The organism is Pseudoxanthomonas sp. (assembly GCF_002863005.1).
Lineage (GTDB): Bacteria > Pseudomonadota > Gammaproteobacteria > Xanthomonadales > Xanthomonadaceae > Pseudoxanthomonas_A.
This window is the reverse complement of sequence record NZ_PKDG01000019.1, coordinates 1-53,983: the sequence shown is the minus strand read 5'-3', so window position 1 is coordinate 53,983 and position 53,983 is coordinate 1. Positions and strand designations below refer to the sequence as shown.

Genomic DNA, 53,983 nt, shown 5'->3' with positions numbered 1-53,983 from the left:
GCGAGACCCTGGGCCACTATCTCAGTGGCCACCCGATGGACCCGTACCGCGACGACCTTCGCTCGCTGGTCGGCAACGACCTCAGCGAGCTGGACCGCATCTGGTCCAGCTCGTCCGGCGGCGACAAGAAGGGTTGGCGTCCCGAAGTGAATGCCATCGTCGCGGGCCAGGTGGTGGGCATCCGCCGCAAGGGCGACAGCCAGGTCTTCGTGCAACTGGAAGACGGCCGTGGCCGCATCGAATGCAGTGCGTTTTCCGATGCGCTGGCGGAGTTCGGCGCGCTGATGACGCGCGATCGCGTGCTGGTCATCAAGGGTGGACTGCGCGAGGACGAGTTCAGCGGTGGCTACAGCCTGCGCATCCGACAGGTGTGGGACTACGCCCAGCTCTGCCAGCAGCACGCGCAGCGCCTGCAGTTGCGGCTGGACCTGCGCGTGCCCGGCCTGTGGGAGCGCGTGGATGCGCTGCTGTCGCGCCACCGCCCGGGCGGCACGCCCCTGCGCCTGGACCTGCTGATGGCGACCGACGGCGCCGCCATCGCCGGCATGCTGGACCTCAACGGCCAGAAGGCCGTGCGCGTGGATGCCGAACTGCTCGATGCCCTGCGCGCGATGCCGGGCGTGCGCGCGGCCAAGCCCGCTTTCAGCCGTCCTTGGGCGAACTGACGCGCTGCGCGTGCGCGATGGCGGCCCTACCCCCCCGTACGTGACCGCTGGAGCGCTTCGGCTACACTTTCCCCCTTTCCGGCCCATGGCCCGCAGATGAACCCGAACTACCTCGATTTCGAACAGCCCATCGCCGATCTGGAAGCCAAGATCCAGGACCTGCGCGCCGCCAGCACGGGCCCGGCGGTGAATGTCGATGCCGAGGTCCATGCGCTGCAGGACAAGCTGCGCGTGCGCACGGCACAGATCTTCCGCGACCTGTCGCCGTGGCAGGTATCGCAGCTGGCGCGCCATCCGGCGCGCCCCTACACGCTGGACTACATCAAGGTCTTCTGCGACGAGTTCCAGGAACTGGCCGGCGACCGCGCGTTCGCGGACGACTCCGCCATCGTCGGCGGCCTGGGCCGCATCGACGGCCGCAGCGTGATGATCATCGGCCACCAGAAGGGGCGCGACACCAAGAGCAAGATCGCGCGCAACTTCGGCATGCCGCGTCCCGAGGGTTATCGCAAGGCGCTGCGCCTGATGAAGATGGCCGAGCGCTTCAAGCTGCCGCTGCTGACCTTCATCGATACGCCTGGCGCATACCCGGGCGTGGGCGCGGAAGAGCGCGGGCAATCGGAAGCCATCGCCCGCAACCTGCTGGAAATGGCCGAACTGAAGATCCCGATCATCTGCACGGTGATCGGCGAAGGCGGCAGCGGCGGCGCGCTCGCCATCGGCGTCGGCGACCGTACGCTGATGCTCGAGTACGGCACCTATTCGGTGATCTCGCCGGAAGGCTGCGCGTCGATCCTCTGGAAAGACGCCGCCAAGGCCAAGGACGCGGCCGAACAACTCGGCCTGACCGCCAAGCGCCTGCATGGCCTGGGCCTGGTCGACAAGGTCGTTCGCGAGCCCATCGGCGGCGCGCATCGCAACCCGCGCCAGATGGCGGTCCGCCTGAAGGCCGTGCTGCTCAATGAGCTGGATGCGCTGGACCAGTTGCCGGTCGATCAGTTGCTGCAGAAGCGCTACGAGCGCCTGCGCGGCTACGGCGCCTACGAAGCGGCCTGAGTCCGCACGGGGGATGGCCTGGCTCAGAGCCACCCTCGGGATCCTGCTGGCAGTTGCGACACTCGTCACGGGGTTGTGCTTCGGTCTGCATGCCTACGGCGCTTCCGGACTTCCCGACGACCTCGATCCGAATCGCTACCGCGCTACGCCGGCGTTGCGCGCGCTTTATCTGGACGTTGAAGCAGGCGCCATCGAGGACGTGCCACGCCTCAACCCCGTCAGCATCTGGGGCTACTGGCTCTGGCACTACTCGGGCCGGCAACGCGAACCCCTCGGTCACCAGCTGCGACTGCTCGGCCATGCAGGCCGCGCTCTGGTGATACGACGAGATGCAGGTCAGTCGGCCGCTACGCACTGGCACCTCAGCCACCTGGCGGCCACGATTCACGTCAGTCGCACATGGAGCATCGGACGGATGGTCGACACGGTGTTGGCGGAGAGCGGGTTCGGCCGCAACGCGACGGGCATCGAGCAGGCGGCGAAGGTCTGGTATGGACGGCCCCTGCGGGACCTGGTGCCCGAAGAGGAACTGCTCCTCATCGCGCTAATGAAAGGTCCGTCGTATTACGACCCCACATGTCGTCCGGAACGCTTCGCCGACCGTTTTCGCCACCTCGCGGCCAAGGCCGACGGATTCGATGCCGATACCGCGCTGGCACGCGCATTGGCGCGACTGTCGAAGCAGGACTGTCCCGGCCGACGCTGATCGCCGGCAGGACAGCGCGGGGTCACAACGACCTGAGGAAATCCACCAGCGCACGCCTGTCCTCGGCGCTCATCGCCTCGAACCGCTGCTTCGCCGCCGTCCCCTGTCCGCCATGCCACAGCACGGCCTCCTCCAGCGTGGCGGCGCGACCGTCGTGCAGGTAGCGCACGTTCGGATCGATGCTGGACGCAAGGCCGAGGCCCCACAGCGGCGCGGTCCGCCACTCTCGGGCGGTGGCGCGGCCTTCGACGTAGGTGTCGGCCAGGTCCGGCCCCATGTCGTGCAGGAGCAGGTCGGTGTACGGCCGGATGGTCTGGTAACGCAGTTCGACGAACCGGTGGTGGCCCGTGCGCAGTTCCGGGACGTGGCAGGTGCTGCATCGCGCGGTGTCGAAGAGCTGCGCACCGCGTTTCACGCGCAGCTGCCGGGCGCGCGCCTGGGCGTCCTGTTCCAGCGGATTGTCGAAGTCGCGTCGCGGCGGCACGCCCAACAGACTCAGGTAGAGCGTGGTCTGGTGGATGTCGGCCGCCGTCAGTGTTGCGCTGCCGTTGTCGACCTGTGCACACGCCGTGCCCTGGCTGACGCGTGCGCATTCCAGCGATGGCATCAGCGGTGACGTGACGCCCATGTCGGTGTTGAACGCGAGCGATGCCTGCTGTTCCAGCGTCGCCGTGCCCGCTTTCCAACCGAACCGTCCGACGCGGCTGAGTCCTGCATCGCGCGCATCGGCCACCACCTGCAGCCGCCCGGCGACCCCATCGGAATCACCCTGCTGCGCCAGCGCCAGGCGCTCCAGTTGCTGCTCGGGGACGGCTTCCAGCAGACCCAGGCCGATCAGCGAGGGCGCCACGCGTACCGACAGCGCCGTCGGCATCGCCAGCGGCTGACCGGCACGGTCGCGCAGCGCATAGGTCGGGCGTCGCAGCACATAACCGCTGCCATCGGCATAGCGGCCCGGAAGCTCGGTGTACCCGGTGAGCACCAGTTCGGCTTCGCGCCCGTCGAGGTTGGCGCCGGCTTCGCGATAGGTGCCCTGCTGCAGGCGCAAGCCGAAGCGTGCATCCGGCGCCTGCGTGCCCGCACCCGCCACCCCGACGAACACGCCCAGGCGGTTCAGCGGCGCACCGACCACGGGCGAACTGCGGCCGTTGCCGGTGTGGCAGTCGACGCAGCGCGTCTGCGAGAAGCGCGGCGCCGCCTTGCCGGCATGCGCAGCGAAGACGGTGTTGCTCTCCTCGGAATGGCGACCGCTGGCGAACGAGGTATGGATCAGCCGGCGTCCTTCGGCCCACGACTGCATGTTGTAGCCGGCGATGTTGTGCGACGCCTGCTGCAGCATGCGGAACGGCTCGCTGGATGTGTCCTCGTGCAGCGTCATCCACGGACCGGCACTGAGTGCTTCGCCCGGCATGGCCAGCGAGTCCAGCGGACGCTGCACGCCGTAGCCGGGCCCGCGGAACCAGGACACGATGCCGTGCGATCCCGCTCGGTAGACCAGCGCTTCGGCGTAGTAGTTGAAGCGCCCGATGAGGTCGGGGTTGCCGGCCAGGAAGATGCCCAGCTCGAACTCCACCAGGTCGCCCTTGCGCAGCGGCCGGTGCGATTCGTTGGCGGCGGTGCGGATCTCCTTGACCAGCACGAAGGCGTTGCCCGGCGTGCCGGCCGGCGGCGTGTAGTTGCTGCCGGGGTCCTGCCCGAGCTGCGCGTAGCCGGTGATCGGCGTCTGCCCGACCACGCCGCCAGGCAGCAGCTTCATGCCGCCGTTGTCCGCGTACAGGGCGACCGAGGTAGGCGCCAGCGGATCCTCGCTGCGCCGGCCGATGTAGCCGTGCCGGAAATTGGTGCCGTACCAGTAGTGCTGCGGCCTGACCACGACGGTCAGGATGCGCTGCTCGCCCGACGTGCCGGGCACCGCATCGTCGTGGATCACGATCTCGTGCGTGCGCCGTTCGAAATACTGCGGCGGGAACACTTGGTAGCTGTCGTCGACGATGGGTTCGCGCGCATGCCGATCGCGCACGCGCCCGCCGACATGCGTCACCAGCGTGCCATCGTCCTGCGTGAAGTGCACAGGTGCGGCATCGTCGGGCCAGAGCAGCGGCTGGTAGGTGGCCGAAGGCGGCACCGGCCGCGGCGGCGGCAACAGCGGCTGCGACCCGTTCTGCCGCACCGCTTCGGGCTCGCCCGCGCCCAGGTGGAACTGCTGTGCCGGCACCGCCGCGCACGTGAGCTGCTCGAGTACGGCGCCCGCCGCGGTGGACGCGGCGGTGATGCCCAGGCACTTTCCGCTGTTGACGTTGACGACGCGGTACCGGTCGCTGGTGTCGATCCGCTGCAGGCGGAACCGCTGCGCGCCGCTGCCGTTGTCCTCCCACTGCTGCACGGTGACGTGGTCGGCGCCCGATCCTGCGGGAATGTCGGCGGACTTCTGTGTGGCCAGGTTGCGCAGTCGGTACTGCCCTGTCGTCGTCTCGGCGATATCGAAGAATTGCCGGTGCAGCGTGGCATCGCAGACCGATTGCACCAGCGGGGTGCCGTTGGCGGCACTCCCCTCCCGGACCTCGATGCACAGACCGCTCGCCACGCTCACGATGCGATAGCGGCCGGACGGGACCGGGTCGATATTGATGTTCTGCGGCGGAGCGGCCTGCGCTTCGGCGGACGCCGTCGTGGCCGTGCCACCGGCCATCCCCGCCGGGGAGGCCGACGCGACGCGCGCGCGACTCCAGAACGGCGCGTCGTCCGTGTCGTCGGACGGTGCGGAGCAGGCGGTCAGCGCCATGACGGCCAACACGGAAAACACCGGCGCGCGGCGGCGCCGGACGAACACGGGCAAAGGCATCGGGTACCGACTCCAGGGGACGCGTGGGGAACGTCGGCGGCACGCTCGCCTCATTCCCCGAAACGGGCGCGCGCCATCCGATGGTCGGACGCGGCATCGTCGCAGAGCGTTCGCCCGCACTGCTGTGACCGGCGCCGCACATCATGGCGCGGGGCGCACGCGCCCGACCGGCGCCCTGCGCTGGCGCCGGTCACGCGGATGGCCGATGCTTGGCGCTCCGCCGCCACTTCCATTACCGCATGAGCCCACTCCTGCTGCTGACCTATGCCGTGCAGATCGCGTGCTGCGTGCACGTGGTGCGCACCGGTCGCCCCCTCTACTGGGTCTTCATCCTGCTGGTCTTCCCGTTCCTGTCGGCCATCATCTATTTCATCGCCGAGATCCTGCCCGACCTGCGCCACAGCCCGTCCGCCCGCCGCACCGTGCGCAACGTGCGCAACCGCATCGACCCCGAGCGCGACCGCCGCGACGCCGCCAGGCTGCTCAAGGCGGCAGACACGCCGGAGAACCGTCGCCGGCTGGCCGACGAAAGCCTGCGCAGCGGCGACTACGCACAGGCCGCCGAACTGTACGAACAGGCGCTCAAGGGCCTGTACGCCAGCGATCCCGACCTCATGCTGGGACTGGCGAAGGCGCAGTTCGGCCTGGGCGAGTCGGCGAAGGCGCGTGCCACGCTGGATGCCCTGATCGCGGCCAATCCCGGCTTCCGTTCCGTCGACGGCCATCTGCTGTACGCGCGCACCGTGGAAGACACCGCCGATGCCGCCGCCGCGATCCACGAGTACGAGGCCGTGGTGCAGGGCTATCCGGGCGAGGAGGCGCGGGCGCGTTTCGGCCTGCTGCTCAAGCGCCAGGGCGAGCATGCCCGCGCACGCAGCGTGTTCCAGGAGATCCTCGACCGCTCCGACGCCGCGCCGCGCTACTACCAGCGCGAGCAGCGGGACTGGATCGAGGTGGCGAAACGGGAGCTGGCCACGTTGCCGCACGCCTAGATCGCGTCAGAACAGCCCCACGACCTTGCCCGTGATGTCCTCGCGCCGGGTCATGGGTTGCATCCGGCTGTCCACGCTGTTGTCGCGATTGTCGCCCATCATGAAGTAGTGCCCCTGGGGCACCCTGACCGGCGCGAACGCGAGGGCGTAGCCCGTGCGCACGTTCTGCGCCGCGACGTACGGCTCATCCAGCGCAACACCATTGATGTGCACCTTGCCGTCGACGATCCCGACCCATTCGCCGGGCAGCCCGACGACGCGCTGCAGCCACACCTGGCCCGCGTGTTCGGGCACGAACAACGTCACCACGTCACCGCGCTGCGGACGATGGCGGGTGTAGTAGCCGGCACGCGTCACCAGCACCTGGCCGGGCACGATGCCGGGCAGCATGCTGGACGAAGGCACACGGTACAGGCCGTGCCCCAGGACGCGCTGCCGCGGATCGAGCGAGCGCGCACCGAACGGATTGAAGGCATACATCGCCAGCGACACCGCCGGGATGAGGATCATCAGCGCCACCAGCACGCGGACGATGGAACGACGAAAGCGGGACATGCTTCCCCAGCGGCGGGACCGATGGCGAGCATGCCGCAGATCGCCGCGCCCCGCACGCGTGGCCATGGGCCTCGCCCGATGGCGGGCGGAGATCTCCGTCCGCACCGCGGATCCGCCGCGCATCGGGTGAATCCGCGGCATGCCCACCACCCGCGCCGGGCCGCATCGGCGCCACGGATTGCGAAACCCTGCGCACGGTGGACGCGGGCGCCGTCCCGCGGCGCAGTGCTGGTCAGGCAGCGCGCCTTTCGGAGACCGCATCCTTCTGCCGACTGAGGGCTTCTTCCGCACGAAGGTAGGCAAGATGCATGGCCTCGCCCGGCAGGGCGGTGGCGACCCCCACGAGCATCGACAGTCCCTCGCGCTGTCCGGCACGTCGCGCCGCGTCGCGAAGCGCATCCACGCGCGCATCCGCCTGCTCACCATGGAGCAGCACGACGTACTCGGGACTGCCGGTGACCCGACCGACGTGATCGCCCCGTGCGGGCTGCACACAGGCATCGAAATCCGTCCCCAGCCCCTCCAGCTTCCGCTCCAGCACCCGTTCCCCCAACCGCCGCACGGCGTCCGCCATGCCTTGCAGCTCGATGATGGCCACCGTGAACGCAGGCGCGTCCGCCGTATCGGTGACCACCGCAGGCGTGCCGGCCTGGAGCGCGGCGAGCGCCGATGCGTCGTGCTCTGCCCTGTGCGCGTCCAGCAGCGCCATCGTGACGCGCGCGAGCGACCGCAATGAGGCCTTCTGCTGGCCACTGAGCCGGCGGGGCTGCGTGTCGACCACGCAGACGGTCCCGATCGCCTCACCGTTGCCGGTCACCAGCGGCATGCCGGCATAGAAGCGCGCCTTGATGTCGCCGGTCACGATGGGGAAGTCGGTGAAGCGCGCATCCTCGCTCAGGTCCTGCACCTCCAACAGGTCCTCCGGATGCCGGATCGCATGGTCGCAGACGGCGGTATCCCGCGTGGTCTGGTGGTCATCCAGTCCGAGGCGTGCCTTGAACCACTGGCGATCCCGGTCGATCAGCGAGACGACCGCGATGGGCGTGCCGCAGAGCGCCGCGGCGAGCGTCACCAGGTCGTCGTAGACCGTGGCAGGCAGGGTATCCAGCACGTGGTAACGGTCGAGCGCGTGCTGTCGCCGGGTTTCCGCAAGGGATGAGGCCGTTGACGCCGTCATGCGTTCTCCTTCGTTTCGGTGACGCGATCATCCTCGCCCGTGGCCGGTTCACGCACCGTCAACGCGCCGCCGATCGCGGTGTGACCGGCTGCACATCGCACGCTTCGCCGCTAGCATGCACGCATGCAGCACGCTGCCCCTCCTTCGCTCGCCCTGTCGCCGCCGCCGGTCGCGGGCCGGGTGTGGGTGGCGTTCAGTGGTGGACGGGATTCGACGGTGTTGCTGCACCGGCTGGCACAGGATCCGGACGTACGCGCGCGAGGACTGCAGGCGATCCATGTCCATCACGGACTGCAACCGCAGGCCGACGCATGGGCAGCGCATTGCGAAACGACGTGCCGGGCACTCGGCGTGCCGTTGCAGGTGCACCGCGTGCACGTCGATACCTCGCGGGGCGAAGGCCCGGAGGCCGCGGCACGGCGCGCACGGCATGGCGCCTTCGCGTCGGCCATGTCGCCCGGCGACCTCCTGGCGACCGCACACCATCGCGAAGACCAGGCTGAAACGTTCCTGCTGCGCGCCCTTCGCGCGTCCGGCCCGGAAGGACTCGCAGCCATGCGACCGTGGCGCGCATTCGGGCCGGGGTGGCAATGGCGTCCGCTGCTGGATACACCGCGCGCCCTGCTGGAGGCGTACGCCGACGTCCACGCGCTGCGGTGGATCGACGATCCCAGCAACGAAAGCATGGCATTCGACCGCAACTTCCTGCGGCACACGGTGATGCCCCTGCTGCGGCAGCGTTGGCCGCACACCGATGCCGCGTTTGCGCGCAGCGCCGCGCTGAGCGCGGCGGGCGCAGACCTGCTGGCGCAACAGGACCGCGCACTGCTGGCCCGCGCGGCCACGGCAGACCCTGCGGCGCTCCGCGTCGCCACGCTGCGGTCGGAGGATGCGCGCGCGCGTGCCCGCGCGCTGCGGCGATGGATCGAAACGCTGTCGCTGCCTCCCTTGCCTGCGCAGGGCGTGGCGCAGATCGAGGCGCAGTTGTTGACCGCGCGCGACGATGCGCAGGCGGAATTCGCCTGGCAGGGCGCGGTTGTGAGGCGCTGGCGCGGCCTGCTGCATGCCGAACGCCTCCGCACTGCGCTGCCCGGCACGTGGCAGGCAACGTGGGATGGCAACGTCCCCCTCACCCTGCCCGATGGTGGAACGCTCGCGCTGGAGGGTGAGGGAGAGCCCATCGCCCCCCGTCTCCGACTGACCGCGCGCCGGGGTGGCGAGCGCATCGCCCTGCCCGGCCGCGCGCACCGGCATGCGCTGAAGGACGTACTGCAGTCGTGCGGCGTCCCGCCCTGGGAGCGGCGCCAACTGCCGCTGCTCTGGCAGGGCGACGAGCTCTGGGCCGCCGGCGACCTCGTCCTCTCCGCCGGATGCGACGCCTGGCTGCGCGACCGCGACCGCCGCCTGGTGTGGCGACGCGGCTGAGCCCATCGGGCGGTTTGACCTGACCGCACGCGATCCCCACACTTGCCCCATGGCAAAGAAGACCCCCGCAAACGCTTCACCCGTCGCCCATTTCGAGCAGTCGCTGGACGAGCTCGAGCAACTGGTCGAGAAGATGGAACACGGCGACCTCAGCCTGGAAGCTTCGCTTGCGGCCTATGAGCGTGGCGTCGGACTGTACCGGCAGTGCCAGGCGGCGCTCGAGCAGGCCGAGTTGCGCGTGCGCCTGCTGACCGATCCGGAACAGCCGGAGAACGGCGAGCCCTTCGCACCCGCGCCCGATGGCCGCTGAGCCGCGTCTAGCGGCGTGGGCCGCAGCGCTGGAAGACCACCTGGACCGCGCACTGCCGCCCTCCGACGCCGCCCCGCACCGCCTGCATGCCGCCATGCGCCATGCCGTGCTCGGCGGCGGCAAACGCATGCGCGCACTGCTGGTCTATGCCAGCGGCACGCTGCTGCAGGCGGATGAAGCCACCCTGCATGCGCCCGCGATCGCGGTGGAACTGGTCCACGCCTATTCGCTGGTCCACGACGACCTGCCGGCGATGGACGACGACGACCTGCGCCGCGGCAAACCCACCGTGCATGTCGCCTTCGACGAGGCCACCGCCATCCTCGCCGGCGACGCGCTGCAGACGCGTGCATTCGAACAACTGGCGGACGCCGACGTCGACGCCGCGCTGCGCGTGGCATGGATGGGCACCCTGGCGCGGGCCTCCGGCGCCGCCGGCATGTGCGGAGGCCAGGCGCTGGACATCGACGCCACCGGCACACGGCAGCCGCTGGACGACCTGCAACGGATGCATGCGCTGAAGACGGGGGCGCTGATCCGCGCCGCGGTCCGCATGGGAGCCTTGGCTGGCGCCGCCGACGCCGGCACGCTGGCGCGGCTGGATGATTTCGCCGATGCGCTGGGCCTCGCGTTCCAGGTACGCGACGACATCCTCGACATCGAAGCCAGTTCCGACCAGTTGGGCAAAACCGCCGGCAAGGACGTGGCGCAGGCGAAGTCGACCTATCCGGCGCTGCTCGGCATGGAAGGCGCGAAGGCGAAACTGAGGGAACTCGATGCGCGGATGCGCGAGGCGTTGTCCGTGTATGACGCTCGCGGCGACGCCCTTCGTTCACTCGGCGATCTCGCGATCCATCGTTCGCATTGAGTGACAAAAAAGCCCGGCGATGCCGGGCTTTTTCTTGCGCGCGAAGGTCGCTTACTTGACCAGGCGCAGACCGAACGGAAACCGGTAGGCGGTCCCGTCCTTGGCCTTCAGCGCCGCGATGATGCACAGGATGAAGCTTGCGAGGCCGAGGGCCATGTACAGCAAGCTTCCCAGCACCGCCAGCTTGGCCGACACCATGGCCAGCACGACCACCACGATCCACAGCAGGATGAAGGCGATGGTGACGGAGATCGCCCAGTTCAGCGCCTCGCTGGTCTGATCCTTGGCGAAAGGTCCCTTGTCCTTGAAGACCGCCCAACCGATCACCGCGCCAATGATGCCGAGGAAAGCGGTGAGCAGGTAGGTGATGAGGGCTGCGGAGCGTTCTTCCGGTGAAACGTTCGAGGTGGACATGCGAATTCCCTGTTGTGAGTCGGACGAACCGCGCGCCCGCTGCGTCGCTGATGCGACGCGCGCGCCGGGTCCGCGGGATTCTAGGTGCCTGTCCACCGCTTGACACCTAACAATAAAAAAGCCCGGCATGGCCGGGCTTTCCCATCACGCTTGGCGGGCGATCACTTGATCAGGCGCAGCGCGAACGGATAACGGTAGGACTCGCCATTGTTGGCCTTGATGCCCGCGATGATGCAGAGCACGAGATTGGCGATGCCGATCAGCGGCATCAGCAGCAGGCCGATCAGCACGAAGGCCAGGATCCAGGAGATCACGAACGCGATCAGCACGGTGATCTGGAAGTTCAGCGCTTCCTTGGACTGGTCGACGACGAAGCCCTTGGAGGCGTCGTCCTTGCTCACCAGCCAGATGACCAGCGCGCCGATCGGCCCGGTGATGATGCCCAGCAGGTGCCCCAGCAGCGACATCGTGCGCTGGTCCTGCGGTGCATCGCCCGTGGCCGGCGGCGGAGGTGCTGTGACGTTGTCGAATTCGCTCATCTGGATGATTCCCCGAAAGTGTTGTGGTGGGCGGTCGAGCGCCGCGATCCCCCGCAGCACTCCGCACGCCAAGCATAACGGGTAACGATGGCGCCGTCGGCCAGGGTCGCGCAGCCGCGCCCCGTCACTCTCCCGCGACGGTCATCCGGCCGACCAGGACAGAGCCGATGCCGACATGCGAGCGACGATCCACGTCGCGCCCCACCGCCTCGATGCCGGCGAAGATGGCCTTCAGGTTGCCGGCGATGGTGATGCCGTCGACCGGGTAGGCGAGCGTGCCGCCTTCCACCCAGAAGCCGGCCGCACCCCGCGAGTAATCCCCGGTCACGCCGTTCACCCCCTGCCCCATCAGCTCGGTGACCAGCAGTCCCGTGCGCATGCCCGCGAGCAGGTCCTCGAATCCTCCGGCGTTGGCCTGCACCTGCAGGTTGTGCACGCCACCGGCGTTGCCGGTGGTCTGCAGGCCGAGCTTGCGCGCCGAGTAGCTTCCCAGCACGTAGCGCTCCAGCACGCCGTCGCGGATCAGATGCGAACGCTTCGTCGCCACGCCTTCGGCATCGAACGCCGCCGAGCGCAGCCCATGCGGCAACAGCGGCAGCTCCTCGATGGCGAACCAGTCCGGGAAGATCCGCTGGCCCACGTGGTCGAGCAGGAAGCTGGCTTTCCGGTACAGCGCGCCCCCCGATACCGCGCCGAGCAGGTGGCCGATCAGCGACCGGGCGACCTCAGCGGAAAACAGCACGGGATATGCACCCGTCGCCAGCGGCCGCGGCTGCAACCTGGAGACCGTGCGTTGTGCTGCCTTGCGCCCGATCGACGTTGGATCGTCCAGTTCCAGATGCGACAACGCCGTGCTGTACCAGCCGTCGCGCTGCATGCCATCGCCCTGTCCTGCGATCAAGGCGCAGCCGATCGTGTGCTGGGTCTCCCGCTCCCTGCCGACGAACCCGTGCGAATTCGCGTACACCGACAGGCTTTCGCCGCTGCCGACGGACGCGCCGTCGGAATTCTCGATGCGCGCGTCGGCCTCGCGTCCCGCCGCCTCGCAGGCCATCGCCAGGTCGACCGCGTGGTCCATCTCCAGCGCCCACGGATGCCAGACGTCGAGGTCGGGGACATCGGACGCCATCAGCGCCGCATCGGCCAGCCCGGCTGCCTCGTCGTCCTCGGTATAACGGGCGATGGCGCAGGCCTGCGCCACCGTCGCTTCCAGGCTTTCCTCGCGCAGGTCGGCCGTACTGGCGCTGCCCTTGCGCTGCCCGAAGTACACGGTCACGCCGATACCGCGGTCGCGGGTCGACTCCACCGTCTCCACGTCGCCCAGGCGCACGCTGACGTTGAGGCCGGTCTCTTCGCTGCAACTGACCTCGGCCTGCGTGGCACCGTGCGCCCGGGCGCGCTCCAGCAGGCGCAGCGACAGCGCTTCCAGGCGTTCGAGCCGGGCCAGGCTCTGGTCGGGGGACGTCAGGTCGGTGGCGTTCAATGCTTTATCCTTGTGTCCTGTGATCCGCGCCCGCAGGGCAGGATCGGATGAATCCAGGCGTCCGCGCGATGCGACGGAAGCGAGAGAGAGAGGCAGCACCATGCGCGGACGCGACCCCGAAACCGGCGAATTCCTCAGCCCCAGCCGTACCCAGCAGCGGGGCGAAGCGCTGGAGATCCGCAGCCTGGCCGAAAAACTGGTGGCGCTGCCGCCCGCGCAGCTGGCGCGCCTGCCGATTCCGGAGGAGCTGATGCCGCATATCGTGGAAACCCAGCGCATCACCTCGCACATCGCGCACAAGCGCCAGCTGCAGTTCCTGGCCAAGCAGATGCGACGGGAAGAGGACGAGGTACTGGAAGCCATCCGCGATGCGATGGACGAAGGCGGCGACGCCGCGCGACGCGAGACGGCGCTGCTGCATCGCGCCGAGCAATGGCGCGACCGCCTGCTGGCCGGCGGCGACCAGGCGCTGGCGGACCTGCTGGACGAATTCCCGACGGCCGACCGGCAGAAGCTCCGACAACTCGTGCGCAACGCGCTCGACGAAAAAGCGAAGAACAAACCGCCGCGCGCGTTCCGCGAACTTTTCCGGGAACTGCGCGAAGTACTGTCCTCGCTCGATACGCAGGCCCCCGAAGACGACGAGACGGAATAGCCCCTCTCCCCTCGGGAGAGGGGTTGGGGTGAGGGTTCGGCGAAGTCCGTGCGAGGCAGGCGTCATGGACTCCGCCGCACCCTCATCCGCCCCTTCGGGGCACCTTCTCCCGACGGGAGAAGGGACAGCCAGGAATGCATCACGCTTTCGTCCCGCCTACCGTCAAGCCCTCGATCAACAGCGACGGCTGGCCCACGCCGACCGGCACGCTCTGGCCGTCCTTGCCGCAGACACCGACGCCCTGGTCCAACGCCAGGTCGTGGCCGATCATCCTCACCTTCTGCATGGTGTCCGGACCGTTGCCGATCAGGGTGGCGCCCTTCACCGGCGCGGTGATGCGGCCGTCTTCGATCAGGTAGGCCTCGGTGGCCGAGAACACGTACTTGCCGCTGGTGATGTCGACCTGCCCGCCGCCGAAATTGACCGCGTACAGGCCCTTCTTCACCGAGCGGATCATGTCTTCCGGATCGTCCTGCCCGGCCAGCATGTAGGTGTTGGTCATGCGCGGCATCGGCAGGTGCGCGAACGATTCGCGACGACCGTTGCCCGTGGGGGCAACGCCCATCAGCCGCGCGTTGTGGGTGTCCTGCATGTAGCCGACCAGCACGCCATCCTCGATCAGCGTGGTGCAGTTCGTCGGCGTGCCTTCGTCGTCGATGTTGAGCGATCCGCGGCGTCCAGGCAGCGTGCCGTCGTCGACGATGGTGACGCCCTTCGATGCCACCTGCTCGCCGATGCGGCCGGCGTACACACTGGTGCCCTTGCGATTGAAGTCGCCTTCCAGGCCATGCCCGACCGCTTCGTGCAGCAGCACGCCCGGCCAGCCGCTACCGAGCACCACCGGCATGATGCCGGCGGGCGCGTCGATGGCGTCCAGGTTCACCAGCGCCTGGCGCAGCGCCTCGCGCGCGAGGTCTTCGGGCTTGCCGTCCGCGAACAGTTCGGCATAACCGTAGCGGCCGCCCATGCCGGCATAGCCGGATTCGCGGCGTCCGTTCTGCTCGACGATCACCTGCACGTTCAAGCGCACCAACGGGCGCACATCGGAGGCCATCACCCCGTCGCTGCGCGCGACCAGCACGGTATCGATGCCGCCGGAGAGACTGACGGTGACCTGTTGCACGCGCGGATCGGCCGCGCGCAGGAAGCGATCCACCGCACGCAGCGCCTCGACCTTGGCATCGTTGCCCATCGCATCGATGGGATCGTCGCCGGCGTAAAGCGCGCGGCCGCCGCTGCGTACCAGCGTGCGTGGCGCGTGGGTCGCGCCGTCGCGCGCGATCGCGCGCGCCGATTTCGACGCCTCGAGCAGTGCCTGCGCGTTGATGTCGTCCGAATACGCGAATCCGGTCTTTTCGCCGGAGATGGCGCGCACGCCGACGCCCTGTTCGATCGAATGCGCCCCGTCCTTGACGATGCCGTCCTCGACCGTCCAGCTCTCGCGTCGGGCGTGCTGGAAGTACAGGTCGCCGAAATCGATCCCTGGACCCAGCAGCGTGCCGAAGGCGCGGTCGAGGCCGGACGGGTCCAGTCCGGCAGGCAGGAGGAGGCGGGTTTCGGCGAGCGTGATCGGCAGGGTCATGGTCATCACAATGGGGGCGGAAAACGGCCGCGGCAAGCGCGGCCGCGGACAGGCGGCGTCAGGGCGCGCCCGCGCTGTCGGTACGGTCGTCGTCGTCCGTGCGCACGCGAGACTGTTCGCGTCCCACCACCTCGACCTTGGGCGACTTCCACGGACCGGTGACGCGATAGGTCTTGGCGCCCATCTCGGACAGGGGCTTCTTCAGGACCGCGTTGGCGACCGCGCCCACCGCCGCACCGATGGGGCCACCGGCCACGGCGCCGACGGCAGTCAGCACGTTGGCGGATTTGGGCTTCACGTCGACGGTCTGGTCGAACCGTTCGCTGCGCAGGTCGGTATCGCCGCGGATCGCGATCTCGGCCGCGGGACCATCGATCAGCAGGTTGTCGCTGCGTGCCAGTCCGCCGCCGATCCGGATATCGCCGTCGATGCGGTTGAACGCGAAGCCCTTGGAGAAGAAGTCGCTGAAGTCGAGCATCAGCCGGCGCCGCACCTCGGCCACGCTCAGCAGGCCCAGTACACGGCCCGCGCCGGGCTCGACTTCGAGCAGGTGACCGTCGCGCACGGCCAGCTTCACGTTGCCGTCGAGTGCGGCCAGGCGGAACGCTGCAGGGCTTCCCGGCCATGCGGCCTCGGCGCTGATCTGGCCATGACCGCCCCCCACCCGATCGCCCAGGCCAAGATCGTCGAACAGCACCCCGAAGTTCTCGCTCTTCACATCGGCCGCGAAACGCGTGCGGGCGGCGGACGTCGTGCCGGTCCACTGGCCACGCACGTCGATCTGCTGGCCGGGAGAGCGCAGCTGCAACTGGTCCACGTGCATGCCATCGGCCTGCTGGCGCGTGCGCAGTTTGGCCGTGCCCAATCGCGCATCGCCGAAACGGAGATCCTCGACGTCCAGCGACAGCGGCGGGACGGCAGCGGGATCGATGTCGTCGGTGGCGGCGCGCGCGCCCGACGCGGCGACCGGCGCGCCTTCGACGGGCGCCTTGCGCCAGTGCACGCGCGCCAGCTTGCCGGCGATCGGCGCGCCCTTCGCGTCGGGCACCAGCAGGGCACCCGACAGCGCATCGCCATCCAGCGACACCGCCAGTGCCTGCTGCGCCGGCGCGAGTTGCAGGCGCGTGTCAGGGAACACCGAACCGATCATCAGCAGACGCTCGGCAGTGACATCGATATGCCGCAGCGGCACGCCATCGGCATCATCGCTTCCGCCGCGCGCGACCGCGATCCACTCCATCGCATCGAGGGTTCCGGTGCGTCCCGTCGCCACCAGACCCGACGATGGTGGCGCGTCCTTCACCCGGTCGCTGCCGAGTACGACACGCACCCCGGTCTGCCCGCTGGTAGTGCGCGCGCGCAAAGCCAGCAGATCGCCGAACGTCACATCGATCTCACCGCTGCCGATGGGCAAGGGCGCGCGGACCGTCGTCGGCAGGGGCGTGGCGGACGCTTTGCGCATGGGGGCCGGCAGGCTCATTGCCGTGCCGACCAGATCTGACGTCAGGCTGAGCCGGGTGGGCGGAGACACCGCGCCCGTCGGCGTACGCGGAATCGTCACGCCCACGGTCCACGACGAACGCCCGTCCATGTAGGGCTTCAGCCATGCCATCTCGGGCGCGCGATCGAGCAGGCGGTCGGCATCGACGGCTGCGGACAGGTCGGCTTCGAACGCCTGGTTGCGGTCGCGCGTGCCGCTGCCTGCGCGCAGGCCCAGCACGCCGGGCAGTCCGTCGTGCACCACCTGCAGCGGGCCTGACGCGAAACCGCCGTCGTCGTATTTCGCCTTGCCGCGCACGTTGTCGAACACCAGGTTCCAGCGCGTTTCCGACAACTGCGCGCCCTTGAGGTCCACCGTGCCGGCGAGCTTCTTGCGTGTCTGCTCGGCGGCATGCAGCGGCTGCAGCAGGTCGAAGGTCGCCGCGACCGGTCCCTTGGCCTGCAGGTGGTCCAGGGTGTCGCCGTAGGTCTTGCGCAACGGACTCTGCCTCAGCAATGCCAGCAGCTTGCCCGCCTCCGTGTCGGTACGCGCTGCGATCTTCAGATCGCCCGCGGCGAAATCGGCGATGCCGGCCTGGAACGCCGGGATCGCAACGCCGCCCAACGCGCCTCGTCCCTTCAGTTCGAAGCCGTTGCCGATGAAGGCGATGTCGGCATCCACCTGCTCGAGTGGCGGCCACTCCGGCTGGAACTTGAACTGCCCACGCTCGATGTGCGCGACCGCCTCGAAGCGACCGTCGCGATCATTGAACGGCCAGTCGTCCAGGTCGCCGCTGACGATCGCGCGCCCGTTCCGCACGGTGCCGCCGACCAGCGCGGCATCCAGCCAGTCGACGGCCGCCTTCGACATCTTGTGGTGGATCCAGAAACCTTTCGCCACCGGGACGGGCGCATCGGCCAGGTCCGCCGCCACGTCGATCCAGGGCCGCGTGCCGTCGCCCTGGAACCACATCCCGCCGCGTACATCGGCTGCGTACTGTTCGCCCTGTACGTGCAGCGCGCTGGTGCCGACACGCCACCCGCCGCCTTCGCGCCAGCCGAGCACATCGCCTTTCAGTCGCACGTCGTGCACCACGGCGAATCCGCTGGGCCAATCGAAACGCATCACCGACGCAGGATCCAGCGTCAGCCTGAAACCCTCCGCGTCACCGTCGAAATCGCCGGCAAGGCCGCTGAGACCGGGGGCATCGCCCACGGTCCGGAACGAGATGTCGCGCAACCGGCCTTCCGCACGCAGCCCGCCGTCGCGGCGACCGGCGAGGGTCAGTCGCCCGAGCCGTGCGCCCGGCCGTGCCTGCACCAGCCAGCGGCGCAGGCCGGCGTCGACCTTGTCGCTCAGGCCCAGGACGGCGAACAACGGCGCCGCATCCACCTGGTCGGCCAGCAGCGCATAGCGTTCGCCGCCAGCCAGCACCAGACCATCCAACGTCTGCACGGCCGGCGCCGTGCCCACGCGCAAGCGCGGCGCGTCCAGCCGCCAGCCGCCGGAGACCAGGCGCCAGCGCATGCGGCCTTCCATCTGATCGAACGTGATCCGGGTCGGCGCGTCCGCATCCGCCAGTGGCGCGCCGCGCAGCCCGACCTGCTGCAGGTTGGCGTCCGCCGTCACCAGCACCACGCGATGACGGCGCAATTCCGTCCACGCCTGCACGCGTCCCTTGCCACGCTCGGCGACGACACCGGCATAGCGAAGCAACGGCGACCAGGCGCCGATATCGTCCGCGGACACATCCAGGTACGCACGGCCATCGCCCGCCTTGCGGTCGAAATCCACGGCGACGTTCAGCGGCGCAGCGTCCTTGCTGATCCACGCCCGTGTGCCGGCACGCACGCGGTCGCCCTCGACCCGCAGGCGCAGATCGATCTCGGGCAGCCGGATGTCCCAGCCCAGCGAAGGCGCAACGATGGCGAGCCTGCCGTCGATGACCTGCAACTCGCCCAACCCCTCGAGGCTGCGCAGCGGATCGTCGCCGGACTGCTGCTGCCCCGGCAGACCCCGCACCGACCACGTGCCGTCGTCACCACGCTGCAAGGTCAACGACAGGCCACGCAGGCGCAATTCGGTGAACGAACGACCGGGCAGCAGGCCGCCGTACATCGACACCAACACTTCCGCCTGGCCGATGCGCACGCCGCTGTCGCCTTCGCCCAGGCGCAGGCCGTCGAGCTGCAGCAGCGGCCCGCGTCGCGTCCATTGTGTCTTCACGGCATCGAAGGCGACCGGCCGTCCGGCACGCTCGCTCAACCATGCGGCGACGCGGTCCGGATGGCGTTCGGCCAACGGCAACACCTGGCTGGCGATGCCGAGCACCACGGCCATGCACACCAGCACCACGGCGATGCCGTAGACGGCACCCCGGCGGGCCAGGCGCAGGCGGCGGCGCAGCGGCGTGGGCATCAGTTCGCGGCGCTCGCCGGGATGCGGGTGTCTGCGTTCGGTCGCCCGGAACGCAGACGCCGGGATCCGCTCTTGCGGCTTCCGAATGCCGACGCCCGCCCCCCGGCCTTACAGCAGCACGACATCGAACTGCTCCTGGAGGTACTGCTCGTCGGCCTGGAAGCGGATCGACTTGCCGAGGAATTCCTCCAGCTCCGCGACCGCGGTCGATTCCTCATCGGTGATGCGGGCGACCACCTTGGGGGATGCGATCACGAGCAGGCGCGCGGCCTCGAACTGGCGCACGGCACGCGTGATCTCGCGGAAGATCTCGTAGGTGACGGTTTCGGTGGTCTTGATGCTGCCGCGGCCACTGCATTCCGGGCACGGTTCCGACAGCTGGCGCGCGAGGCTTTCCACCGTGCGCTTGCGCGTCATCTCCACCAGGCCGAGCGGCGAGAATTCGTACACCGTGGTCTTGGCGTGGTCTTTGGCGAGCGATTTTTCCAGCGTGCGCAGCACCTGACGCCGGTGCTCCGGATCGTCCATGTCGATGAAGTCGATGATGATGATGCCGCCCAGGTTGCGCAGCCGCAGCTGGCGCGCGACCGCCTGCGCGGCCTCCAGGTTGGTGCGATAGACGGTTTCTTCCAGGTTGCGCTGGCCCAGGAACGAACCGGTGTTCACGTCGACCGTCGTCATGGCCTCGGTCTGGTCGATCACCAGGTAGCCACCGGACTTCAGCGGCACCTGCTTGTCCAGCGCACGACCGATTTCGTCCTCGACTCCGTAGAGATCGAAGATGGGCCGTTCACCGGAATAGAGTTCGATCCGTTCGGCCAGTACCGGCATGTACTTGGCGACGAACGCCTGCAGGCGCTCGTGGGTTTCCTTCGAATCGACCTTGACCTTCTCCACGTCCTTGCGGATGAGGTCGCGCACGGCGCGCAGCGGCAGGCTGAGGTCTTCGTACAGCACGCTGCACGAAGGCGATTCGCGGCCGCGGCGCTCCACCACGTTCCAGACGCGGGACAGGTACGCGATGTCTTCGGCCAGCGCCTCGGCCGGCTGGCCCTCGGCATTGGTGCGGATGATGTAGCCGTGGCCACCGTGCAGGCCGGCCAGTTCGCCGACGACCTGCTTGAGGCGCTGGCGCTCGGTTTCGTCCTCGATGCGCGCCGACACGCCGATCACCTTCGACTGAGGCAACAGCACCAGGTAGCGCGACGGAATGCTGATCTGCGTGGTGAGCCGCGCGCCCTTGCTGCCGATGGGATCCTTCACCACCTGCACCACGATGTCCTGCCCGTCGCGGAGCAGGTCCATGATCGGTGCCGCCGGCGGCGTGGGCAGCGGTGCGTCTTCACCATCGGCCACCGCGCCCGGCGACGAACGCACGATGTCGTTCGCATGCAGGAACGCCGCCCGGTCCAGTCCCACTTCGACGAACGCGGCCTGCATGCCGGGCATCACCCGCTGCACCTTGCCCTTGTAGATGTTGCCCACCACGCCCCGGCGCCAGCCGCGCTCGATGTGCAATTCCTGCAGCATGCCGTTTTCGATCACCGCGACGCGCGTTTCGCGCGGGGTGACGTTGACCAGGATTTCTTCCGACATGGGGTCCTTCCCTCAGGCTGACACAGGAGTGGCGGATGCCGACGGATGGATGCCGAAGTCGCGGAGCAGCTTCGCCGTTTCGTGCAGCGGCAGCCCCATCACCGCCGAATAACTGCCGGACAGGCGGGTGACGAACTGCTCCGCACGCCCCTGGATACCGTAGGCCCCCGCCTTGCCCATCGCTTCGCCACTGGCGACATAGGCCGCGATGTCATCCTCGTCCAGCTCGGCGAAGCTGACATCGGTGACCACCAGCGCCTGCGCCTCGCGCGAGGCGCTGACCACCGAGACGGCGGAGACGGCCTGATGGGTGCGGCCGGACAGGCGACGCAGCATGGCGGCCGCATCGGCGGTGTCCACCGGCTTGCCGAACACCTCGTCGCCCAGGATCACCTCGGTATCGGCCCCCAGCACCACGGCATCCGGGGTGGCCACGACCTTCAGCAATCCGGCACCCGCCTTCTCGCGGGCGACGCGGCGGACATAGTCGACGGCGGGCTCGCCGGGCTGGCGGTGTTCGGGGATATCGAGGTCGATCCGTCCGAAGGACAGGCCCAGGCGGGTCAGCAGTTCGGCACGTCGCGGGGATTGGGAGGCCAGATAGAGCATCGCGAAAGAATAACCCGCGGCGCCTGACTGAATGACCGCTGATGCCGGCCGGATCCCGCTAACCCTGCGCCGGATCACGACGCGTTCATGTCATCGTGAACACCCTTGCGCGTCGCCGACGACCCGGGTGCCCGCCACTCGAACCACGAAAAGGAGATCCCATGCGCCTGCCCCTGATCCGCCCGCTGCTGCTCGCCCTGACCCTGTCCCTTGGAACCACCGTCGCCATGACCAGCCACGCCCAGACCGCACCCGCCTACGCCGTGCCTTCCGACGGCACCCTGCTCAACGTCTCGGCTCAGGCCGACGCGTCGCGCGTGCCGGACATCGCCACCATCTCCGCCGGGGTGGTGACGCAGGCCGTGGACGGCAACACGGCCATGCGTCAGAACAGCGAGCAGATGGCCAAGGTCGTGTCGGCCATCAAGGCCGCCGGCATCGCCGACAAGGACGTGCAGACCAGCGGCATCAGCCTGAACCCGCAGTATCGCTACGCCGAGAACGAAGCCCCGAAGATCACCGGCTACCAGGCCAACAACACCGTGAGCATCAAGGTCCGCGACATCGCCAAGCTGGGCAAGGTGCTGGATGCGCTGGCCGGCGTGGGCGCCAACCAGATCAATGGCCCCAGCTTCGAGATCGACAACCCGGAGCCGGTGTACGACGAAGCCCGCCTCGCCGCATTGAAGAAAGCCCAGTCGCGTGCCGAAACCTATGCCAGGTCGCTGGGGCTGAAAGTGCGCCGGATCGTCAGCATTTCAGAGGGCAACGGCGGTTTCCGCCCGGTCCCGATGATGGCCATGGCCAAGATGGAAGCGCGTGACGCCAGCGGCGCCCCCCCGGTGTCGCCTGGCGAGACCACCGTCTCGATCAACCTGGACGTGGTGTTCGAACTGGGCAAGTAAGGCCAGCGTCCGCCGGTCCACGACGACGGCGCCCCGGGGGCGCCGTTTTCGTTTCCGGGCCGGGCGACCGGACTACGCCAAAAGGTCGAAGTCCGCCCCCTCTTGCGCACGCCATCCGCCGGAGTACAGTCTGGACGTGCGGCGCCGGGACGTTGCAACCCCACTCCCCGCGACCGAGCGTTGTTCCGTTCACAGCCCTCAAGGAGGTGGATCATGGTTCGCGCACTACCCCACGGTTCCGATACCCGCATCGACATCGGCCGCATCGCGGCCATCGCGGCCGCCATCGCGGTGCACGCCGCCGCCCTGCTCATGCTGCTGATGCCGATGGCGGCGCCCCCGATCACGCCCACGGTCAAGCCGAAACCCGTGGTGCGCTGGATCCAGAAGGAAGAGCCGGTTCCGGTCGTCGTACCGATCGAGGAACAGCAGACCACCGTCAAGCGCGAGGAGCCGCGCCCGGTCGTTCCGGCCCGCACGGTGACCACGGACACGACCATCGTCGACACGCCGGCCGTGGTGGACCCTGGTACTGAGCGCACGATCGACCTTCCGGCCATCGACAGCACCGCGTCAACCGGCACGTCGCTGGGCGCCGGCCCGCTGCAGTCCGCCACGCTGGAATACGTCCGTGCGACGTCGCCGCGCTATCCGACCAACGAGCTGCGCAACGGCATCCAGGGCACGGTGATCCTGCGCGTGCTCGTGGACATCGATGGAAAACCGGTCGACGTGAGCGTGGAGACCAGCAGCGGCAACCGCAACCTCGACAAGGAAGCGCGGCAGCACGTGCTGAAGACCTGGCGCTTCAAGCCCGCCATGCAGAACGGACAGGCGGTGCAGGCTTACGGCCTGGTGCCGATCGCGTTCAACCTGCAGTGATGCATCCGAACTGAAAGTGGAAGCCCGCGGAAAGGCGGGCTTCCTGCTGTGTCGTGTAGGTGCGACGTGAGTCGCGACCACGCACCAGAGAGCACCGACAACCTCGCGACGGGTCGCCGACTCTCCACCTAGACCGTCCCTGCCGCGCACCTCACCCGGTCGCGACTCACATCGCGCCTACCGAGAGCCGCAAGCCTCATGCGCGATGGTACGGATGATTCGCCAGCATCGCCGCCGCGCGGTAGACCTGTTCGGCGACCACCAGCCGCACCAGCATGTGCGGCAGCGTCAGCGGACTGAGCGACCATTTCTCGTGCGCCGCCGCGAGCACATCCGGGGCATGGCCCTCGGGGCCGCCGATCAACAGCGCGATGTCGCGACCCAGCGTGCGCCAGTGTTCGAGCCGTTGCGCGAGCTGTTCGGAGGAGTAAGGCTTGCCGGTGACTTCCAGCGCCACGACATGCGCGCTTTTCGGCAACGCCGCCAACACCCGCTTTCCCTCGTCTTCGATGGCCCGCTGCGGATCACGGCCCTTGCCGCGCAGACCGGGCTCGATCTCGACCAGTTCGAACGGCAGCCAGTGCGACAGACGCTTCTGGTATTCGGCGAAGCCTTGCGCGACCCATGTGGGCGCGCGCTCTCCGGTAGCGATGAGGCGGCATTTCATATGGACATGTTATCGCCGCAGTGCGCCACGTGGCAGGCTAAGAGGGTCGGGAGATCGCTTCGCACTCCCATCCGTCATAGCGACCGCCGCATTCGCTCGCGAGGTCGTACAGCGGGAGGCAGATGTCGTCGATGGTGTCATAGGCGGGAACGTCGCGGCGAAACACCTGTGCCCCCCAACCCTGCTCTCCGTCATCGTCGCTATTTTGCGTGCGGCTCTTGAACCCGATGGCGGCGGCCCTGCGCAGGAACTCATCGCGCGCATCGGAGCTGGAAAAGTAGGCCCAGTGATAGATCTCCCGCGGCTGCCGCAGCGCGTCGCCCCGATCTTCTAGGACGGCGCAGACATCGCGGTTCTCCATCGACTCTCGCGTGCGCGCGTCGGGATAAAGGAACTCGCGATACGTGCTCCATGTCGGATCCGGACGATGCCCGGACTGGTAGCGATACTCGGACGTCGCACGCATGGCCTGCTCAACCTGCTCATCCCAAGCATCGCCCTCCGTCAAGTAGAAATAGAAATCGCGGCAACCCGAGGAAGTATTGCGACCGGCGTAGACGCCCCGCCCCTCAGTCGCCAGCAACGGGACCACCCGGTCCTCCAACGCAATCAGCGCATCGAACTCCTGCTGGCTCGACAGTCCGTCATCCCGGGGATCGCGCATTTCCACACGTAACCACGCCATCACCGGGTAATCATCGGTCCTGACCTCGTCGGCCAGGCTCAGGTCGAGATAGATCGATGCAGGCTGGTCATCCACACGGAGCGCATAGAAATTCCAACGACCTTCCCTGGCCATCGACAACCCCTAGAGCCGCGATTCGTCCGCGGTCTCGACGTCTTCCGGCGGCTGGTCGCCGACGGTCCACAGGCGCTCCAGCGCGTAGAACTCGCGCACGCGGGGCAGCATGACGTGGACGATGACATCGCCGAGGTCCACCAGTACCCACTCGGCCTCGCGCTCGCCTTCCACGCCCAGCGGCATGACGTCGAGCTTCTTGGCGAACTTCACCACCTCGTCCGCGATCGATTTCACGTGGCGGGTGGAAGTGCCCGAGGCGATCACCAGGTAATCGGCGACGCTGGACTTGCCGCGCACGTCGATCTCGACGACATCCTTGGCTTTCAGTTCCTGCACCGCGGCATGCACCGTGGCGAGCAGGTCCGGCAGGGCCGGCGGCGGGCTGGGAAGGCGGGTCTTGATGACGTGGGCTTGGCTGGACAAAGGCTTGGTGGCTCTGGGAATACGGCCAGGATTATAGCGGACCTGTGTCGGCGGCCCGTGAGGCGTACAGCCTTTCGTCGGCAATGGCGTCCGCCACCCGCGCGGGCACGAGCTGGCGCCAGGCTTCGCCCGTTGCGATGCGGCGCCGGATTTCGGTGGCCGATTCGGGCTGAAGGGGCTGGTGCAAGCGGAACACGCGCCCCGCGGCCACCCGCGCCAGATCGTCCGGGCGGTCCGTCCAGCGACCCTCGAGAGCGGCGGCGAGCACGGGCGACAGCGCTGAATCCAGCCCACTGCCCGGCCGGTCGGCGACGACGAAATGCGTGAGGTCGAGCAGCGCCGTCCACGCCCGCCAGGTGGGCAGTCCGAGCAGGCTGTCCGCGCCGATCAACAGCGCGATCGGAACGGCGTTGCCCAGCTCGCTCCTCAGCTCCCGCAGCGTGTCGATCGTGTAGGAACGGGAGGTCGGCTCGCGCGCGGCGCGGTCCAGTTCCCTCCGATCCACGCACAGGCCCGGGATGTCCCGCGTGGCGAGGTCGAGCAGGCGCGCGCGCTGCGCAGCGGTGGCCCCCGGCGGAGCGCGATGCGGCGGATCCGCCGCCGGCATCAGGCGGACCGGCACGCCGAGTGCGTCGTGCGCCGCGCGCGCGATGGCCAGGTGTCCGTTGTGGACGGGATCGAAAGTACCGCCGTAGAAGACGCGCAGCATCGCCGGATCAGGCGACCAGCAGGCGCACGGCCTTCGCGTCCGCGATCGCCAGCAACAGGCGCTCCAGCCCCACCCAGGCGTCGCCATCGCCACGGCCCTTGGCGATGCGGTCGATCTTCGAGGCCTCGGCGACGAAGCGGTCCCAGCGCGCGGGCGTGGCATGGCGCTGCAGTGCGCGCTTGAAGGGCGCCTGCTTCGCCTCCCAGATGCCTTGCGATTTCATTTCGGCAGCGAGGTTGCCGCCATTGGCCTGCACCCGCGCCAGCGACGCGGTGCGCAGCAGCTCCTTGACGATCATCGGCATCAGGCCCGCGACGACGTCGCCCTCGGCGCGCAATCCCGCCAGGATGCGCGACACCTGTGCCCCCTGCCCCGCCAGCACGGCGTCGGTCAGGCGGAACACATCGTAGCGCGCGGCATTGGCGACCAGCGATTCCATGCGCTCGGCATCGAGCACCTCGCCATCGCTGAGCAAGGCAAGCTTGTCGATTTCCTGTGCTGCGGCGAGCAGGTTGCCTTCGACGCGATCCGCCAGCAGCTGCACCGCATCGCGATCCGCGCGCAGGCCCTTGCTGCGCAGGCGGCCTTCGATCCAGCCCGGCAGTTCGTGCGGCTTGATGGCCCAGGCCACCGCCAGCACGCCGACACGCGTGATGGCATCGCTCCATTTGCCCTGATAGGCCTTGCCCCATTCTCCGGCCGTGATCAGCAGCACCACGTCGGACGGCGGGTTGGCGCAGAACGCGCTGATGACCTCGGCGCCCTCCTTGCCCGGCTTGCCTCCCGGCAGGCGGACTTCGACCAATCGCTGTGCGCTGAAGAGACTGGGCGCATTGAAACTCGCTTCCAGCTGGCCCCAGTCGAAATCGCGTCCGTCGGCATCGAAGACCTCCCGTTCGCCGATGCCCTGCGCACGCGCCTGCGCGCGCACCGCATCCGCGGCTTCCAGTACCCGCAGCGTCTCGGGGCCGGCGATCAGGTATACCGGCAGCAGCGGCTCGGTGGTTCCGCGCGCCGCCAGCTGTTCCGGCTTGAGTTCCATCAGGGGGCCGGCGTCACCGGGCCCGAGCGCACGACGCCGTCGATGCGGCGCAGGATCGAGGCGGCCATCTCGCGGCGCAGTTCGTCGGCGAGCACTTCGCGCTCGGTCGAGGTGCCGGTCGCGTCCTGCGGCGGCGACACGTAGTCGCGCGACAGTTCGACCACCTGCTGCGGCACCAGGTCGGTGCCGTCGGCCTTCTTGAAGGAGAAGACGACGGCATAGCGCAGGCTGAATTCCTGCGCTCGGCCGAACTGGTCGACCGCGATCGGAAGATCGCCCCAACGCTCGGACACGACGCGGAGCGTGGCGACCTCTCCGGACGCCGTATCGTCGCGTTCGTCGCCGATCGACGAGGCGAGCGTGGCACCGGCCGCCTGGAGGCCGCGCGACAGGCTGGTCACCAGCGCGCTGTAGGAAGTCGATGATGCCTCCACGCGTACCGGCCCCAGGTCCGCCGGCAGCGCGATCTTGTTGCGCAGGTGGAAGCCGCAACCGGCCAGCAGGGTCAGGGCGAGGATGAGGGCGGGCAGGCGGAATCGGGTCATGGTCGAAGTCTGGACGAGCCTGTCATGGGCGGCAAGAGCGTAGCCGGACCGGAGGTGAACACAGGGGCAAGGCGGTCGAGTGCCTTACCCCGCGACGATGTTGACGATCTTGCCGGGCACCACGATGACCTTCCGGATGGCCAGGCCCTCGAGGAACTTCGCGGTGTTGGGCTCGGCCCTGGCGAGCGCTTCCACGTGGTCGCGCGGCGCATCGGCGGCGACGTCGATGGTGCCGCGCAGCTTGCCGTTCACCTGCACCGCGAGCGTTACCGAGTCGCGCACCAGTGCATCAGGGTCCACGACCGGGAACGCCACGTCCTCGATCAGCGTTTCCCCGTGGCCCAGCGCCTGCCACAGCGCATGGCTCGCGTGCGGCGTGATGGGATTGAGCAGCAACACGGCCGCTTCCAGCGCTTCCTGGCGCACGGCGCGCCCCTCAGGGGAGGCATCGTCGAACTTGCCCAGCGCGTTGGACAGTTCCATCACCGCCGCGATGGCGGTGTTGAAGCTGTGGCGCTTGCCGTAATCGTGGCCGACCTTGTCGATGGTCTCGTGGGTCTTGCGGCGCAGGGCCTTCTGGTCCGCGTTCAGCGCGGCCACGTCCAACGCCGGCGAAGCGCCATCGGCGGCATGCTTCTGCACCTGCGTCCACAGGCGGCGCAGGAACCGCGCCATGCCTTCCACACCTGCCTCGTTCCATTCCAGCGACTGCTCGGGTGGTGCGGCGAACATGGAGAACAGACGCACGGTATCCGCACCGAACTTGTCGACCATCGACTGCGGATCGACGCCGTTGTTCTTCGACTTCGACATCTTTTCGACGGGGCCGATCTTCACCGGCTGACCGTCGGCCTTCAGCGTCGCGCCGACGACACGCGCCTTGTCGTCGCGCTGGATCTCGACATCGACCGGATTGATCCAGTCCTTCGAACCATCGGCATTGTCGCGATAGAACGTCTCGGCGATCACCATGCCCTGCGTCAGCAGGTTCGTAGCCGGCTCGTCGCTGTCCACCAGCCGCGCGTCGCGCAGGAGCTTGTGGTAGAAGCGGAAGTACATCAGGTGCAGGATCGCGTGCTCGATGCCGCCGATGTACTGGTCGACCGGCAGCCAGTAGTTGCCGCGCTTGTCGACCATGTCCTTCGCGCCGGGGGAGGTGTAGCGCGCGTAGTACCAGCTCGATTCCATGAAGGTGTCGAAGGTGTCGGTCTCGCGCTCGGCGGCGGCGCCGCACTGCGGACACTTCGTCTTGCGCCATTCCGGGTCGGCCTTGATCGGCGACTTGACGCCGTCCAGGGTGACGTTCTCGGGCAGCACGACCGGCAGGTCGGCGTCCGGCACCGGCACGGCGCCGCAGCTCTGGCAGTAGATGACGGGAATCGGGCAGCCCCAGTAGCGCTGGCGGCTGACGCCCCAGTCGCGCAGGCGGTAATTCACGCGACGCTGGCCCTGGCCCTTGCGCTCGAAGCGCTCGGCAAAAGCTTCGAACGCGCCACGGTAGTCCAGCCCGTCGAACTCGCCGGAGTTGACCAGTTCCAGGTCGTCCCGCGTCTTGTCGCCGTACCAGTCGCGCCAGGTGGTGGCGTCGTAGGCCTTCTCCTCCTCGTTCCTCGGTGCCTTCAGCGCGATGACCTGCTGGATCGGCAACGCGTACTTGGTGGCGAACTCGAAGTCGCGCTGGTCGTGGCCGGGCACGGCCATGACCGCGCCGGTGCCGTAGCCCATCAGCACGAAGTTGGCGACCCACACCGGTACCCGGTCGCCGGTGATCGGATGGATGGCGCGCAGGCCGGTATCCATGCCGCGCTTTTCCTGCGTCTCCAGTTCCGCCTCCGAGACGCCGCCATGCTTCAGCTCTTCCAGGAACGCGGCCAGTGCCGGATTCGACGCCGCTGCCTTCAGTGCCAGCGGATGTTCACCGGCGATCGACACGAAGGTCACGCCCATCAGCGTGTCGGGGCGCGTGGTGAACACCGTCAGCGGCTCGTGGCCCTCGACGTTGAACTGGATTTCCAGGCCTTCGGAACGGCCGATCCAGTTGCGCTGCATGGTCTTGACCGCATCCGGCCAGCCCGGCAGGTCGTCCAGGCCGTCCAGCAGTTCCTGCGCGTAGTCGGTGATGCGCAGGAACCATTGCGGAATCTCGCGCTTCTCCACCAGCGCGCCGCTGCGCCAGCCGCGGCCATCGATGACCTGCTCGTTGGCCAGCACGGTCTGGTCGACCGGATCCCAGTTCACCACCGAGTTCTTGCGGTAGGCCAGGCCCTTGCGCAGCAGGCGCGTGAACATGCGCTGCTCGTGCACGTAATAGTCCGGGCGGCAGGTGGCGAACTCGCGCGACCAGTCGATCGCGTAGCCCAGCGACTTCAGCTGGCTGCGCATGTGGTCGATGTTGGCGTAAGTCCACTTGGCCGGCGCGGTCTTGTTCTTGATCGCAGCGTTCTCGGCCGGCAGCCCGAAGGCGTCCCAGCCCATCGGCTGCAGCACGTTGTGGCCGGTCATTCGCTTGTAGCGGCTGATCACGTCGCCGATCGTGTAGTTGCGCACATGGCCCATGTGCAGCGCACCCGACGGATACGGCAGCATCGAGAGGCAGTAGTACTTCGGCTTGTCCGACCGCTCGTCGACCTCGAAGGCGCGCCGGGCCTCCCAGAAGGACTGGGCCTGGGACTCGACGGATTTCGGATCGTAGGAAACGGGTTCGGCGGCAGTGGGCATGGCGGCGTGCAGAGACGGCTACGGCAAAGCCGCCAAGGGTACCGCAGCGCACCATGACCCGCCATGCCACCGGTTAGCATGACGGGGTCGAAACAGGGGATCCCACATGAACAAGACCGTCCTTGCCCTCGCCATGGCCGCTTGCGGCCTGACCGCCTGCATGACCGCGAGGGCTGCAGAACCGGCTGCGCCGGCGACGCTGGCCCTGCATTGCGAACGGGTGTTCGATGCCCGCAGCGGGAAGGTCCTGGGTGAGCACACCATTCTGGTCCGCGACGGCCGGATCGCCGAGGTCATCCCTGGCCGCGCCAAGCTGGCCGATGCCGAATCGATCGTCCTGGCCGACCATACCTGCACGCCGGGCTGGACCGACCTGCACGTGCACCTGGACGGCGAATCCAGCCCGCAGAGCTACTCGGAAGGTTTCCGCCTGGACCCGGTGGATTTCGCCTACCGCTCGGTGGGATACGCCGAGAAGACCTTGATGGCCGGCTTCACCAGCGTGCGCGACCTCGGCGGTGACGTGACCCTGCACCTGCGCGATGCCGTGAACCAGGGTGCCGTGAAGGGTCCGCGCATCTTCGCCGCTGGCACCTCCATCGCCACCACCGGCGGCCACGCCGATCCCACCAACGGCTTCAACACCCATCTGGCGCACCTGATGGGCCCGCCGGGACCGACCGAAGGCGTCATCAACTCCATCGACGACGCCCGCCAAGCCGTGCGCCAGCGCTACAAGGACGGCAGCGACGTCATCAAGATCACCGCCACCGGCGGCGTCCTGAGCTACGCCAAGTCCGGTGACGCGCCGCAGTTCACCGTCGAGGAAGTCAAGGCGATCGTCGACACCGCGCGCGACTACGGCTTCCGCGTCGCGGCGCACGCGCACGGCAAGGAAGGCATGAAGCGCGCCATCCTGGGCGGCGTGACCAGCATCGAGCACGGCACCTACATGGACGACGAGGTGGTGCGGCTGATGAAGCAGCACGGCACCTGGTACGTCCCGACGATCTCGGCCGGCCGCTTCGTCGCCGAGAAGGCGAAGATCGATGGCTACTTCCCGGCCGTGGTAAGACCGAAGGCCGAACGCATCGGCGCACTGATCCAGCAGACGGCGGGCATGGCCTACCGCAACGGCGTGAAGATCGCCTTCGGCACGGACATGGGCGTGGGACCGCACGGCGACAACGCACGCGAGTTCGTCTACATGGTCGAAGCCGGCATGCCGGCCGCTTACGCCCTGCAGGCAGCGACGATCCGTGCGGCGGAGGTGCTCGGCGTGGACGACCAGGGCGTGATCGAAGCCGGCAAGCGCGCGGATATCGTGGCGGTGCCCGGCAATCCGGTGGAGGACATCAACGCCGTGTTGAAGGTGGATTTCGTGATGAAGGACGGCAAGGTGTATCGCCAGCCGTAACCGTGCCCGGGGGGTCGCGCTAGCCCGGCTGCTCCCTGCGCCAGCTCGCGCGCCCACCCCGCCAAGGGCAGCGGAGCCAGCTCCGCTCTACGCGCCGCGGTGTCGCGACGCCACGCACAACCACCCCAGCCAGCCCAGGTAGCCCATGCGCTGGGCCAGGCCTGCGGGCATGAGCTCTACCGCCAGCAGCGCGACGAACAGCACCAGCAGCGCCGCCACGACGCTGGCCCGTGCCAGCCCGCGCCAGGACTGTCGTCCACGCAAACCGAGCGCGATCAGCAGCGCACCCGGCACGAAGGCCACCCACCAGAGCATCCACGCCGTGGCGTGCAGGCTGCTGGCCGGATTGTCCAAATCCGATGGATCGAGCGGCAGCGGGCCCATCGCCGCGAACCCCAGCGCCGAAAGCAGAATGAGTTGCGTGCCCACGCGCAGCGGCCAGCCGGCGTCGTGCGGTACATGGCGACGCAGGCGAAGCGCCGCCGACGCCGCCAGCAGACCCGTCAGGACGAATCCGAATACGTTGAACGCCACCGCGTGCGGGACGCCTTTCGCGCCCAGCACCGCCACCGGATGCCAGACCTGCGAATAGCCGGACAACGCCGTGCCGAAGCCGACCATCGCCAACACGAACACGCCCAGGGCCGCCCACCCGCTCCACGTCCACGCACTGTTCATTCGCCGCCCCATCTGAATACCTCGTCGATCCCCACGCCGAACGCCCGCGCAATGCGGAACGCCAGTTCCAGCGACGGTGCGTAGCGCCCCGCCTCCAACGCGATGATGGTCTGGCGTGTCACGCCACAGGCATCGGCCAGTGCCTGTTGCGTCATCTCGCCGCGCTCGAAGCGCAGCCGGCGGATGTCGTTGGCGATCGGCGTGCCGGTCATGCACGATCGCGCCGATAGAGCGCCGCCACGGTCGCATGGCCCGCGACATTGGCCACCGTCACGCCCACCAGCAACAGGCCCGGCACCCGCAACGCAGGCGCCAGCAACGCCTCGCGCACAGGCGGCCAAGCCAGCGCAATGGCGAGGCCCACCATCCAGATACTGGCGGCGATGCGGAACGTGCGGTCACCGCGTGCCAGCAGCACGTCGTCGCGCTCGTCCTCGATCGCGCGACGCCGGTCCGCTTCTTCTTGCCGAGCGCGACGCCGGAAGAAATACGACATCGCCAAACAGGCGGTGGTCGACAGGAAGGGGAACACCCCGCCCTGCACGACCACCGCGATGGCGGCGAACAACGCCAGCCCGGACATGCCCAAGGCCGAGTTGCGGGCGAACCGCTCGCCGAACCCCGCTTTCACCGTCTCCCGCCCGGCACTCATGCCCGGACCTCCCGACGATCACGCCAGTACAGCAAGGCCGTCGCCACGTACTCGCACAGCCAGCCCCACATCAGCGCGAACACCAGCAGGTTCGCGATCATGAAGTGCGTGGCCCATGCCAACCGGTCGGAAGGCGAGAACGCCAGCATCGCCGCCAGTCCGATCAGGCAGAACGTCAAGGCGCCACGTCCCCAGCCTGCCGCCTGCTTTTCGATCTCGCGGTCGCGCTCATCCTCCTGCACGCGCCCCTTCCAGCGCGCGCCCAGCACACCCAGGAGCACGCTCCAGGCGACCAGCAGCAACGCCAGGTTGCGTCCCACAGCGCGGGCGCCGTCATTCTCCGCCGCCGGACCATCGGCGAAGACATGCGCCTTGGCCAGAAAGTATCCGGTCGCCGCCAGCATGAAGGCGACGCCGACCCAGGCCTTCCACTCACCCGGCGACAGGATGCGCTCGGCCTCGTCCACGGGTGCGCGCGACACCGCAAACATCGAGATCCAGGCGACCGTCACCAGCAGGGCCGTTCCCCACTTGCCCAGGTCGACGCCCAGCAGCACGTCGGGCCCCGCCAGCAATCCCCAGAACGCCAGCATGGCGCCGAAAAGCAGGATCCACCACTTCGCTCGCTGCACTCGCATTGAGTAACCTTCGCTGTACAAAATGTACGGCAAACTTTACATGCCAATCGGCCAATGTCAAACACTTTTTACATCGCCTTGTATCCTGCGGCCCGCGACACCATCTGAACGCCACGCCCCCACACGCCCAAGAGCGCCCCGATGAGCGAACTGCCCCACGTTTTCGATGCCACCACCGAAACCTTCGAAGCCGAAGTCTTGCGCAAGTCGCTGGAGGTTCCGGTCCTCGTCGACTTCTGGGCCACGTGGTGCGGGCCGTGCAAGACGCTGGGGCCGATCCTCGAGAAGCTGGCCGGGGAATACAACGGCGCCTTCCTGCTGGCCAAAGTCGACGTGGACAAGGAGCAGCAGATCGCGGCCGCCTTCCAGATCCGCTCGGTGCCGACCGTGTTCCTGGTCAAGGACGGACAACTGGTCGACGGCTTCCCGGGTGCCCTCCCGGAAGGCCAGTTGCGCGAGTTCCTCGCTTCGCACGGCATCCAGCCGGCAGAAGCGGCCGACGCCCTCGTCGACGAGGTCCCGCTGGATCCCCAGCACCAGGTCGCCGCCCTGCGCGAGGCCGTCGCCGCCGAGCCCGACAAGGACGAACTGAAGCTCGACCTGGTCCTCGCCCTGCTGAAGACCGGCGACGCGAGCGAGGCCGAGCGGCTGCTCGACGCGCTGCCCGCGAACCTCGCCACCGACGACCGTGCAGTCAATGCCCGCGCCCGGCTCGGATTCGCGGCCGCCCTGAAGGACGCACCTGCGCGGGAGGTCCTGCGCGCCGCGGTCGCCGCGAATGGCGACGACCTGCGCGCGCGCCACCTGCTGGGTGTGCACGCGCTGGTCGCGGGCGAATCCGAAGAGGCGCTGGACCAGTTCCTGGAAATGCTGAAGCGCGACCGGTCCTTCGAGGATGGCCTGCCGCGCAAGAGCCTGATCGATGCGTTCCGGGTGATCGAGGACGACGCGCTGGTGGGCCAGTACCGCCGGAAGATGTCCTCCCTGCTGTTCTGATCCGCGAATACCTTCCCGTCCCCTCCTGATCCCTCCGTCGTCCTGCATGAAACCCGGTACCCTGCGCCACATCTTCAACGTGTGGCCGCCCTTCCTGCTCAGCGGCATCCACGTCACCGAGCTGGCCGACGACTGGACCTTCGCGCGTGTCGAACTGCGCATGCGCCCCTGGAACCGCAACTATGTGGGCACCCATTTCGGCGGCAGCCTGTTCGCGATGACCGATCCGTTCTGGATGATCCTGGCCAAGGAGCGGCTGGGTCCCGACTACTACGTCTGGGACAAGGCCGCCGAGATCGAATTCGTGAAGCCGGGCAAGGGCACGCTGCACGCCGAGTTCAGGCTGGACGGCCATGTGTTGGACGAGATCCGCGCCGGGGCAGCCGATGGCCAGAAGTACCTCCGCTGGATGCCGGCCGACGTGTTCAATGCGCAGAACGAAGTCGTCGCCCGCGTGCGCAAGCAGATCTACGTGCGGTTGAAGCCCGAGGCGCGCACGACGGCACGCTGAGGCGCGGGCGGCATCACGGCGTTTCACCGATGGCGCTACAGCCACCGCCCTGCAGCGGCCTACAATAGGCCCATGCCCCCTGACCATCCCCAGCACCGCGTCTCGGTGCAGAAGCTCTTCATCACCGGTCTGCTGACCCTGTTGCCCATCTGGCTGACGTGGGTCGTCATCAAGTTCGTGTTCGTGCTGCTGTCCGACATCAGCAAGCCGTGGGTGGAGCCGTTGTCGCACCAGATCGCGGCTACGTTCCCGCAGTCGCTGGGGTGGTTCAACGGCCTGTGGGTGCAGAACACCATCGCCATGGTCGCGACGCTGTTCGTGATCCTGGCCGTGGGTGCGCTGACGCGGCGCGTGGTCGGGCAGCGATTGCTGAGCTGGTTCGAGGCGCTGATCGCGCGCGTACCGCTGGCGAACGTCATCTACACCAGCGCACGCAAGCTGCTGGACATGCTCGAGACCAAGCCGGGCAGCACGCAGCGCGTGGTGCTGATCGACTTCCCGCACCGGGAGATGAAATCGGTCGGCCTGGTGACGCGGGTGATCCGCGAGGAAGGCAGCGGCCGCGAACTCGCCGCCGTCTACGTGCCGACCACGCCCAACCCGACGTCGGGTTACCTGGAGATCGTGCCGGTCGAGCTGCTGACGCCGACCGACTGGACCGTGGACCAGGCGATGAGCTTCATCATTTCCGGCGGCGCCGTGGCACCGGAAACCATGCCGTTCACCCGCGCCGGGGATAGATAGGGGGTTCCACGGCAATATTGCGTGAAACAAAAAGGCCGGGAAATCCCCGGCCTTTCTCATTGGTAACGGTTTGGCATCACCTACTCGGGCGGGCCTCGGCTGGCCAGCAGTTCGTTCGTGCGCCGCTGCTCTGCGATCAGGTCGTCCAGACGCCCCTTGATCCCGAACACGGCGAAGGGCAGCACGATCCACAGGATCGCCACGGCCGCGCAAAACAGCATGATCAAGAGCCCAAATGAGCCCGTCATTACGTCACCCATGGCGTCCTCCTCCGTTGGTGGCCGGACGATACATCAGTCGACGCCAGCGCGCTCGAACACCTTGGGCGCAAGCTGGCGCATCTCGTCCAGGGTGATGGGCTGAAAATTGCGGTTGAGCTGCAGGCGCGCGAACTCGTCCGCGCTCAGTCCACCCTGCAGGAACAGCTGTGTGCGGGTGGTGCCGAGCGCTTCTTCCACGAAGCTCTCCGGCTGCGTCTTGAGCCATTCGAAGTAGGTCAGCGACGCGGACACCGGCCCGTCTTCGCTCGCGCGCTGCCCGGCGGTCGGCTCGTCTATGTCGATTCCCAGCTCACGAAAGGTTTTCGTGACGGGCACAGTCGTCGATCGGCAGTTGGGATGCGCCGGCGGGATCGGCCCCTCGCCCAGGTCGAACTGGCGGCCGTCCAATGCCTGGCAGATTTCGCTGGTGCGGCTGTCCAGAGTAGAGACCCACCTGTAACCCTTCACCACGTCCTCGTTGGCCTTCATGGTCGCAACGCGCGCCGTATTGGCCACGTGCTGCAAAGCCGTGTGCACGACGGTGCGCGCGTTGCGGCGGCTCACGTCGACGATGCCGTCCCGGTAGTTGGCCGCCTTCGTGCCGATCACGTCGCGCACCACCTGCTCCGTGGTGCGACCCTCGAAGTAACCGCGTCGGATGGTGCCCTCTACGCGCTCGATATCCGCGCTCGCCCAGCCATCCAGGAACGCATCCAGCAACATGCCACCGCCGGCGCCGCGCACGCTCAACGGCGAGGTATTCACGGCCGCACGCAGCACCTCTGCTTTCGGTGTGGCGGTCTCCCAGCCGTCCAGCGCGGCCGCCAGGCTCTTGGCTTCGGTGTCCGCCACCAACTCGCCCAGCTCCCCCATCCGCGCGCGTAGCTCCCCCAGTCGCTTGTCGTGCAGGCTCCGCAAGGTGTCGCGGATCTCCGCCAATAGCGCCTCTACGCGCGCGGTCTGGCCCGGGCTAAGGTTGGCACGCTTGAGCCGCGCGGACAGCAGCTTGGCCTCCTCCTGTAGGAAGGCGTCGATCTTCCGATCCTCGCCCGCCTTCAGCCGCTCCAGCAGAACCTGCAGGCGGATCGATTCGTCGACCAGGGCGACCATCAGGCCGCCTCATTGAGGCTCAGGGATGGCCCTTGCGCCTCGATCTCGCCAGCGACCTTCTCGTCCGTCTTACCGGGATCGATCACGCGCAGCTTGCGCAAGGCCGCCCACGCATCGGACTGCGGAATGGCGCCGGCTTGCCACGCGGCCACGATCTCGCGGATGGCGTTGGAGTCCAGCATCAGCTCGCTGAAGTCGGTGTCGATGGCGAAAGACTGCGAGGCAGACAGCGAGGTGCCGCCCTCAGCCCACTGCAGCGCCTTCGTGTAGGCCGCGCTCACGTTGTCGCAGGCCAGGCTAAGCTGGCTGTATGCCGCCTTCGTCTCGGCTGCGCTCTGCGTTGCCGTCTTCACCGATTCCGTGGGGGCCATCAGGCGCGCGCCCAGCAGCGACATCATGCGTTCCTTGTCGCTCATCGCTTCCTTGGCCAGCGTGTTAGGGCTGACCTGCAGCAGCTTTGCGTCGGCATCGGTCGGAAGCACCCAGGCATTGCCCGCGCCGAACTGGAGCACGCCCATCTTCTCCTTCCAGTCGTCGGTGATGCCAGTCAGCACGGCCTGCGGCTGACCCATGACGAACGCGCTCTCCTCGTAGTCGGCCGAGTTGCGGTAATGCGCCAAGTTGAGGTTTGCCAGGTCCAGCAGCGGCGGGATGTCGGGCGAGGCGTCGTTGTTGACCGCGCCGACGAAGGTGAAGGGGATGTAGCTCAGGCCGGTGGTCACCGTCTCGACCAGCATGTACTTGCCCGTCTGCGAATACTTCACCCACAGCAGGATCGTATAACCGCGGTCGGCGTTGAGCACCAGCTCACGCAGCTGCGGGTACTCCTTGACCTCGCCGGCCTCGTACTCCTCACGCGTCTCCTGCAGCACCACGCGAGTCAGCATGCCGTCCGATTGCTGCCAAGTCAGGATCTGCTCGGCGTTGTAGGCCACTATGCGCGGCACCAGTCCCAAGGCTTCCGCCTCTGCGCGCGATCGCAGCTTGCGGCCGATCTCCTTCTTCGGCCAGTCCGTCAGCAGACCAGCGCGGCCGGTCTGGAGGATGTCGGACAGCACCAGCTGACTCTGGCCGATCAGACCGACGCCGGTACCATCGGCATCCTGCAGCAGCGACTTGTTGCTCGTGACGATCTCGGGCCACTTGGCATATGCCACGCCGATCAGGCCGGCAAGCGTGCGACCGGTGGCGTTGAAGTACACCGCGCGCATCTTGTATCGCTCGTAACGCTCTGCGCTGTTCTGGGCCGTCGGCGCTGGGTTGGGGAGGTACTTTTCGCCCCTCTCCTTCACCGCATCTTCGCCAGCGCAGGCATCGCGCACCTTCGTCCACAGCGGGGCGAATTTCTCGTAGAGCGGGTGTTTGTAGTCGGTGGTCATGCTGGCATTCTCAGGTCGACAGAGGTAACAGGCGTCGGCAGCAGGGCGCCAAACACCGCGTAGCCCACCGAAAGCACCAGGTCATCGTTCTGGCCTTCGCGGGCGTTGAAAGTCATGTGTCCGTGGTCGTTGACCTTGGCGCGGAACTCCATAAGCTCCCGCTCCAGGACGGAAAACAGCTCAAGCTGGGTTGCGATGCGCAGGCGGCCGGTCTGCATTTCGATCTGTATGGCGTTGACCAGTTCCGCCTTGCCCACGCTCCACCCACACGGGTGACGCTTGGCCGCGCCACGTGAGCCGGTGATCGTGATGCCGTACAGGTCGCGCACCTTCAGCTCTTTCAGCATGTCGTACGGTCCGCGACCGACGCCGGTAATGTCCGCGTACGACTTCACCCCGTTGAGCACTGGCGACTTCAGCAGGCCCGCGATATGCCGCGCCTGCGCCGGGTAGAGCGTTCCCAGCGGGATGCGCTCAAGGTGCACCAGGTCCAGCCGCGTGGGGGTAGCCTTCACTTCTGCACGCGCGTCGGGGACCTGTGCAGGCCACACGTTCGGACGGATCACGGGCTTGATCCGCTCGATCACGGCGATCGGCGTCCAGTCGTTCACCTGGCCGAAGTCGATGCCGGCAAAGAAGCTGCGCTCGAAATCGATCAGCCCACTCATGCGGCAGCCTCGAAACGCTTGAACAGCGGCACGATTTCATCATCGCGCGCGGCCTGGATGACTTCGGTGGGGTAGAACTGCTGCTCTCCGTCCAGCCACTCCAGCATCCACTCCTGGCGGAACTCCAGCGGCGTGAGGATCATCTTCTGGCGCTTGATCTCGCGCGGGGTCAGCCGCGGGTTCGGATACGCCAGTACCTCCTCGATCGTCACCTTGTGGCGATACCAGTCGAGCGGATCCTCGTCTTCTTCCGTCGGCCGCGGGACCGAATGCCACGCGTCGTGGAACCAGCCCATGGCGCCGTTCGGCGTGCTCGCGCAAATCAGGCGGCCATTGGTCATGGCGAGCATGGGCGTCACCTTCTTCAGCGTGCCGTCCTCGGTGAATGCGGCCTCGTCTACCACCGCCAGCTTCGTGGAGTAGCCGCGGATGGAGTCAACCGTCGACGGCAGCGCCAGGATGCGCGACTTGCCGATGAGCGCCTCTTCGCCCACCACCTCGATGGGTGGCACATTGCCCAGGCCGAAATACGTCTCATGCATCTCGCACGCCTTGTCGAACACCTCGCGGGCCTGCTTCTGCTTCTCGCCTGCGAGGATGACGATGTCGCCCGGGTCGAAATAAGCGCAGTGCAGGACGCGCGTGGCGATTGTGCGCGACTTGCCCTGCTGGCGTGGCCACAGCACCAGCTCATTCTGTGCACGGCTCTCCAGCAGCCGCACCTGGTGCGGATCAGGCTCGAAACCGCCGTCGCGCATCATCTGCACGGGATCGTGGCGCCAGCTCTCGGCGATCAGCACGCGGCGCTCGTTCTCCGTCCTGGCGCGCAGACCGGTCAAGCCATCGCCTCCGGTGCGGCCAGCATGCGGAACTCAGCGGCCAGCATGCGCCGTGCCGCGGTGATGTCCTCGGCGACCGTGAGAATCCGGTCGAACAGCTGGAACATGGGTTGTCCGTCGGTGATGACCAGATGGTTGTTGTTCACCGTCTTCTTGCTCGGATACAGCGCCGCGATCTTCAGCTGCTCGCGATAGCAGTCCAGCTCGAGCTTGCGGTACTTCGCAGCCTCGCCATACATGCCGATTGCTTCGCATTTTGCCGCGATGGCCGTCAGCTCGGGCCGCATACGCTTGAGGCCCAGCATCGCGTCCTCGCCACCGCGTCGCGTCAGCTCGGCGATGTCCACCTCGACCTGCGCTGGCACGTCGAAGCGGATGCGCGCGATCTGCTCCTGCGTCATGCAGTTCTGGCGATGGCGCGCCAGGCTACGACGAGGGATGTCCCACCGCTCTGATACCTCGCGCACGCTGCTCGTCAGAGCCAGCTCCGTCTCGATGCGCTCCCGGTCAGGGTGGTGGCAGGTCTGGCACTTTGGCACTCAGCGCTCCTCGCTCGACGTTCCCTGAAAGCTCAAGGTGCGAACAGTGACCTGGTCCTGCGTCAGCTCGGCCAGCACAAGCCGTCCGCCGCCGGCCGTGCCCTGCTGGCGCAGCCACTTGGACTGCACGGCCGCAAGAATCAGGTGGCTCTCCGGCTCTTTCGGCGTCGGGATCTCGCGCAGGCAGTCGAGCCATGGATCGTGGGGCATCACGATCTGCCCCAGTTTGTCGATGGCGGGTGTCGCGTTCACGTCGAATACGCCATGCGCGAAGTAGCCGGACATGCGCTGCAGTTTCTCTGACCAGCCAGCCACCACCACCTGGTAATCCTGTTCGCTGCTGAAGCCTGGAAGGCTTCGCATGTGCTCAATGACTGCGCGTATCGCGTTGGACAGGTGTTCCGCCACCTCATCGAAGCGGATTGTGCCGGTGCCCCGGTAGAAATACTGGAACAGGGCCTCGACGAACAGGCGATCGCCACGACCAGCGAAGACGACCCCGGCATGCGGCAGGATGAGCAGCTTCGACGTGTCGAAGTGCTCGCCTTCGGGCGTGATGCTGTCGGTATCAACGCCGATCATGGCGCGCGTCTTGCCCACCCAGGCATTAAGCAGGCTCATCGTCACCATCCTCGATGACCGGAAGCGCGAGCACGCCGCCGTACGTGGAGCCGATCGCGTAGCCCAGCTGCGCGCCTTGCGGGCTCTGAGTGATCCATGCGCCGATCACTGCGCCGATGACACCACCGATTTGTGCGCCATTACTCATGCCCTACTCCTATGCATCACGACTGAGAGCACGCGAAGCCTCGCGGCCCTGTTCGCGCGCGAGCTGCGCCTGCGTTGTGCGGTCGAGCCTGCCCTGCACAACAAAGGTCTGGCTCACTGAAACGGGGCCGCGCGGTTGCGCCATGGGTGCAGGTGAGCCGCCCGCGTTGAGGTGGTTCAAGTACGGCAGACCCAGCCCGTTCACCGCCTCCTGGTTCAGCACGTACTCGCCAGCGTGCACGATGCCGCGTGGTGCGTTCTTCCCGCCCGGGCCGGTGTATCCACCCTTGGAAAATCCGGTATAGCCGTCCGTCTTGAACAGCGACATGAAGTCGCTTATCAGGCTGCTCCAGTCGGTGCCGCTGGAGCTGCCGGTGCTCCCGCTCGACATCGTGCCGCGGAGTGACTTGGTGATCGTCTGCGCCCAGTCGTCTGCGAACTGCTGCAGGATGCTGCGGCTCAGCGAGTCCAGGAAGTCCAGCACGGCATCCTTGAGCGACTTCGTGCCCGACACCGCGTCATAGATCGAATCCGACAGGCTGCGCTGCGCGTTGTCCCACAACGCGGCGGACTTCTCGCCTTCGTACTGCGCGTTGGCCAGCTCGCGGATACGGGCGATCTGCTCGTCGGTGGCGTTGACGTCGGCCTGCCGCAGCGCGATGGCGGTCATCCGTTCCTTGTTGGTCATGCCCAGAAGGGACAGCTCGAACTCCATGTCCGTTATCAGCGCTTGCGTCGACGCAATGCCATTTTCGACCTGCTTCTGCCGGTCGTACTCGGCTGCGATGGCATCCCGCGAATTCTGCGCCCAGAGGTCCTCGTATATCGCCAGGTCCTCCATGATCGAGCGGTGCGCCAGCTCGGCCGCCGAAAGCTCCTGCGTGGCCTTCGCCCGGTCACGGATGCGCGCAGGCGCGTCCGGATCTGCGGCGCCACCGCCACCCGATCCGCCCCGCAGCATGCTTTCCGGCAGCGCGGACTGGTCGGAGAACAGGGCGCCACGTGGCGTGGGACGGTCGCGGCGGGCCAAGATGGCGTCGATCTCGGCGATCTCGCGTTTCACCTTTGCGAGCGCGTCCTGATCCACCGCAGTCAGAATGCCCAGCGGGTTGGCCACGCTGTTGAGCGGGGCCATCGTCTTGATCCGGCGCTCCAGGCCGTACATCTGCGATTCCAGCTCATTGCGCTGGTTGCGCAGCATGGTCGAGCTGCGCTTCTGCGCATCGCCGAAAAATTCGGCCACTGCCGAGCCGGCCTCGCCGAGCTTGGCCACCACCTGGATGGCGCTGTTTGCGATGTACAGCAGGCCGCTTGCCATGTCGTCGATCCCGCGCTTGATCGACGGGTCGTTGAGCGTGCGGGTCAGGCTCTCGATCGCGTCACGCGTGCCGCGCACGCCACCGCTGCCGGAGTCGCCCTCCAGCAGGTTGTCGAAGCTGTTCTGCAACGCCTGCAGCGCACCGCCCAGTGTGTTGCGGGCCGCGCGTGCGGAGCCGCCCATCTGGGTCTCCAGCTCCTTGAGGATCAGCGTCTGGGCCTGGGCGACGTTCCCGGTCTCGACCAGGTCCTTGATCGTCTCTTTCTGCGTCTCGCTGAACTGCACGCCGGCGCGGGAGAGCGCCGTGAGGCCGGCGACCGGATCGTTCAGCGACTTGCCGACCTGCATCGCGGCCGACTTCAGGTCGACGCCGAGCGCCGTCGACATGTCGAGCACGGCCTCAGTGGCCCGCGGGAACACGTCGCCGCCGATCTTCGTGAAGGTCAGCAGCAGGCCCTGCACCTGATTGATCGACTCGTCGTCGAAGGTGGTGGCCCGCATCAGCGCGTCAGCCATGTCGTTGAGCTGGCCGACGGCCAGGCCCGCCGCGCCGCCGGTCGACTTGATCGTCGCCACCAGCTGCGCCTGGATCTTCTCGGCCTGGATGGTGTTGTCGATGTACTTCTTCAGCCCGACCACGGCGATGGCCGCGCCGCCGGCGATGGCGCCGCCGAGCGCCACGCCCCACGCCTTGCCGAGGTCAGCAGCGCGCTTGCTGGTGCGCTCGCCCGACTTGTCGAGCTTGTCAAGGTCAGCGGCCGCTTCACGCACGCCTTGCGTGGTGACGCGGATGCCAAGGGTGGCTAGGTCTGCCATCGGTTACTCCAGGTCAGCGATGCGCTTCAGTTCGAAGGGCCGGCCCATGCTCTCGCGCATGTATTCGCGCAGGATCGCGAAGCCCGAGCCCGGGTAGGTGGTGCAGAGCGTGGCAATCGCATCGGCGTCGAGGATGTCGTCCAGGTTCCAGCCCGTGACCACCGCGGCCACGGCATCGACGTCGGTCATCTCGCCGAGCTTGGCGATGAATTCCTTCAGCTGCGGAAGGTCCATACGGCGGAAGGTGAAGGTCACGGACGCGGTGCCGCCCGGCACGGGCAGTTCCACGGCCTTCTGCCACGTCGGCGGCGGGTTCAGGGTGAGCTTGGCCATCAGTGCACCCTGCGCGCGATCTCGAGCGACGCATCGCCCATCGAGAACGGCTGGTTCACCACGCGCACCGTCAGCGCACGGTGGCCGGCCTGGAAGGCGGCATAGCTGCCGTGCGTGAGCTTCGTTTCGATCCACTCGGCGCCGGCCTGCTCCTGCTGGAAAACGCAGACCTGGCCGTCATCGGGTGCGGTCACCTGCGCGATGTCGCCGGGCTGCAGGATCTGGCTGGTCTCCGTGCCGCGCACCAGCGGCGGCAGCTGCTCGACGGGGCGGAACATGAAAGCGATGTCGGCGGGGATGGTCAGTGCCATGGGGTCAGTCCTCGTATTTGGCGCGGCGCGCGGCTTCGTGCTCTTGCAGGGCGCGGGCGCGGTTGAAGTCGATCAGGCCGGTGGCCTTCTTGTGGAACGTGCTCAGGGCCTGCAGCGTGCGGGCCTTGCCCTGCCGCAGCGCCTGGACGCGCTTGTGGTGGTCGGGGGCGAGCCGTTGCCGGGCAGCCTCCACCGCGTCATTGAACAGCCGCGTGGCGCCGTCCTGGCCGCCCTTCAGCTCGAACCCGCTCAGGTACGGGGGCGCGGTGGCCACGGCCTGCAGGGTCGTGATGTCGCCCCGCTCGATGGCCTCACGCAACGCCGCGGTGCGATGGCCCATGTCGAGGGTGCGCAGGTGGGCGCGGATGTCGGCGTGCACCGCCACGTCCACCGGATCGGCCGTGCGCAGGGCCTTGCCGATCTCGGCCTCCAGCCCCTCGACCTTGGCGTCGACCTTGCCCAGCTCGCGCTCTGCCAGCTTGGCGATGCTGGTCATCTTCGGCTCGATGATCTTGGCCGCGATCTTCAGGCGGCCGTCGTGGTTGAGGCTGGGGTCGTCATCCTTGGCGATCTGGTCGATGGTCTCCAGCATCTCGTCGAACCCCTGCCGGGCCTTGTGGTGGATGCTGTGCAGGATGCTGAGGTCGTCGTCGCCCTCCATGCCCTGCGGGGTCTCCCACTCGCCGAACTCCAGGCGCAGCACCGTGGGGATCACCTCGGGCGCCGTGCCCGTCTTCAGGAAGCCGTGGCGGTTGTTGGCCTGGCGGTCGGCATAGGCGCGGTGGGATGCCGGGTCGTTCGGGTCGGGCCAGTGGCCTGTATTGACGGTCTCAGCCATGGGTCACCTCACGCGGCCAAACCGTGGCCGGCATGTCGACGCGTACGCGAGCAGTTGCCAAGCCGTTACCAAACGTGGAATTGGGAAATCGAATCATCGTGGAATCCTTGTAATTGCAAGGGTTGAAAGGGTCAATCCTTCTGTGCCGCTTGAGATATTGCATCTCGTAGTGTTTCGTAAATGGGTTGCAGCCAAGCCCGTGGAACACGACCTCAGGCGCGTGGAACTTCAGCGTCACTCCTCCCTCCGACTCGACGCTCGACTCACTCGACGCCCTATAGGGAAAACCCACCGTCGTTGAGTCAGTCAGCGCCAGTCGACGCACAGGGCAAAGGGACAGGGGAGTCCGCTTCGCTCCCCCTGTCTCCATTGCCTGCCCGACGCGACTCGACGCCAGCGACCGTCTAGTGATCCGTTGAGTCAAAGCCAGACAGGGCAATGCTTTCGCCACGACTCGACGCTTCATGCCGCCATTTCCGTCGAGTGAGCCATGCGGTAGACCATCGCCCCGCCCTTCGTCCGCTCCACCGGTTCCATGGAGCACGTCAACTCGCCGGACTCGACGGCGGCCTGCAGGTATCCAGTGGCCCACGTTGCAGACTTGCCGGCAGCGATCGACACGGCCCGCGCGGTGGGCTGCTTGCCGCTCTTCTCCAGCTTCGCCACCTGGCGGATGACCAATGCGACGTTGGCGTTCTGAGCGCTGCTCTTGGCTTCGCTGCGCTGGCTGACGCGCTCGGCGACCAGCATCTCCCGCACCTTCCGCCACGCCTTGCGACGAAGCTGCGGCGGCGGCTCCACCTCGACCGCGGCAGGGTGTCCACTCGGGGCCTGGAGCCATTGGAAGAAAACCGGCGGAGGCGCGATGCCCTTGGAGCTGTCGAGCGTTACCAGCACCGTTACACGGCCGTTACAGTCGGGTGCTGCCATGCGTCGCAGGACGGTGCGTGCGTCGGTGTCGGGAAACGGATCGTCCTCGCTCCCCAGGTTGACCAGCATCGCGGTCTGGCGCGCGTTGTTGACCAGCGCCGTGCCGCCGCGGATGTCGGCCGTGGAAAGGTTGAGGTCGGGCAACCCCTGCAGCGAGGTCTGGCTGACGTGATGGCTCAGCACCACGGCAACGCCCAGGGTGCGCGCGATGCGACGCAAGGCCAGGATCAGCACACGAAAGCCGGGGTTCGTCTCCTCGGCATCGCTCAGCGTGCTGGCAGTCTCGAAGATCAGCAGCCCAGGCGGCAGAGGCTCGTCCATCATCGGCTGCATCGCCTCGATGATCGCGTCCACCGCGCCAGACTCCACCGGCTGGCCCGCAAGGACCATGACCAGCGCCTTCGATGCCAGCGGCCCCAGGTCGTCCAGGTTCGGCACGATCAGCCTGCGCATGACGTGCTCGCCTTGCGCTGCGCTCAGAAGCGTGAGCTGCGCTTGCACCTTGCTAGCGTATTGCGCGCGGTCGTCCTCGCAGGAGTAGATGACCACGCTGCGGCCTTCCAACGGCATCAGGTCGGCCAGGCTGTGCTCGATGCACATGGCCGTCGAAACGCCCACCTTCACCGTCGTCTTTCCCTCGCGGCCGGCGGCGGCAATGACGCTGACCTCGCCGACGGGGAACAGCCCCACATGCCGATCCTGGAATGCGTGCGGGTAAGGCTTCGTCGATTCGGCCAGTTCCTGCGCGCTCCATGGCGTCATCAGCTGGCGCAGCTTCTCGCCCAGCGATTCCCGCGGCGGCTCTACGTTGGCCGACTCCCCGCTGAAGGTCGCCAGCCTGGCCAGGCGGTCCACTTCCGCGGCGTCGGCTCGCTGCTGTGCGTCCAGCTCCGTGCGTGCGCGATCCTCCAGTGTCGTTCGGCTCATGCGGCGGCCTTCACCGGTGTCATGTAGTCCGGGCGCCATGCCGGGGCGTCGCTCAGCAGAGTGGCCGATGCGTCGATCCAGGCAATCGCCTCCTGGAGCCTGGCCAAGTCTTCCGTCGGCAGGGCGCGGCCGGCTTGCAGCTCACGCGCCGCGACCAGCACCACCTTGGCTTCGATCGCCAGGGCATCCAGCGCGATCGACCAGCCGGCTTGCCTTGCAGCCCTTCGGATCTCGTCACGCTCGCGCGGCGTCAACGGCCGATCTCGCGGCGGCATGATGTCCGCCCACCTCAGGCCGACGGCCGCCAGCACCGCGTCGCCGCGGCACCCGCCGAAGCAGTACAGCAGGACCTTGCCGTCACGTTCGGACATGCTGAGCTTGTCGCGGTCGGAGTGGCCGCCGCATGCCGGGCAGCGCGCGCGGTACCCGTCACCATGCTTGCGAACGCGATCAAGCCGATTCAGCAGCACGTCGATCATGCTTCACCACCCTTGTCGAGGATGACGGCGAACCGCTGCAGCAGCTCGTCGGCTTGCGCCACGGTCTCGCGCAGCGTGTCGATGTGCGCTTGCACGTGGTCCCTGCATTCGCGGATCAGGCCGCGGTGCATCTCCAGGAACTTGCGCCCTTCGGGCGTTGCTGCGTGCTGCAGCAGGTTGTCCAGCTCATAGCCCTGCATGGCGGGGTGATTGGTGGGGGCGCTCATGCTTCGATCTCCCCGAGCACCGCCGTCAGCTTCTCGATCGCGTCATTGCAGAACTGCAGCTGTGCCAACTGGCTGGCCTGCTGGTCGACGAACTGCTGCCGCATCGAATGCAGCTTCTGGCGCCCTTGCCTCGTGCCGGCGATCTGCTTCAGCAGACGCTCGTCCTGCAGGAAGGCGCGGATCTGCTCGCCTGTGCCGTTCAAGCTCATGCGGCCTCCTGGCGAAGGCCGGCGAAGCGCTGCAGCTCGTGCAGCGAGTAGCGGATCGAGCCGGTGGCCAGCACCGTCCACTTCGGACCGACCGTCTTGCCGGGTTCGCTGCAGCTGCGCCACTTGACCAGCGTCATCGGGTGCATGTCCAGATACGCGGCCGCGGCGGTCGTCTTCAGCAGGCGGTCGGGCGCACTCAGGTCGTTGAGGTCGGCGCTCATTGGCCACCCCGCTTCGATGCCACGAACCACGCCGGCACATACACGCGCCGGCCGACGCGGATCTTGGGGATGTCGGCGCGCCGGTCGAGCGTCCGCTCACTGATTTGCATCGTGGCGGCCGCGATCTTCCGCGGCACGCCCTCCTTCTCCATGGATGCTTGGACCAGCTGGCGCAGGCTGTCTAGCTGGGGGGTCTGGCTGTCGTCTCGGTGGGCCATCGCTGTCTAGTCGACGAGGGGTGATGGCCTGACCTTAAGTGCACCCATAAAAAATGGAATTTACGGGTCGTCTTCCCCGTCGAAATCAGGGAACAAATCGTGCCTCCGCTCCTCAAGGAACCGCGCCAACGCAGCACCGCGGGCTTCGGAAAGCCGGTAAATCTCGCCCACGCGCTTGGCAGACAGGGGCCGCTTACTATCTTCGCGGGCACTGCTGCCGTCGTCATATCCGCGGGCGGTGGTGTGGCGCGCGGCCACCACCTGAAACGCCCTTGTAGGCGTATGTCCTTTTTCCAACTCGCCGAGCACCTGCAGGTAGATCATGTATTCGCGATCCCGCGCGCGCGTCTCACCCCCTGCGACCTTCAAAGGAACAGGGGAAGCGCGCAAGATGCGCGCTGCCCACTGCTGGTCCAGGTCTGTCGCGATGCCTTGCTCCAATCGCTCAAGCAACAACCCGTAGTCGCCGGTGAACTCTGCCGGCAGCATCGTGTGCCTCTTGCCCATGCCTAACCCCTCCTGCCTCCATTCTGCCCGCGCGCGTCTCCCTGCGTGCGACGGTCGCTCTCCTGCGTTGACTCGACGTAATCCATCGCCTCGGCGTGGGTCATCTCGCCGTCATAGGTCAGGTATTGGTAAAGCGACCTGGCGCCGTCCGTCCACGCTAGCGGCAACTCGTCCCATTCCATCGGCTTGCGTCGAGGGAATGTCAGGATGACGGCGCTCACTGGAAACCTCCCAGCATCTCGCGCAGGTCGCGGTCGCTGGCCTTGCGCACGCTCTCGGGCTCGAGCTCCAGGTCGACGCGTACGCACACGGTCAGCCATCGCGCCAGCTGCGCACGGTCGTCCGCACTCAGTTCCATGGCATCGGCCAGGACGGTCTGGATGGTCATGCGGACGCCTCCCCGCGCTCAAGGCGGCGCGCAGCGGCCTCCAGCAGTTTCTCCAGGTCCTCAGACAGGAACAGGGCACCGTAGAGCACGGCTGCCAGGTCGTGGTTGTCGATCTGCTCCGCGACGTGCGCGATCGTGGCGCGGACGCTCGTCGATACGGACGACGCGCGCTGCACAACCTGCACGGTGGTGGGTTCTGGCTTGGTGACCATGCTCACGCCCTCCCGTCAGCAGCGCGGAGCGCCTGCAGGTAGCGGTAAGCGGTGGCGCGGCTGCAACCGATGAAACGCTGGACGGCGTGCGCGTCTGCTTCGCGCCGTTGGCTGTTCCACCAGTTGACCAGGCGAATGGCACCTTCCATGGTCGTGGCCGCGTGAATGTTGCTGAACACGCGAATCCCACGGGATGTCCTGTTTTGCTGCTCTGCAGCGTTACAATAAATAGCCATGCTCGACTCCTCTAGTAGTCGGGTTTTGGAAGGCGGGCCGGAGGCTGCAACCTCCGGTTCCGCCGCTTTTACCGGCCTTCGTTCTCCTCGCCGGCGGAGGACTCACTGGCAAACGCATCCATCACGCTGGCCAGCTTGTGCTTGGATTCCTTCAGCAGATGCGCGTAGCGCATCGTGGTCTGCGCCTGCTGGTGTCCCAGCTGCGCGCCTACGTCGTACAGGCTCGCCCCGTTGCTTATCAGCACGCTGGCCGCGGTGTGCCGCAGGTCGTGCTGACGCACGTCGGGGATGCCAAGGCTCTCGCGGATCTTCCCCCACAGCTCGTGCACGTCACGCACGTGCGAGCCTTCGTTCGCCTTCGGCTTCTCTCCGCGCGCCAGCTTCTCCATGCGCTCTTTCCCGGGGAACACCCATATCGGGTCGGCATGCGCCGCACGCACGCGCTGCAGGGCCTCGACGGCGACCTTGGGCAAGGCCACCTCGTGCACCTTGGCGCCCTTCGTGGTCGTGCGCGGCTTGATCCACCAGCGCGCGTCGAGGTCGACGTCGGCCCAGCGCATCCGGTACACCTCGCCCTTGCGCGCACCGGTCAGCAGACTGATTCGGATGGCCTCACAGCTGACCAGCGTCCGCAGTTGGGGCTTGTCGAGCCGCACGGTCTTCGTCGCCGCAAAGCGGGAGCCGCGCGTGGCGATATAGGGCCGCTCGTCCAGGTCGCGCATCAGCGCCGCCCACTCCTCGCGTGTCAGATAGCGCTCGCGTGCGTGCTCCTTCTCCAGCACCTCGCCCCGGTCGATCAGCCTGGCCACGTTGCTGGCGATCAGCGGCGGCTCCTGCTTCGTGCACCAGGTCAGGAAGGCAGAGAACTGCGCGACCACGCGATTGGCGGCGACCGGCCCGCCGATCTTGCGCCCGCGGCGCTTGCGACCCTTGGCGGTCGTCTCTGCCAGCTCGCGCACGTCGCGCTGCGTGAGCCCGCCGACCTGGCGTTCCCCCAGCTGCGGCAGGATGTGAACCTCGAATGCATCCTCCACCTTGGCGATGCTCGAGTCCTTCATCGGGCTGCGCCGGGACCGGATCGCGGCCAGGTACCTGTGGAAGGCTTGCCGCACCGTGAGCGTGCCGGCCTCGGCCCGGGCCAGCTCTGCCTCGCGTGCGCGCAGCTCCAGCGCAGGGTTGGCGCCCTGGTCCAGCTGCCGACGCAGCTCTGCGGCCTTCTCGCGCGCCTTGGCTGCCGTGATGCCGACCTTCTGCTTGTCGGGCATCGCCTTGGCGGCGGTGCCGGCCTGCCACTTGCCGATGCGCACCGAGAACCACCGCGGCTTGCGCTCGCCGGCGACCAGCTTGCGATACCGTAGGCGGAAGGTCTTCGTGCCCTGGTAGGTCACCTGGCAGCAGAAGCCGGGGATCTCGTCGTCCAGGTACAACCAGCTGCCCTGCTCGCGCGTAGGCGTCTGCAGCGTGGCCACGGTCGCCTGGTCCAGGTGCACGCGACGGCTGCCCTCGCCCGCCTTGGGCTTGGGTTCGATCGCGGGAGGGGCGGCGACTTTTGCCATACCGTTGGTAACACCCGAAAGGCTATCACTTACTATGAGAAGCTATCAGATGCAAACAGGCGGTGCAATGGGGAAAAGGCGCCTTTCGTCGGGTTTTTCCGCCGATCCGGTAGTGCTACCAATGGCCGGGGGTAACACCCGGGACACAGCAGGAAGGAAATTCATCATTTCCGGCGGCGCCGTGGCACCGGAAACCATGCCGTTCACCCGCGCCGGGGAGCGCTGACCGATGGACGCGCCGCGCACGCTGGACGACCGTGCGGTCCGCCTCTTCATCGTGCTGGCCGCGGTGTTCTGCGCCAACGCGGTGCTGGCCGAGTTCATCGGCGTCAAGATCTTCGCGCTGGAAGACACACTGGGCATCGCGCCGCTGGAATGGAACCTGTTCGGCCAGACGGGCTCGCTCAGCTTCACCGCGGGTACGCTGCTGTGGCCGTTCGTGTTCGTCCTCACGGACACCATCAACGAGTTCTTCGGGAAGCGCGGCGTGCGCTTCATCTCGTGGCTGGCGGTGGCGCTGATCGTCTACGGCTTCCTCTTCGCCTTCGCCGCGATCGCGCTGGCGCCGGCAGGCTGGTGGGTGGATGCGGCACAGGCGCAGGGCGTGCCGGATTACCAGAAGGCCTTCGCCGCCATCTTCGGGCAGGGCATGTGGACGATCGCCGGCTCGGTGGTGGCGTTCCTGGTGGGACAACTGATCGACGTCTCGGTATTCCACCGCATCCGCGAGGCTACCGGCGAACGCTGGGTGTGGCTGCGCGCCACCGGCTCCACCGCGATCTCGCAGCTGGTGGACAGCTTCGTGGTGATCTACATCGCCTTCGTGCTGGGGCCGCAGAAGTGGCCGACCTCGCTGTTCCTGGCGGTCAGCACGGTGAACTACGTGTACAAGATGCTGGCGGCCATCGCGCTGATCCCGCTGCTTTACCTGATGCGGCATGGCATTCGCCGCTACCTGGGCCATGAACGCGAGCGTCAACTCCGCGCCGAAGCCGCCCTCGACTGAGCGGGTGCTAGGCTTCGCCCTGGGTGGCCGGGAGAAGGCGATGAAAGCAGCCTGTCTGTGGGGGATCCTGGTGATGGCGAACGTCGAGGCGAGCGCGTCCACGCGCGAAGACGATATCGACGCATGGATGCGTGACTATGCGGGCCAGGTCCCGGGCGCTTCGCTACTGGTGCTCAAGGAGGGTGTGCCCGTCTTCCAGCGCAGCTATGGCATGGCCGATCTGGAGGCAGGCATCGCCGCTTCGCCCCGGACGAACTTCCGCCTCGCCTCGATCAGCAAGCAGTTCACCGCCGCCTGCGTGCTCCTGCTCGCCGAGGACGGGATGCTGACGGTCGATGATCCGCTGCGGCGCTGGCTGCCTTCGCTGCCCGCGGCGGCCGAAGGCATCACGCTTCGCCATCTGCTCACCCACACGTCGGGCCTGGTCGACTACGAGGATCTCGTTCCCGCCACGCAGACGCGACAGGTACGTGATGCGGATGTGCTGCGCCTGCTGGAACGCGGGGATCGTCTCTACTTTCCCGCCGGCAGCACCTACCGTTACAGCAACAGCGGCTATGCGCTGCTGTCGCTGGTCGTGGAGCGCGCCTCCGGAGAGCGGTTCGCCGAGTTCGTGCACGCGCGCATCTTCACGCCACTGGGCATGACCGCGACGCAGGCACGCGAAGACGAAGGCCCGCAGGTAGCCGATCGCGCATTCGGTTACAGCCTCCGCGACGGCCGCTGGCGGCGCACCGACCAGAGCATGACCAGCGCGGTGCTCGGCGACGGGGGAATCTACTCATCGATCGGGGATCTTGCGCGCTGGGACGCCGCGCTCTACGACGATCGACTCTTGTCGGCCGCGTCGCGCGCGCTGGCGTTCGCGCCTTCGATCACGACGCGGGAACCCGACGTGGCGCACTACGGCTTCGGATGGCGCCTGCAGGGCGGCATGCAGTGGCACTCGGGCGAAAGCATCGGCTTCCGCAACGTCCTGCTGCGCTTTCCGGCGCAACGGCTGACGGTCATCTTATTGACCAACCGCGATGCGCCGGAGCCCTACGCGCTGGCGCGCCGCATCGCCGCCCGGTGGGGCGGCACACCATCCTGAGGGTGCCGGGACGGGGCGCGCCCGCCAGGCCAAGTCACATTAACGACGAACAAGGGCAACACCGGCCAGATGCCGGATCAAAGCTTCTATAATTGTGATCGATTCAACATTTCCTGACGATCAATGCGGGAGCGTGCAATGCGAGGGCGGGCGAGCCGGGGAAGAGGATGGCTGGGCTGGTGTGGCCTGGCGATGCTGGTGCTAGCGTCGTGGTCCGTCCACGCGCAGGAATGGGTCTATCGCGTCCGTCCCGGCGACACGCTGTGGGATGTGACCGGCGCGTACCTCAAGCCTTCGATCCCCTGGCAGCGGCTGCAGGCGCACAACCGCATCGCGAACCCCTACCAGTTGCCGCCGGGCAGCACACTGCGGATTCCGCTCGAATGGCTGCATGACCAGCCCGCGACCGCCAAGGTCGTCGCGCTGCAGGGCGCCGCGGTGGCACGCACCGCAGCCGGCCGCGATGCGCCGGTGACGGCCGGGATGTCGCTAGGCAGCGGCGCGCGCGTGACGACCTCGCCGGAGGCCTCGCTCAGCCTGCAGTTCGCCGACGGCTCGCGGCTGCTGTTGCTCGGCGGCAGCGAGTTGCTGCTCGACCGGCTGACCCGCTTCGGCCGTTCCGGCATGGCCGACACCCGGCTGCGACTGCAGCGCGGGCGCATCGGCAATGACGTCCGCCACCTGCGTGGACCGGCGGCCAACTTCATCGTGGACACCCCCAGCGCATCGTCCGCGGTGCGCGGCACGCAGTTCCGCGTGGAAGCCCGCGACGGCAAGACGCACACCGAGGTGCTGGAAGGACGTGTCGCGGTCAGCGCTCCCCGCCAGCGCGGCGCCGTGCTTCGCCGGGGTTTCGGCGCGGTGGTGGCGCAGGGCCAGGCCGCAGTCACCCCG

Annotated in this window: 62 protein-coding genes (1 of these 62 cut by a window edge); 17 read left to right on the top strand and 45 right to left on the bottom strand. The window is 67.6% G+C overall.

What is annotated here, in order from left to right; translation table 11 throughout:
* From dnaE to CYU89_RS09245, 3 genes are all read left to right on the top strand, one after another.
* Positions 1-665, top strand: the end of a protein-coding gene (gene dnaE, locus CYU89_RS09255; RefSeq protein WP_296280356.1) for a DNA polymerase III subunit alpha. It extends 2,893 nt beyond the left edge of the window; 665 of the gene's 3,558 nt are visible here — the last part of the coding sequence; the start codon falls outside the window, past its left edge; the stop codon is at positions 663-665.
* Between the two features lie 96 nt (positions 666-761).
* Positions 762-1,721 carry an acetyl-CoA carboxylase carboxyltransferase subunit alpha gene (locus tag CYU89_RS09250; protein WP_296280355.1) on the top strand — a complete coding sequence of 320 codons (960 nt, stop codon included), beginning with the start codon at positions 762-764 and terminating at the stop codon, positions 1,719-1,721.
* Between the two features lie 13 nt (positions 1,722-1,734).
* The gene (locus tag CYU89_RS09245; protein WP_296280353.1) at positions 1,735-2,427 is read left to right on the top strand and encodes a transglycosylase domain-containing protein; all 693 of its coding nucleotides are present in this window, start codon (positions 1,735-1,737) and stop codon (positions 2,425-2,427) included.
* 22 nt (positions 2,428-2,449) lie between these two features.
* Here the strand turns inward: CYU89_RS09245 and CYU89_RS09240 are convergent, their stop codons facing one another.
* A complete protein-coding gene (locus CYU89_RS09240; protein WP_296280352.1) occupies positions 2,450-5,269 on the bottom strand; it encodes a di-heme oxidoredictase family protein in 2,820 nt (939 codons plus the stop codon).
* A gap of 239 nt (positions 5,270-5,508) precedes the next feature.
* Between CYU89_RS09240 and CYU89_RS09235 the strand changes: the two genes are divergently transcribed.
* Complete coding sequence (locus tag CYU89_RS09235) at positions 5,509-6,261, top strand: tetratricopeptide repeat protein (RefSeq protein ID WP_296280350.1); 753 nt, start codon at positions 5,509-5,511, stop codon at positions 6,259-6,261.
* Positions 6,262-6,267: 6 nt separating this feature from the next.
* Here CYU89_RS09235 and lepB read toward each other — a convergent pair whose 3' ends face one another.
* Complete coding sequence (gene lepB / locus CYU89_RS09230) at positions 6,268-6,816, bottom strand: signal peptidase I (RefSeq protein WP_296280349.1); 549 nt, start codon at positions 6,814-6,816, stop codon at positions 6,268-6,270.
* A 232-nt stretch (positions 6,817-7,048) separates the two neighbouring features.
* The gene (locus CYU89_RS09225; RefSeq protein WP_296280348.1) at positions 7,049-7,993 is read right to left on the bottom strand and encodes a GAF domain-containing protein; all 945 of its coding nucleotides are present in this window, start codon (positions 7,991-7,993) and stop codon (positions 7,049-7,051) included.
* A gap of 123 nt (positions 7,994-8,116) precedes the next feature.
* On the opposite strand from CYU89_RS09225, the gene tilS reads away from it, so the two are divergent.
* From tilS to CYU89_RS09210, 3 genes are read left to right on the top strand one after another with little or no spacing between them, the layout of a single operon-like run.
* On the top strand, positions 8,117-9,418 hold the full coding sequence (gene tilS / locus CYU89_RS09220; protein ID WP_296280346.1) for a tRNA lysidine(34) synthetase TilS: 1,302 nt from the start codon (positions 8,117-8,119) through the stop codon (positions 9,416-9,418).
* 49 nt (positions 9,419-9,467) lie between these two features.
* A complete protein-coding gene (locus CYU89_RS09215) occupies positions 9,468-9,728 on the top strand; it encodes an exodeoxyribonuclease VII small subunit (RefSeq protein ID WP_296280344.1) in 261 nt (86 codons plus the stop codon).
* A complete protein-coding gene (locus tag CYU89_RS09210; RefSeq protein ID WP_296280342.1) occupies positions 9,718-10,596 on the top strand; it encodes a farnesyl diphosphate synthase in 879 nt (292 codons plus the stop codon). The genes CYU89_RS09215 and CYU89_RS09210 overlap by 11 nt, the downstream gene beginning before the upstream one ends.
* Before the next feature lie 51 nt (positions 10,597-10,647).
* Here the strand turns inward: CYU89_RS09210 and CYU89_RS09205 are convergent, their stop codons facing one another.
* The 3 genes from CYU89_RS09205 to pmbA form a co-directional block, all read right to left on the bottom strand.
* The gene (locus CYU89_RS09205) at positions 10,648-11,010 is read right to left on the bottom strand and encodes a DUF4870 domain-containing protein (protein WP_296280340.1); all 363 of its coding nucleotides are present in this window, start codon (positions 11,008-11,010) and stop codon (positions 10,648-10,650) included.
* Between the two features lie 161 nt (positions 11,011-11,171).
* Entirely contained in the window at positions 11,172-11,549 is a 378-nt protein-coding gene (locus CYU89_RS09200) for a DUF4870 domain-containing protein (protein ID WP_296280339.1), read from the bottom strand.
* Between the two features lie 124 nt (positions 11,550-11,673).
* Entirely contained in the window at positions 11,674-13,032 is a 1,359-nt protein-coding gene (gene pmbA, locus CYU89_RS09195; protein WP_296280337.1) for a metalloprotease PmbA, read from the bottom strand.
* A gap of 100 nt (positions 13,033-13,132) precedes the next feature.
* On the opposite strand from pmbA, the gene yjgA reads away from it, so the two are divergent.
* Positions 13,133-13,687 (top strand): ribosome biogenesis factor YjgA, encoded by a 555-nt coding sequence (gene yjgA, locus CYU89_RS09190; RefSeq protein WP_343125249.1) that lies wholly within the window; start codon positions 13,133-13,135, stop codon positions 13,685-13,687.
* Between the two features lie 139 nt (positions 13,688-13,826).
* On the opposite strand, the gene tldD is transcribed toward yjgA, so the two are convergent.
* From tldD to CYU89_RS09170, 4 genes are all read right to left on the bottom strand, one after another.
* Entirely contained in the window at positions 13,827-15,275 is a 1,449-nt protein-coding gene (gene tldD / locus CYU89_RS09185) for a metalloprotease TldD (RefSeq protein ID WP_296280335.1), read from the bottom strand.
* Positions 15,276-15,327: 52 nt separating this feature from the next.
* Positions 15,328-19,167 carry a YhdP family protein gene (locus CYU89_RS09180; RefSeq protein ID WP_296280333.1) on the bottom strand — a complete coding sequence of 1,280 codons (3,840 nt, stop codon included), beginning with the start codon at positions 19,165-19,167 and terminating at the stop codon, positions 15,328-15,330.
* Positions 19,168-19,275: 108 nt separating this feature from the next.
* Complete coding sequence (gene rng / locus CYU89_RS09175; protein WP_296280330.1) at positions 19,276-20,763, bottom strand: ribonuclease G; 1,488 nt, start codon at positions 20,761-20,763, stop codon at positions 19,276-19,278.
* A 12-nt stretch (positions 20,764-20,775) separates the two neighbouring features.
* Positions 20,776-21,372, bottom strand: coding sequence for a Maf family nucleotide pyrophosphatase (locus CYU89_RS09170; protein ID WP_296280328.1), 597 nt, complete (start codon positions 21,370-21,372; stop codon positions 20,776-20,778).
* 161 nt (positions 21,373-21,533) lie between these two features.
* On the opposite strand from CYU89_RS09170, the gene CYU89_RS09165 reads away from it, so the two are divergent.
* Both CYU89_RS09165 and CYU89_RS09160 read left to right on the top strand, forming a co-directional pair.
* Positions 21,534-22,277, top strand: coding sequence for an SIMPL domain-containing protein (locus CYU89_RS09165; protein ID WP_296280327.1), 744 nt, complete (start codon positions 21,534-21,536; stop codon positions 22,275-22,277).
* 213 nt (positions 22,278-22,490) lie between these two features.
* Positions 22,491-23,159 (top strand): energy transducer TonB, encoded by a 669-nt coding sequence (locus tag CYU89_RS09160; protein ID WP_296280325.1) that lies wholly within the window; start codon positions 22,491-22,493, stop codon positions 23,157-23,159.
* Positions 23,160-23,355: 196 nt separating this feature from the next.
* Here the strand turns inward: CYU89_RS09160 and rlmH are convergent, their stop codons facing one another.
* From rlmH to leuS, 7 genes are all read right to left on the bottom strand, one after another.
* Positions 23,356-23,826 (bottom strand): 23S rRNA (pseudouridine(1915)-N(3))-methyltransferase RlmH, encoded by a 471-nt coding sequence (gene rlmH / locus CYU89_RS09155; RefSeq protein WP_241046881.1) that lies wholly within the window; start codon positions 23,824-23,826, stop codon positions 23,356-23,358.
* A gap of 37 nt (positions 23,827-23,863) precedes the next feature.
* On the bottom strand, positions 23,864-24,625 hold the full coding sequence (locus tag CYU89_RS09150; RefSeq protein ID WP_296280321.1) for a DUF695 domain-containing protein: 762 nt from the start codon (positions 24,623-24,625) through the stop codon (positions 23,864-23,866).
* A gap of 9 nt (positions 24,626-24,634) precedes the next feature.
* Positions 24,635-25,051 (bottom strand): ribosome silencing factor, encoded by a 417-nt coding sequence (rsfS, locus tag CYU89_RS09145; RefSeq protein ID WP_056878289.1) that lies wholly within the window; start codon positions 25,049-25,051, stop codon positions 24,635-24,637.
* A 31-nt stretch (positions 25,052-25,082) separates the two neighbouring features.
* The gene (gene nadD / locus CYU89_RS09140; RefSeq protein WP_296280316.1) at positions 25,083-25,760 is read right to left on the bottom strand and encodes a nicotinate-nucleotide adenylyltransferase; all 678 of its coding nucleotides are present in this window, start codon (positions 25,758-25,760) and stop codon (positions 25,083-25,085) included.
* Positions 25,761-25,767: 7 nt separating this feature from the next.
* Positions 25,768-26,802, bottom strand: a complete 1,035-nt coding sequence (gene holA / locus CYU89_RS09135; RefSeq protein ID WP_296280314.1) for a DNA polymerase III subunit delta — start codon at positions 26,800-26,802, stop codon at positions 25,768-25,770.
* Positions 26,802-27,347, bottom strand: coding sequence for an LPS assembly lipoprotein LptE (gene lptE / locus CYU89_RS09130; protein WP_296280312.1), 546 nt, complete (start codon positions 27,345-27,347; stop codon positions 26,802-26,804). The genes holA and lptE overlap by 1 nt, the downstream gene beginning before the upstream one ends.
* An 84-nt stretch (positions 27,348-27,431) precedes the next feature.
* Positions 27,432-30,065, bottom strand: a complete 2,634-nt coding sequence (gene leuS / locus CYU89_RS09125) for a leucine--tRNA ligase (RefSeq protein ID WP_296280311.1) — start codon at positions 30,063-30,065, stop codon at positions 27,432-27,434.
* 106 nt (positions 30,066-30,171) lie between these two features.
* On the opposite strand from leuS, the gene CYU89_RS09120 reads away from it, so the two are divergent.
* Positions 30,172-31,482 (top strand): amidohydrolase family protein, encoded by a 1,311-nt coding sequence (locus CYU89_RS09120; RefSeq protein WP_296280310.1) that lies wholly within the window; start codon positions 30,172-30,174, stop codon positions 31,480-31,482.
* An 87-nt stretch (positions 31,483-31,569) separates the two neighbouring features.
* Here the strand turns inward: CYU89_RS09120 and CYU89_RS09115 are convergent, their stop codons facing one another.
* Genes CYU89_RS09115 through CYU89_RS09100 form a run of 4 tightly spaced genes read right to left on the bottom strand, consistent with a single transcriptional unit; the run spans position 31,570 to position 33,450 of the window.
* Entirely contained in the window at positions 31,570-32,160 is a 591-nt protein-coding gene (locus CYU89_RS09115) for a DUF998 domain-containing protein (RefSeq protein ID WP_296280308.1), read from the bottom strand.
* Positions 32,157-32,372 (bottom strand): helix-turn-helix transcriptional regulator, encoded by a 216-nt coding sequence (locus tag CYU89_RS09110; protein WP_296280306.1) that lies wholly within the window; start codon positions 32,370-32,372, stop codon positions 32,157-32,159. Before CYU89_RS09110 ends, CYU89_RS09115 begins: the two co-directional genes overlap by 4 nt.
* Entirely contained in the window at positions 32,369-32,812 is a 444-nt protein-coding gene (locus CYU89_RS09105; protein WP_296280304.1) for a hypothetical protein, read from the bottom strand. Before CYU89_RS09105 ends, CYU89_RS09110 begins: the two co-directional genes overlap by 4 nt.
* Positions 32,809-33,450, bottom strand: a complete 642-nt coding sequence (locus tag CYU89_RS09100) for a hypothetical protein (RefSeq protein ID WP_296280302.1) — start codon at positions 33,448-33,450, stop codon at positions 32,809-32,811. Before CYU89_RS09100 ends, CYU89_RS09105 begins: the two co-directional genes overlap by 4 nt.
* Positions 33,451-33,591: 141 nt before the next feature.
* Between CYU89_RS09100 and trxA the strand changes: the two genes are divergently transcribed.
* From trxA to CYU89_RS09085, 3 genes are all read left to right on the top strand, one after another.
* Positions 33,592-34,446: a thioredoxin gene (trxA, locus tag CYU89_RS09095; RefSeq protein WP_296280300.1), complete on the top strand. Its 855-nt coding sequence runs from the start codon at positions 33,592-33,594 to the stop codon at positions 34,444-34,446.
* A 46-nt stretch (positions 34,447-34,492) separates the two neighbouring features.
* Positions 34,493-34,957: a DUF4442 domain-containing protein gene (locus CYU89_RS09090; protein ID WP_296280298.1), complete on the top strand. Its 465-nt coding sequence runs from the start codon at positions 34,493-34,495 to the stop codon at positions 34,955-34,957.
* A 72-nt stretch (positions 34,958-35,029) separates the two neighbouring features.
* Positions 35,030-35,701: a DUF502 domain-containing protein gene (locus tag CYU89_RS09085; protein WP_296280296.1), complete on the top strand. Its 672-nt coding sequence runs from the start codon at positions 35,030-35,032 to the stop codon at positions 35,699-35,701.
* An 80-nt stretch (positions 35,702-35,781) separates the two neighbouring features.
* On the opposite strand, the gene CYU89_RS09080 is transcribed toward CYU89_RS09085, so the two are convergent.
* The 24 genes from CYU89_RS09080 to CYU89_RS08965 form a co-directional block, all read right to left on the bottom strand.
* The gene (locus CYU89_RS09080) at positions 35,782-35,961 is read right to left on the bottom strand and encodes a hypothetical protein (protein WP_296280294.1); all 180 of its coding nucleotides are present in this window, start codon (positions 35,959-35,961) and stop codon (positions 35,782-35,784) included.
* Positions 35,962-35,994: 33 nt separating this feature from the next.
* A complete protein-coding gene (locus CYU89_RS09075; protein ID WP_296280292.1) occupies positions 35,995-37,071 on the bottom strand; it encodes a minor capsid protein in 1,077 nt (358 codons plus the stop codon).
* Positions 37,071-38,450: a DUF4055 domain-containing protein gene (locus CYU89_RS09070; protein ID WP_296280290.1), complete on the bottom strand. Its 1,380-nt coding sequence runs from the start codon at positions 38,448-38,450 to the stop codon at positions 37,071-37,073. Before CYU89_RS09070 ends, CYU89_RS09075 begins: the two co-directional genes overlap by 1 nt.
* The gene (locus CYU89_RS09065; protein ID WP_296280289.1) at positions 38,447-39,118 is read right to left on the bottom strand and encodes a hypothetical protein; all 672 of its coding nucleotides are present in this window, start codon (positions 39,116-39,118) and stop codon (positions 38,447-38,449) included. Before CYU89_RS09065 ends, CYU89_RS09070 begins: the two co-directional genes overlap by 4 nt.
* Positions 39,115-39,957 (bottom strand): terminase family protein, encoded by an 843-nt coding sequence (locus CYU89_RS09060; protein ID WP_296280287.1) that lies wholly within the window; start codon positions 39,955-39,957, stop codon positions 39,115-39,117. The genes CYU89_RS09065 and CYU89_RS09060 overlap by 4 nt, the downstream gene beginning before the upstream one ends.
* Positions 39,954-40,496, bottom strand: a complete 543-nt coding sequence (locus tag CYU89_RS09055; protein WP_296280285.1) for a hypothetical protein — start codon at positions 40,494-40,496, stop codon at positions 39,954-39,956. Before CYU89_RS09055 ends, CYU89_RS09060 begins: the two co-directional genes overlap by 4 nt.
* Positions 40,497-41,117: a hypothetical protein gene (locus tag CYU89_RS09050; protein WP_296280283.1), complete on the bottom strand. Its 621-nt coding sequence runs from the start codon at positions 41,115-41,117 to the stop codon at positions 40,497-40,499.
* Positions 41,104-41,265: a hypothetical protein gene (locus CYU89_RS09045; RefSeq protein ID WP_296280282.1), complete on the bottom strand. Its 162-nt coding sequence runs from the start codon at positions 41,263-41,265 to the stop codon at positions 41,104-41,106. The genes CYU89_RS09050 and CYU89_RS09045 overlap by 14 nt, the downstream gene beginning before the upstream one ends.
* Positions 41,266-41,274: 9 nt before the next feature.
* Entirely contained in the window at positions 41,275-43,398 is a 2,124-nt protein-coding gene (locus CYU89_RS09040; RefSeq protein ID WP_296280281.1) for a phage tail length tape measure family protein, read from the bottom strand.
* Between the two features lie 3 nt (positions 43,399-43,401).
* Entirely contained in the window at positions 43,402-43,731 is a 330-nt protein-coding gene (locus CYU89_RS09035) for a phage tail assembly chaperone (RefSeq protein WP_296280280.1), read from the bottom strand.
* On the bottom strand, positions 43,731-44,042 hold the full coding sequence (locus CYU89_RS09030; RefSeq protein ID WP_296280279.1) for a hypothetical protein: 312 nt from the start codon (positions 44,040-44,042) through the stop codon (positions 43,731-43,733). Before CYU89_RS09030 ends, CYU89_RS09035 begins: the two co-directional genes overlap by 1 nt.
* 4 nt (positions 44,043-44,046) lie before the next feature.
* Complete coding sequence (locus tag CYU89_RS09025) at positions 44,047-44,880, bottom strand: hypothetical protein (protein ID WP_296280278.1); 834 nt, start codon at positions 44,878-44,880, stop codon at positions 44,047-44,049.
* Positions 44,873-45,118 carry a hypothetical protein gene (locus tag CYU89_RS09020; protein WP_296280277.1) on the bottom strand — a complete coding sequence of 82 codons (246 nt, stop codon included), beginning with the start codon at positions 45,116-45,118 and terminating at the stop codon, positions 44,873-44,875. Before CYU89_RS09020 ends, CYU89_RS09025 begins: the two co-directional genes overlap by 8 nt.
* A 224-nt stretch (positions 45,119-45,342) precedes the next feature.
* On the bottom strand, positions 45,343-46,737 hold the full coding sequence (locus tag CYU89_RS09015) for an AAA family ATPase (protein WP_296280276.1): 1,395 nt from the start codon (positions 46,735-46,737) through the stop codon (positions 45,343-45,345).
* The gene (locus CYU89_RS09010; protein ID WP_296280275.1) at positions 46,734-47,216 is read right to left on the bottom strand and encodes a hypothetical protein; all 483 of its coding nucleotides are present in this window, start codon (positions 47,214-47,216) and stop codon (positions 46,734-46,736) included. The genes CYU89_RS09015 and CYU89_RS09010 overlap by 4 nt, the downstream gene beginning before the upstream one ends.
* Complete coding sequence (locus tag CYU89_RS09005) at positions 47,213-47,443, bottom strand: hypothetical protein (protein WP_296280274.1); 231 nt, start codon at positions 47,441-47,443, stop codon at positions 47,213-47,215. The genes CYU89_RS09010 and CYU89_RS09005 overlap by 4 nt, the downstream gene beginning before the upstream one ends.
* A complete protein-coding gene (locus tag CYU89_RS09000; RefSeq protein WP_296280273.1) occupies positions 47,440-47,652 on the bottom strand; it encodes a hypothetical protein in 213 nt (70 codons plus the stop codon). Before CYU89_RS09000 ends, CYU89_RS09005 begins: the two co-directional genes overlap by 4 nt.
* Positions 47,649-47,873, bottom strand: coding sequence for a hypothetical protein (locus CYU89_RS08995; RefSeq protein ID WP_296280272.1), 225 nt, complete (start codon positions 47,871-47,873; stop codon positions 47,649-47,651). The genes CYU89_RS09000 and CYU89_RS08995 overlap by 4 nt, the downstream gene beginning before the upstream one ends.
* Positions 47,870-48,025, bottom strand: coding sequence for a hypothetical protein (locus CYU89_RS08990; protein ID WP_296280271.1), 156 nt, complete (start codon positions 48,023-48,025; stop codon positions 47,870-47,872). The genes CYU89_RS08995 and CYU89_RS08990 overlap by 4 nt, the downstream gene beginning before the upstream one ends.
* Positions 48,026-48,151: 126 nt before the next feature.
* The gene (locus CYU89_RS08985; protein WP_296280270.1) at positions 48,152-48,598 is read right to left on the bottom strand and encodes a hypothetical protein; all 447 of its coding nucleotides are present in this window, start codon (positions 48,596-48,598) and stop codon (positions 48,152-48,154) included.
* Positions 48,599-48,815: 217 nt separating this feature from the next.
* The gene (locus CYU89_RS08980) at positions 48,816-48,986 is read right to left on the bottom strand and encodes a hypothetical protein (RefSeq protein ID WP_296280269.1); all 171 of its coding nucleotides are present in this window, start codon (positions 48,984-48,986) and stop codon (positions 48,816-48,818) included.
* Complete coding sequence (locus tag CYU89_RS08975) at positions 48,983-49,204, bottom strand: hypothetical protein (protein WP_296280268.1); 222 nt, start codon at positions 49,202-49,204, stop codon at positions 48,983-48,985. The genes CYU89_RS08980 and CYU89_RS08975 overlap by 4 nt, the downstream gene beginning before the upstream one ends.
* Complete coding sequence (locus CYU89_RS08970) at positions 49,201-49,434, bottom strand: hypothetical protein (RefSeq protein WP_296280267.1); 234 nt, start codon at positions 49,432-49,434, stop codon at positions 49,201-49,203. Before CYU89_RS08970 ends, CYU89_RS08975 begins: the two co-directional genes overlap by 4 nt.
* Positions 49,435-49,502: 68 nt before the next feature.
* Entirely contained in the window at positions 49,503-50,990 is a 1,488-nt protein-coding gene (locus CYU89_RS08965) for a site-specific integrase (RefSeq protein WP_296280266.1), read from the bottom strand.
* Between the two features lie 229 nt (positions 50,991-51,219).
* On the opposite strand from CYU89_RS08965, the gene CYU89_RS08960 reads away from it, so the two are divergent.
* The 3 genes from CYU89_RS08960 to CYU89_RS08950 form a co-directional block, all read left to right on the top strand.
* On the top strand, positions 51,220-51,996 hold the full coding sequence (locus CYU89_RS08960) for a queuosine precursor transporter (protein WP_296280265.1): 777 nt from the start codon (positions 51,220-51,222) through the stop codon (positions 51,994-51,996).
* A gap of 73 nt (positions 51,997-52,069) precedes the next feature.
* Entirely contained in the window at positions 52,070-53,089 is a 1,020-nt protein-coding gene (locus CYU89_RS08955; protein ID WP_296280663.1) for a serine hydrolase domain-containing protein, read from the top strand.
* A 138-nt stretch (positions 53,090-53,227) separates the two neighbouring features.
* The coding region (locus CYU89_RS08950) for a FecR domain-containing protein (RefSeq protein ID WP_296280264.1) at positions 53,228-53,983 on the top strand (756 nt) is incomplete at its 3' end.

What these genes read in the sequence shown, in the direction of transcription:
- yjgA (WP_343125249.1), top strand. Translation starts at nt 13,133, where the DNA reads ATGCGCGGACGCGACCCCGAAACCGGCGAATTCCTCAGCCCCAGCCGT.
- CYU89_RS09050 (WP_296280283.1), bottom strand. Translation starts at nt 41,117, where the DNA reads ATGAGCCTGCTTAATGCCTGGGTGGGCAAGACGCGCGCCATGATCGGC.
- CYU89_RS09240 (WP_296280352.1), bottom strand. Translation starts at nt 5,269, where the DNA reads ATGCCTTTGCCCGTGTTCGTCCGGCGCCGCCGCGCGCCGGTGTTTTCC.
- CYU89_RS09080 (WP_296280294.1), bottom strand. Translation starts at nt 35,961, where the DNA reads ATGGGTGACGTAATGACGGGCTCATTTGGGCTCTTGATCATGCTGTTT.
- CYU89_RS09215 (WP_296280344.1), top strand. Translation starts at nt 9,468, where the DNA reads ATGGCAAAGAAGACCCCCGCAAACGCTTCACCCGTCGCCCATTTCGAG.
- CYU89_RS09110 (WP_296280306.1), bottom strand. Translation starts at nt 32,372, where the DNA reads ATGACCGGCACGCCGATCGCCAACGACATCCGCCGGCTGCGCTTCGAG.
- CYU89_RS09210 (WP_296280342.1), top strand. Translation starts at nt 9,718, where the DNA reads ATGGCCGCTGAGCCGCGTCTAGCGGCGTGGGCCGCAGCGCTGGAAGAC.
- nadD (WP_296280316.1), bottom strand. Translation starts at nt 25,760, where the DNA reads ATGCTGCGCGTCTTCTACGGCGGTACTTTCGATCCCGTCCACAACGGA.
- tilS (WP_296280346.1), top strand. Translation starts at nt 8,117, where the DNA reads ATGCAGCACGCTGCCCCTCCTTCGCTCGCCCTGTCGCCGCCGCCGGTC.
- trxA (WP_296280300.1), top strand. Translation starts at nt 33,592, where the DNA reads ATGAGCGAACTGCCCCACGTTTTCGATGCCACCACCGAAACCTTCGAA.
- CYU89_RS09170 (WP_296280328.1), bottom strand. Translation starts at nt 21,372, where the DNA reads ATGCTCTATCTGGCCTCCCAATCCCCGCGACGTGCCGAACTGCTGACC.
- CYU89_RS08965 (WP_296280266.1), bottom strand. Translation starts at nt 50,990, where the DNA reads ATGGCAAAAGTCGCCGCCCCTCCCGCGATCGAACCCAAGCCCAAGGCG.
- CYU89_RS09165 (WP_296280327.1), top strand. Translation starts at nt 21,534, where the DNA reads ATGCGCCTGCCCCTGATCCGCCCGCTGCTGCTCGCCCTGACCCTGTCC.
- CYU89_RS09045 (WP_296280282.1), bottom strand. Translation starts at nt 41,265, where the DNA reads ATGAGTAATGGCGCACAAATCGGTGGTGTCATCGGCGCAGTGATCGGC.
- rlmH (WP_241046881.1), bottom strand. Translation starts at nt 23,826, where the DNA reads ATGAAATGCCGCCTCATCGCTACCGGAGAGCGCGCGCCCACATGGGTC.
- CYU89_RS09160 (WP_296280325.1), top strand. Translation starts at nt 22,491, where the DNA reads ATGGTTCGCGCACTACCCCACGGTTCCGATACCCGCATCGACATCGGC.
- CYU89_RS08980 (WP_296280269.1), bottom strand. Translation starts at nt 48,986, where the DNA reads ATGACCATCCAGACCGTCCTGGCCGATGCCATGGAACTGAGTGCGGAC.
- CYU89_RS09040 (WP_296280281.1), bottom strand. Translation starts at nt 43,398, where the DNA reads ATGGCAGACCTAGCCACCCTTGGCATCCGCGTCACCACGCAAGGCGTG.
- CYU89_RS09000 (WP_296280273.1), bottom strand. Translation starts at nt 47,652, where the DNA reads ATGAGCTTGAACGGCACAGGCGAGCAGATCCGCGCCTTCCTGCAGGAC.
- CYU89_RS09235 (WP_296280350.1), top strand. Translation starts at nt 5,509, where the DNA reads ATGAGCCCACTCCTGCTGCTGACCTATGCCGTGCAGATCGCGTGCTGC.
- CYU89_RS09065 (WP_296280289.1), bottom strand. Translation starts at nt 39,118, where the DNA reads ATGAGTGGGCTGATCGATTTCGAGCGCAGCTTCTTTGCCGGCATCGAC.
- leuS (WP_296280311.1), bottom strand. Translation starts at nt 30,065, where the DNA reads ATGCCCACTGCCGCCGAACCCGTTTCCTACGATCCGAAATCCGTCGAG.
- CYU89_RS09015 (WP_296280276.1), bottom strand. Translation starts at nt 46,737, where the DNA reads ATGAGCCGAACGACACTGGAGGATCGCGCACGCACGGAGCTGGACGCA.
- CYU89_RS09005 (WP_296280274.1), bottom strand. Translation starts at nt 47,443, where the DNA reads ATGAGCGCCCCCACCAATCACCCCGCCATGCAGGGCTATGAGCTGGAC.
- CYU89_RS09025 (WP_296280278.1), bottom strand. Translation starts at nt 44,880, where the DNA reads ATGGCTGAGACCGTCAATACAGGCCACTGGCCCGACCCGAACGACCCG.
- CYU89_RS09225 (WP_296280348.1), bottom strand. Translation starts at nt 7,993, where the DNA reads ATGACGGCGTCAACGGCCTCATCCCTTGCGGAAACCCGGCGACAGCAC.
- CYU89_RS09180 (WP_296280333.1), bottom strand. Translation starts at nt 19,167, where the DNA reads ATGCCCACGCCGCTGCGCCGCCGCCTGCGCCTGGCCCGCCGGGGTGCC.
- rng (WP_296280330.1), bottom strand. Translation starts at nt 20,763, where the DNA reads ATGTCGGAAGAAATCCTGGTCAACGTCACCCCGCGCGAAACGCGCGTC.
- CYU89_RS09205 (WP_296280340.1), bottom strand. Translation starts at nt 11,010, where the DNA reads ATGTCCACCTCGAACGTTTCACCGGAAGAACGCTCCGCAGCCCTCATC.
- lptE (WP_296280312.1), bottom strand. Translation starts at nt 27,347, where the DNA reads ATGACCCGATTCCGCCTGCCCGCCCTCATCCTCGCCCTGACCCTGCTG.
- CYU89_RS09250 (WP_296280355.1), top strand. Translation starts at nt 762, where the DNA reads ATGAACCCGAACTACCTCGATTTCGAACAGCCCATCGCCGATCTGGAA.
- CYU89_RS08990 (WP_296280271.1), bottom strand. Translation starts at nt 48,025, where the DNA reads ATGGAGAAGGAGGGCGTGCCGCGGAAGATCGCGGCCGCCACGATGCAA.
- CYU89_RS09115 (WP_296280308.1), bottom strand. Translation starts at nt 32,160, where the DNA reads ATGAACAGTGCGTGGACGTGGAGCGGGTGGGCGGCCCTGGGCGTGTTC.
- tldD (WP_296280335.1), bottom strand. Translation starts at nt 15,275, where the DNA reads ATGACCATGACCCTGCCGATCACGCTCGCCGAAACCCGCCTCCTCCTG.
- CYU89_RS08960 (WP_296280265.1), top strand. Translation starts at nt 51,220, where the DNA reads ATGGACGCGCCGCGCACGCTGGACGACCGTGCGGTCCGCCTCTTCATC.
- CYU89_RS08970 (WP_296280267.1), bottom strand. Translation starts at nt 49,434, where the DNA reads ATGGCTATTTATTGTAACGCTGCAGAGCAGCAAAACAGGACATCCCGT.
- CYU89_RS09105 (WP_296280304.1), bottom strand. Translation starts at nt 32,812, where the DNA reads ATGAGTGCCGGGCGGGAGACGGTGAAAGCGGGGTTCGGCGAGCGGTTC.
- CYU89_RS08995 (WP_296280272.1), bottom strand. Translation starts at nt 47,873, where the DNA reads ATGAGCGCCGACCTCAACGACCTGAGTGCGCCCGACCGCCTGCTGAAG.
- CYU89_RS09100 (WP_296280302.1), bottom strand. Translation starts at nt 33,450, where the DNA reads ATGCGAGTGCAGCGAGCGAAGTGGTGGATCCTGCTTTTCGGCGCCATG.
- CYU89_RS09090 (WP_296280298.1), top strand. Translation starts at nt 34,493, where the DNA reads ATGAAACCCGGTACCCTGCGCCACATCTTCAACGTGTGGCCGCCCTTC.
- CYU89_RS09070 (WP_296280290.1), bottom strand. Translation starts at nt 38,450, where the DNA reads ATGACCACCGACTACAAACACCCGCTCTACGAGAAATTCGCCCCGCTG.
- CYU89_RS08955 (WP_296280663.1), top strand. Translation starts at nt 52,070, where the DNA reads ATGGCGAACGTCGAGGCGAGCGCGTCCACGCGCGAAGACGATATCGAC.
- holA (WP_296280314.1), bottom strand. Translation starts at nt 26,802, where the DNA reads ATGGAACTCAAGCCGGAACAGCTGGCGGCGCGCGGAACCACCGAGCCG.
- lepB (WP_296280349.1), bottom strand. Translation starts at nt 6,816, where the DNA reads ATGTCCCGCTTTCGTCGTTCCATCGTCCGCGTGCTGGTGGCGCTGATG.
- CYU89_RS09120 (WP_296280310.1), top strand. Translation starts at nt 30,172, where the DNA reads ATGAACAAGACCGTCCTTGCCCTCGCCATGGCCGCTTGCGGCCTGACC.
- CYU89_RS09085 (WP_296280296.1), top strand. Translation starts at nt 35,030, where the DNA reads ATGCCCCCTGACCATCCCCAGCACCGCGTCTCGGTGCAGAAGCTCTTC.
- CYU89_RS09150 (WP_296280321.1), bottom strand. Translation starts at nt 24,625, where the DNA reads ATGGCCAGGGAAGGTCGTTGGAATTTCTATGCGCTCCGTGTGGATGAC.
- CYU89_RS09245 (WP_296280353.1), top strand. Translation starts at nt 1,735, where the DNA reads ATGGCCTGGCTCAGAGCCACCCTCGGGATCCTGCTGGCAGTTGCGACA.
- CYU89_RS09010 (WP_296280275.1), bottom strand. Translation starts at nt 47,216, where the DNA reads ATGATCGACGTGCTGCTGAATCGGCTTGATCGCGTTCGCAAGCATGGT.
- CYU89_RS09075 (WP_296280292.1), bottom strand. Translation starts at nt 37,071, where the DNA reads ATGGTCGCCCTGGTCGACGAATCGATCCGCCTGCAGGTTCTGCTGGAG.
- CYU89_RS09035 (WP_296280280.1), bottom strand. Translation starts at nt 43,731, where the DNA reads ATGGCCAAGCTCACCCTGAACCCGCCGCCGACGTGGCAGAAGGCCGTG.
- CYU89_RS09200 (WP_296280339.1), bottom strand. Translation starts at nt 11,549, where the DNA reads ATGAGCGAATTCGACAACGTCACAGCACCTCCGCCGCCGGCCACGGGC.
- CYU89_RS08985 (WP_296280270.1), bottom strand. Translation starts at nt 48,598, where the DNA reads ATGGGCAAGAGGCACACGATGCTGCCGGCAGAGTTCACCGGCGACTAC.
- CYU89_RS09030 (WP_296280279.1), bottom strand. Translation starts at nt 44,042, where the DNA reads ATGGCACTGACCATCCCCGCCGACATCGCTTTCATGTTCCGCCCCGTC.